Origin of the sequence: Chryseobacterium sp. ON_d1, from assembly GCF_006829085.1 — a bacterium.
Lineage (GTDB): Bacteria > Bacteroidota > Bacteroidia > Flavobacteriales > Weeksellaceae > Chryseobacterium.
Map to the genome: position 1 here is coordinate 1 of NZ_BJTC01000005.1, position 57,671 is coordinate 57,671.

Annotated in this window: 48 protein-coding genes, 8 tRNA genes and 1 other RNA gene (1 of these 57 running past the window's edge); 51 read left to right on the plus strand and 6 right to left on the minus strand. The window is 37.4% G+C overall.

Annotated features, from left to right (window positions below; genetic code table 11):
• Positions 1-260: 260 nt before the first annotated feature.
• Positions 261-1,130 (minus strand): RNA helicase, encoded by an 870-nt coding sequence (locus CRS_RS08950; protein ID WP_142723712.1) that lies wholly within the window; start codon positions 1,128-1,130, stop codon positions 261-263.
• A 187-nt stretch (positions 1,131-1,317) separates the two neighbouring features.
• Between CRS_RS08950 and CRS_RS08955 the strand changes: the two genes are divergently transcribed.
• From CRS_RS08955 to CRS_RS08970, 4 genes are all read left to right on the plus strand, one after another.
• Positions 1,318-3,486 (plus strand): zincin-like metallopeptidase toxin domain-containing protein, encoded by a 2,169-nt coding sequence (locus tag CRS_RS08955; RefSeq protein ID WP_172617026.1) that lies wholly within the window; start codon positions 1,318-1,320, stop codon positions 3,484-3,486.
• Positions 3,487-3,492: 6 nt separating this feature from the next.
• Positions 3,493-3,810 carry a hypothetical protein gene (locus CRS_RS08960; protein WP_142723714.1) on the plus strand — a complete coding sequence of 106 codons (318 nt, stop codon included), beginning with the start codon at positions 3,493-3,495 and terminating at the stop codon, positions 3,808-3,810.
• Between the two features lie 158 nt (positions 3,811-3,968).
• Positions 3,969-4,394, plus strand: coding sequence for a hypothetical protein (locus CRS_RS08965; protein WP_142723715.1), 426 nt, complete (start codon positions 3,969-3,971; stop codon positions 4,392-4,394).
• A 76-nt stretch (positions 4,395-4,470) separates the two neighbouring features.
• On the plus strand, positions 4,471-4,830 hold the full coding sequence (locus CRS_RS08970) for a hypothetical protein (RefSeq protein ID WP_142723716.1): 360 nt from the start codon (positions 4,471-4,473) through the stop codon (positions 4,828-4,830).
• A gap of 490 nt (positions 4,831-5,320) precedes the next feature.
• Here the strand turns inward: CRS_RS08970 and ssrA are convergent.
• Positions 5,321-5,723: a transfer-messenger RNA gene (gene ssrA, locus CRS_RS08975) on the minus strand.
• Between the two features lie 268 nt (positions 5,724-5,991).
• Here ssrA and rpsU point away from each other — a divergent pair.
• The 15 genes from rpsU to CRS_RS09050 all read left to right on the plus strand — a co-directional run bounded on the left by rpsU (position 5,992) and on the right by CRS_RS09050 (position 16,740).
• Complete coding sequence (gene rpsU, locus CRS_RS08980) at positions 5,992-6,189, plus strand: 30S ribosomal protein S21 (protein ID WP_034693154.1); 198 nt, start codon at positions 5,992-5,994, stop codon at positions 6,187-6,189.
• Between the two features lie 79 nt (positions 6,190-6,268).
• Complete coding sequence (locus tag CRS_RS08985; protein WP_142723988.1) at positions 6,269-7,156, plus strand: tyrosine-type recombinase/integrase; 888 nt, start codon at positions 6,269-6,271, stop codon at positions 7,154-7,156.
• Entirely contained in the window at positions 7,153-7,443 is a 291-nt protein-coding gene (locus CRS_RS08990; protein WP_002976393.1) for an HPF/RaiA family ribosome-associated protein, read from the plus strand. The genes CRS_RS08985 and CRS_RS08990 overlap by 4 nt, the downstream gene beginning before the upstream one ends.
• A 109-nt stretch (positions 7,444-7,552) precedes the next feature.
• Positions 7,553-7,626, plus strand: a tRNA-Thr gene (locus tag CRS_RS08995).
• 18 nt (positions 7,627-7,644) lie between these two features.
• Positions 7,645-7,725, plus strand: a tRNA-Tyr gene (locus tag CRS_RS09000).
• An 88-nt stretch (positions 7,726-7,813) separates the two neighbouring features.
• A tRNA-Gly gene (locus CRS_RS09005) sits at positions 7,814-7,886 on the plus strand.
• Positions 7,887-7,976: 90 nt separating this feature from the next.
• Positions 7,977-8,050: transfer RNA gene (locus tag CRS_RS09010), tRNA-Thr, on the plus strand.
• 19 nt (positions 8,051-8,069) lie between these two features.
• Positions 8,070-8,150 (plus strand) — tRNA-Tyr (locus tag CRS_RS09015).
• 86 nt (positions 8,151-8,236) lie between these two features.
• Positions 8,237-8,309, plus strand: a tRNA-Gly gene (locus CRS_RS09020).
• A 41-nt stretch (positions 8,310-8,350) separates the two neighbouring features.
• Positions 8,351-8,422 (plus strand) — tRNA-Thr (locus CRS_RS09025).
• Between the two features lie 562 nt (positions 8,423-8,984).
• On the plus strand, positions 8,985-9,665 hold the full coding sequence (locus CRS_RS09030) for a response regulator transcription factor (protein WP_047435426.1): 681 nt from the start codon (positions 8,985-8,987) through the stop codon (positions 9,663-9,665).
• Positions 9,666-11,036 carry an ATP-binding protein gene (locus CRS_RS09035; RefSeq protein WP_142723717.1) on the plus strand — a complete coding sequence of 457 codons (1,371 nt, stop codon included), beginning with the start codon at positions 9,666-9,668 and terminating at the stop codon, positions 11,034-11,036.
• Positions 11,037-11,242: 206 nt separating this feature from the next.
• Positions 11,243-12,484, plus strand: a complete 1,242-nt coding sequence (locus tag CRS_RS09040; protein ID WP_142723718.1) for a TolC family protein — start codon at positions 11,243-11,245, stop codon at positions 12,482-12,484.
• 4 nt (positions 12,485-12,488) lie between these two features.
• Positions 12,489-13,574 (plus strand): efflux RND transporter periplasmic adaptor subunit, encoded by a 1,086-nt coding sequence (locus tag CRS_RS09045; protein WP_142723719.1) that lies wholly within the window; start codon positions 12,489-12,491, stop codon positions 13,572-13,574.
• A 67-nt stretch (positions 13,575-13,641) separates the two neighbouring features.
• A complete protein-coding gene (locus tag CRS_RS09050) occupies positions 13,642-16,740 on the plus strand; it encodes an efflux RND transporter permease subunit (protein WP_142723720.1) in 3,099 nt (1,032 codons plus the stop codon).
• 84 nt (positions 16,741-16,824) lie between these two features.
• Here CRS_RS09050 and CRS_RS09055 read toward each other — a convergent pair whose 3' ends face one another.
• Positions 16,825-18,324, minus strand: coding sequence for a DUF4394 domain-containing protein (locus tag CRS_RS09055; RefSeq protein ID WP_142723721.1), 1,500 nt, complete (start codon positions 18,322-18,324; stop codon positions 16,825-16,827).
• 331 nt (positions 18,325-18,655) lie between these two features.
• On the opposite strand from CRS_RS09055, the gene tuf reads away from it, so the two are divergent.
• The 29 genes from tuf to CRS_RS09200 all read left to right on the plus strand — a co-directional run bounded on the left by tuf (position 18,656) and on the right by CRS_RS09200 (position 52,147).
• Positions 18,656-19,843: an elongation factor Tu gene (tuf, locus tag CRS_RS09060; RefSeq protein WP_034693176.1), complete on the plus strand. Its 1,188-nt coding sequence runs from the start codon at positions 18,656-18,658 to the stop codon at positions 19,841-19,843.
• 65 nt (positions 19,844-19,908) lie between these two features.
• A tRNA-Trp gene (locus CRS_RS09065) sits at positions 19,909-19,979 on the plus strand.
• A 12-nt stretch (positions 19,980-19,991) separates the two neighbouring features.
• Positions 19,992-20,198 carry a preprotein translocase subunit SecE gene (gene secE, locus CRS_RS09070; protein WP_142723722.1) on the plus strand — a complete coding sequence of 69 codons (207 nt, stop codon included), beginning with the start codon at positions 19,992-19,994 and terminating at the stop codon, positions 20,196-20,198.
• Between the two features lie 20 nt (positions 20,199-20,218).
• Positions 20,219-20,761, plus strand: a complete 543-nt coding sequence (gene nusG, locus CRS_RS09075; RefSeq protein ID WP_002976412.1) for a transcription termination/antitermination protein NusG — start codon at positions 20,219-20,221, stop codon at positions 20,759-20,761.
• A 491-nt stretch (positions 20,762-21,252) separates the two neighbouring features.
• The gene (locus tag CRS_RS09080) at positions 21,253-21,873 is read left to right on the plus strand and encodes a hypothetical protein (RefSeq protein WP_142723723.1); all 621 of its coding nucleotides are present in this window, start codon (positions 21,253-21,255) and stop codon (positions 21,871-21,873) included.
• A gap of 13 nt (positions 21,874-21,886) precedes the next feature.
• A complete protein-coding gene (locus CRS_RS09085) occupies positions 21,887-22,534 on the plus strand; it encodes a hypothetical protein (protein ID WP_142723724.1) in 648 nt (215 codons plus the stop codon).
• Positions 22,535-22,540: 6 nt separating this feature from the next.
• Positions 22,541-23,206, plus strand: coding sequence for a hypothetical protein (locus tag CRS_RS09090; RefSeq protein ID WP_142723725.1), 666 nt, complete (start codon positions 22,541-22,543; stop codon positions 23,204-23,206).
• A 301-nt stretch (positions 23,207-23,507) separates the two neighbouring features.
• Positions 23,508-23,951 carry a 50S ribosomal protein L11 gene (gene rplK, locus CRS_RS09095; RefSeq protein WP_047435399.1) on the plus strand — a complete coding sequence of 148 codons (444 nt, stop codon included), beginning with the start codon at positions 23,508-23,510 and terminating at the stop codon, positions 23,949-23,951.
• A gap of 11 nt (positions 23,952-23,962) precedes the next feature.
• Positions 23,963-24,655: a 50S ribosomal protein L1 gene (gene rplA, locus CRS_RS09100; RefSeq protein ID WP_142723726.1), complete on the plus strand. Its 693-nt coding sequence runs from the start codon at positions 23,963-23,965 to the stop codon at positions 24,653-24,655.
• A 17-nt stretch (positions 24,656-24,672) separates the two neighbouring features.
• Entirely contained in the window at positions 24,673-25,260 is a 588-nt protein-coding gene (gene rplJ / locus CRS_RS09105) for a 50S ribosomal protein L10 (RefSeq protein ID WP_062675819.1), read from the plus strand.
• Between the two features lie 46 nt (positions 25,261-25,306).
• Positions 25,307-25,675, plus strand: a complete 369-nt coding sequence (gene rplL / locus CRS_RS09110; RefSeq protein ID WP_142723727.1) for a 50S ribosomal protein L7/L12 — start codon at positions 25,307-25,309, stop codon at positions 25,673-25,675.
• A 274-nt stretch (positions 25,676-25,949) separates the two neighbouring features.
• Positions 25,950-26,450 (plus strand): hypothetical protein, encoded by a 501-nt coding sequence (locus CRS_RS09115; protein WP_142723728.1) that lies wholly within the window; start codon positions 25,950-25,952, stop codon positions 26,448-26,450.
• Between the two features lie 124 nt (positions 26,451-26,574).
• The gene (locus CRS_RS09120; protein WP_142723729.1) at positions 26,575-27,708 is read left to right on the plus strand and encodes a hypothetical protein; all 1,134 of its coding nucleotides are present in this window, start codon (positions 26,575-26,577) and stop codon (positions 27,706-27,708) included.
• Between the two features lie 35 nt (positions 27,709-27,743).
• A complete protein-coding gene (locus CRS_RS09125) occupies positions 27,744-30,338 on the plus strand; it encodes a T9SS type A sorting domain-containing protein (RefSeq protein WP_142723730.1) in 2,595 nt (864 codons plus the stop codon).
• Between the two features lie 441 nt (positions 30,339-30,779).
• Positions 30,780-34,601 (plus strand): DNA-directed RNA polymerase subunit beta, encoded by a 3,822-nt coding sequence (gene rpoB / locus CRS_RS09130; RefSeq protein ID WP_142723731.1) that lies wholly within the window; start codon positions 30,780-30,782, stop codon positions 34,599-34,601.
• Between the two features lie 122 nt (positions 34,602-34,723).
• Positions 34,724-38,989 (plus strand): DNA-directed RNA polymerase subunit beta', encoded by a 4,266-nt coding sequence (gene rpoC, locus CRS_RS09135; RefSeq protein ID WP_142723732.1) that lies wholly within the window; start codon positions 34,724-34,726, stop codon positions 38,987-38,989.
• Positions 38,990-39,076: 87 nt separating this feature from the next.
• Positions 39,077-39,382 carry a DUF3467 domain-containing protein gene (locus tag CRS_RS09140; protein WP_002976436.1) on the plus strand — a complete coding sequence of 102 codons (306 nt, stop codon included), beginning with the start codon at positions 39,077-39,079 and terminating at the stop codon, positions 39,380-39,382.
• Positions 39,383-39,637: 255 nt separating this feature from the next.
• Positions 39,638-42,475, plus strand: coding sequence for a T9SS type A sorting domain-containing protein (locus CRS_RS09145; RefSeq protein WP_142723733.1), 2,838 nt, complete (start codon positions 39,638-39,640; stop codon positions 42,473-42,475).
• A 3-nt stretch (positions 42,476-42,478) separates the two neighbouring features.
• Positions 42,479-42,949, plus strand: a complete 471-nt coding sequence (locus tag CRS_RS09150) for a hypothetical protein (RefSeq protein WP_142723734.1) — start codon at positions 42,479-42,481, stop codon at positions 42,947-42,949.
• 15 nt (positions 42,950-42,964) lie between these two features.
• Positions 42,965-43,516, plus strand: a complete 552-nt coding sequence (locus tag CRS_RS09155) for a hypothetical protein (RefSeq protein WP_142723735.1) — start codon at positions 42,965-42,967, stop codon at positions 43,514-43,516.
• Between the two features lie 37 nt (positions 43,517-43,553).
• On the plus strand, positions 43,554-45,737 hold the full coding sequence (locus CRS_RS09160) for a TonB-dependent receptor (protein WP_142723736.1): 2,184 nt from the start codon (positions 43,554-43,556) through the stop codon (positions 45,735-45,737).
• Positions 45,738-45,941: 204 nt separating this feature from the next.
• Complete coding sequence (locus tag CRS_RS09165; RefSeq protein ID WP_142723737.1) at positions 45,942-46,592, plus strand: Crp/Fnr family transcriptional regulator; 651 nt, start codon at positions 45,942-45,944, stop codon at positions 46,590-46,592.
• A gap of 125 nt (positions 46,593-46,717) precedes the next feature.
• Complete coding sequence (locus tag CRS_RS09170) at positions 46,718-47,560, plus strand: DUF5777 family beta-barrel protein (protein WP_142723738.1); 843 nt, start codon at positions 46,718-46,720, stop codon at positions 47,558-47,560.
• A gap of 1 nt (position 47,561) precedes the next feature.
• Positions 47,562-47,909 carry a hypothetical protein gene (locus CRS_RS09175; protein WP_228451216.1) on the plus strand — a complete coding sequence of 116 codons (348 nt, stop codon included), beginning with the start codon at positions 47,562-47,564 and terminating at the stop codon, positions 47,907-47,909.
• 11 nt (positions 47,910-47,920) lie between these two features.
• A complete protein-coding gene (locus tag CRS_RS09180) occupies positions 47,921-48,466 on the plus strand; it encodes a YceI family protein (protein ID WP_142723740.1) in 546 nt (181 codons plus the stop codon).
• Positions 48,463-48,987: an ankyrin repeat domain-containing protein gene (locus CRS_RS09185; protein WP_142723741.1), complete on the plus strand. Its 525-nt coding sequence runs from the start codon at positions 48,463-48,465 to the stop codon at positions 48,985-48,987. Before CRS_RS09180 ends, CRS_RS09185 begins: the two co-directional genes overlap by 4 nt.
• Position 48,988: 1 nt before the next feature.
• Positions 48,989-49,735, plus strand: a complete 747-nt coding sequence (locus CRS_RS09190; RefSeq protein ID WP_142723742.1) for a DOMON domain-containing protein — start codon at positions 48,989-48,991, stop codon at positions 49,733-49,735.
• A gap of 176 nt (positions 49,736-49,911) precedes the next feature.
• Complete coding sequence (locus tag CRS_RS09195; protein WP_142723743.1) at positions 49,912-50,760, plus strand: GNAT family N-acetyltransferase; 849 nt, start codon at positions 49,912-49,914, stop codon at positions 50,758-50,760.
• 103 nt (positions 50,761-50,863) lie between these two features.
• Positions 50,864-52,147 carry an ectonucleotide pyrophosphatase/phosphodiesterase gene (locus tag CRS_RS09200; protein WP_142723744.1) on the plus strand — a complete coding sequence of 428 codons (1,284 nt, stop codon included), beginning with the start codon at positions 50,864-50,866 and terminating at the stop codon, positions 52,145-52,147.
• Between the two features lie 106 nt (positions 52,148-52,253).
• Here the strand turns inward: CRS_RS09200 and CRS_RS09205 are convergent, their stop codons facing one another.
• Positions 52,254-53,132 carry an NAD(P)H-binding protein gene (locus CRS_RS09205; RefSeq protein WP_142723745.1) on the minus strand — a complete coding sequence of 293 codons (879 nt, stop codon included), beginning with the start codon at positions 53,130-53,132 and terminating at the stop codon, positions 52,254-52,256.
• An 83-nt stretch (positions 53,133-53,215) separates the two neighbouring features.
• On the opposite strand from CRS_RS09205, the gene CRS_RS09210 reads away from it, so the two are divergent.
• The gene (locus CRS_RS09210) at positions 53,216-53,644 is read left to right on the plus strand and encodes a helix-turn-helix domain-containing protein (protein ID WP_142723746.1); all 429 of its coding nucleotides are present in this window, start codon (positions 53,216-53,218) and stop codon (positions 53,642-53,644) included.
• Between the two features lie 51 nt (positions 53,645-53,695).
• On the opposite strand, the gene CRS_RS09215 is transcribed toward CRS_RS09210, so the two are convergent.
• The gene (locus tag CRS_RS09215; protein WP_142723747.1) at positions 53,696-54,751 is read right to left on the minus strand and encodes an NAD(P)-dependent alcohol dehydrogenase; all 1,056 of its coding nucleotides are present in this window, start codon (positions 54,749-54,751) and stop codon (positions 53,696-53,698) included.
• A gap of 26 nt (positions 54,752-54,777) precedes the next feature.
• Positions 54,778-55,182 (minus strand): cupin domain-containing protein, encoded by a 405-nt coding sequence (locus tag CRS_RS09220; RefSeq protein ID WP_142723748.1) that lies wholly within the window; start codon positions 55,180-55,182, stop codon positions 54,778-54,780.
• A gap of 131 nt (positions 55,183-55,313) precedes the next feature.
• Here CRS_RS09220 and CRS_RS09225 point away from each other — a divergent pair, with 131 nt between their 5' ends.
• Positions 55,314-56,216, plus strand: a complete 903-nt coding sequence (locus CRS_RS09225) for an AraC family transcriptional regulator (RefSeq protein WP_142723749.1) — start codon at positions 55,314-55,316, stop codon at positions 56,214-56,216.
• Positions 56,217-56,417: 201 nt separating this feature from the next.
• Positions 56,418-57,671: the 5' portion of a carboxylesterase family protein gene (locus CRS_RS09230; RefSeq protein WP_142723750.1), read on the plus strand. Its footprint extends 90 nt past the window's final position; the window shows 1,254 of its 1,344 coding nt (coding positions 1-1,254); the start codon lies at positions 56,418-56,420; its stop codon lies off the right edge, out of view.

The window sequence follows — 57,671 nt, forward strand, 5'->3', positions numbered from 1 at the left end:
GAGAAATTATTGGAAACTCTTGTAGAGGAACAAAAAATCCTTACTTTTGGAAGTAAGGACAATATTGGATAACTGACAACTATTTTTAACCCCTAACTGTCAGATAAAGTCGTGGCTATTACAGATAAATAGAAGGTTTTTGAAAAACCTGACATAATGTAAATGTGCTATTTTGAAATGGCGGCTAACTTTTTTCCTAGTAAATAAAAATCTCCTGTCATGGGGCAGGAGATTGTAATTTGAGAACGTAGATTTTGAAACTAATTACGTTCTTCTGCAATGAACTGTTCTATATATCTAATAATTGTTCGGCTAGAAATTTCAATTTTATACTTTTCTTCCATTGTAATGCTAATCAAATCTGCTAATCTGCTTTTAGAATAATCAACCCCTTCGCTAGAGTACCATATATAGAGAGATTTGACTAAATCTTTTATTTCAGCTCTACTGTCACCTTTAATAATAAATTCTTCTTTCTTTGCATCTTTCAGATTTGCATTCGAGATATTTTTTATTTCTCTTTGCATCTCATTAAGTTTTTCAAGAATATATTGATTTTCCGAAACAGTTTTAGTATCTAATTCCTTGATAACAAATTTTCCGAAATCCTGTAAATACATCGAGTGATTAGGTTCTTGTGATTTTTCAAATGTTGCAGTTAGTTTAGAACTTAAATCTACTTTAAATTGCTCAATTGATGAAAAACGTAAGTCCTTTCGGTAGTTAATATGTTCAACTGGGCTGGTGTCAAATGAGTACCCTGTCTCGTCATCTTTTATTATTACTGCTGCTTTATCAAATGCAAACCTTAATCCTAATTCGAACATGACATTTGGATTTTTTGAACTAACATCACAAATCACTATGTCATCATAGAAAACATTTTGTACAATAGTTTTTTGAATTACATGTGACTCTTCGCTTTCACTAACAAGTCTTGTTCTAAATCCTGCATCTTCAGCCACTGACGTTATAATTTTTTTAACTTCTTTCCAATGTCCTGTGGGATAGCCGTCCGTATCAGCAATTGGCATAATTAAACCACAGACTGGGCGCTTATCTTCATTCTGACTGTTAGCTTTCTCTTGTGTGCTGTTATCGTTTTCTAATTCGTTACTTTTTTTGGTCATGGTTAATGTTTATAAAAACAAATATAATTAAAATACTTATGTAAGGAATCCATAGATGAAAAAGTAAGAAGACCGGAATAAGAATTCTCATTATGAGATTTTCATAATAACTTTAAAACAAATTTTAATGTGACAAGTTTTGTCGTTACCCGTATCTACATTTGGCTCACAATAAATCCAAATGATTATGATACAGAAATTAGAGTATGTTTTAAGCAGAAATATTGACAGCCCTTTAGGAGAAAATAGTGTGTTTTATGAAACCTTTGTTGTTCCTCCAGAGTTAAAAGACAGCTATCCCAAATCTGAAAAATACAGTGTAGTTCATCATCAGGCTGTTTTCTGTAAAAGTGGAATAGAAGTTTTTGACAGATACGAAAAGGACAAAATAGAACCTGATTACTTTACTATTTATTATGAGGAGACTTCCAAAAATACCAGTAACTTTTTTGGTACAGCCTGTAGGGTGAAAATGGGAGATTATGCAAGACAAAGATTAATAAAGGATTATAATAGTAAAGGAAAAACCATTAATTATGATGGTAATACAATTGATGTAAGTGTTTCAGATTTTAATAGCCTCATAAAAGTAATTGCTAAAGATTACGGAATTGATGAGGCATTATTAAAAGGTGCTATTTATTTAGAAATACTTGAAAAAAGTAAAATCAACGAAGCCTTTAAAAAAGTGTCTTCATTAAACAACCAATTGGCAGATTGGTTAAAAGGAGGTATTGAAGCCACTGAAAAATGGAAATTTACAGAGGAAAACTATGATTACATCAAGTTTTATGTAGAACTTATGTATAGTAACTTTCAAAATAAAACTGGTGCAAGTGGTTTTCCTAAACAAGAAGTAAAATACAAACCCATTATTCCTGTTCCATTCCCCTGCAATGAATATAAAAACATGTCTGACAATCAACAAGAGATTGCAGAAACAGGATTGAAAAAGCTTTCAGAGTTTGTTGCCTCGTTTGATGAAATTTCTACTGCTGCTGTTTTTAATATCGTGGCAGCAACACCTACTATTGCTGATGATATTTTATTTGCTGTTACATTTCTGGTAAAGAACTTTATAGAGGATAACATGCCTGATAGCATAAAAAATATTTACAATCAGCTAAAAGCATTATTTAAAGAAGTTCAGGATATTATTTCAGATATAGGAAGTATAATTACAGAAAAATTAAACCAAGAAATTGCAAAAATCAATGCTTTTCTCTGTGGAATACTCAATGGACTTATTTCTTTGGTTCAATTGATTATCATGCTTTTAGCTATGATAGTAGACAATATCCCAATTTTTGAATTAGAAAAATTAAATCCTTTAGAACTGGCAAAGTATCAAGAGAAACTCGAATTTATAGAAGATTTTGTAGATTTATTTGATAAAAATGCAAAAGAATTTCTTAACGGAATTAAAAAACTTTTTACAGATGAAAAAACATGGAAAGATATTTCTACTTTTATCTCAGGTTTAGCTAAAAAAGTTACTAACTATAATGAGTATTTTTGGGCTTACTTTATTGGAGGAGTTGCCTTTGAATTGATTTTAGATGCTGTTATCGCTTACTTTACAGGTGGAAGTTCATTAGTTGCAGAAGCTTCTGCAAAAATTAGTAGGTTAACAGCCAAAGCAGAACAGGCAGGAGCAAAAGCTCTAAACTTTTCTAAAAATTTAGGAAAGAAAATTGTAAACACAGCACAAGACCTCTATAAATGGCTTGAAAAAGAGTTCCTTGAAATGATAGAAGCCATAAAGAATGGAAAAGTTGCAGAGTGGCTTCAAAAGAAAATTGATGCTATATTTGGAAGTGGAAATAGAATTCAAGATGAAGTAGTTGAGGACATTGAGGAGCTTTTCAGAAAAATCAATGATGGTTTTGGATTCGATGGGGGAAGATTATTAACGATAAAAGAACTTAAAAAACTTCGAAAATTACTGAAGGAGCTATATGATGTAGATTTAAAAATCGTAGATAAGGATTTTGGAATGAAGCAAAAGCTTAAAGACTGGAATTCAAGAGGTGTAGTGGGCTCTTTTAACCCAAGGCTAAAAACCATGTTTTTACGTTCGGAAGTTTCAGAGTTAACGGTTTTCCATGAAATGGTTCACATGAAGACTTGGAAAAGATTATCTCCTGAAGAATATGCAAAATTACCTCTTTGGGAGGATGAAACAATGGTTTGGGATGCAATTTGGAAAACCAAAGAAAAATGGACTAAAAGAGAGCTGGTTGATTCTTATGAATATTTAAATGACAAGATTAGAATACCAATGGGGCAACCAAAGTTAGTAATTGAAGAAATGGATGAATTAGTAAAATTAAAAAAATTAGGAATATTAAAATAAATTGATATGAAACATACGAAAGAACAAATTGAGGAAATTGCTAAAGAGGTTTTAGATAAAACAAATTTTATATATGACACCAAAGAAAAAATGATTGTTCGTGAAAATGAAGATTTCTACTTAGATGGAGAAAAAATCAACTCTTGGAATGTATCTGTATTTTTTGGAGAAGAAGATTGGGGTAAAAACCAATTAGCAGGACTAATAATTAACGATGATACGGGCCATCCGATTTACTTACAACATAGTTTTAATAGTTTCATTTATTACAGGACCAATGAGAATGGAGAAATCTCAACGGAAGTAAGACAAGGTAGTAAATAACCAATCATTTTTTATGTAAAAAAAACATTAAAAAAGAGGTAAATTTCCAATCTGCTACTTGTTTTCGATATTCGATTGATAACCAGGGTTTTAATATATAAAATAAAGCACTTATGTCATTACATATATAGAGATACAAAAATTCCCTCTACTTTTAAATGGTAAGGTTTTATGGGGGAAGGTCACACGAATACAAAGAACGACTGTTTAATAATCCTGATTGGAATAATGAAAAAGAAGAAGAGTTTTTTAATAATTATAAAAAATCTTGTATTGAAAAAGATTCCAACAAAGAAAAATATCAAGCAAAACACTATGTATTAGCATATATTTTTGATTGTTATGCTATAGAGAAAAAACTGCCCAGAGGAAACAAAAAAGAGCTTGAAAAAATTGGTAATCAGAGAATAGGAAAAGGCAGGGGAAATACATTTTATAAAAATTTTAATTTAATAGTAAATAAAAATCTTCACAGTAAAGAAGTATTGATTGATGAAGTTGGTGAAAGTTGGAGAGAAATTATATTAAAGCTTTCAGAGAATCCTGAAATCTTAGAAAACTATCTACAAAGTAAGAAAATATAGTTAGGGCGAAAATAGGGCATGATTACAGAATGCCCCCAAAATGCCCCTCTCAATTTTGGAACATAAAAAAAAGATTATGGAAAATTTTTTATTATGTTCTATTGAGCAGAAAATAATTATTGTTAAGACTACTGAAAAAATTACAGTGTATATTCTAAAAGCTATTAAAGGCAACGAGAAGGCAAGTAAACAACAAAGACAATTTTTAATTTTCGATGAAGAAAATAAACTCTTTGAAATATTTGAGCACAAAGTATCAAAGCGTAGACGTTCAACCAGAAAAAATCATAAACCGAGGAGTTTATTTATGAAAAATATCTTCATTAGCCTAAGAGATATTTTAGTTGGCTCAATCAGTGGTGCTGTTGGAACAATAATGACTCCCAAACTTCAAGAGCTTTATTACTATCTTGAATATATTTTTTCAAAGCTTTAGGCTTTTATAGGCTCTTTTTTTTATTAAGGTGAAAATAAGTCAAATATTGTTTTGAGTGGTTAAAATCGGTGTACAAAGAAGAATTATAGTAGTTTCAGAATCGTGCCTATGCTGATTTGAAAAATTCAGCAAATTCAAGAGAGCAGAGTACCTCCCCAGATCATCCCCACCTGTACGGTAAAAGAAAATGGCTTTCAAAAAGGTGTAGGGGGCATTGAGTATTTAAATTCTCAAAATAAATTTTCAACTTTTTTATTTTGGTCTCATTGTTAGCTATAATGCTACCCATCCTGTTTTCTGAGTGATGTATATGATTTTATCATTTATTTGATACTATGATAGTGATAAGGTAAAGGCTAGTAAGGGATTCTGAGATTTATTTATTTGTCATGTAAATAAATAATGGAGTAGTTACGGAAATAAATAAAAAATCAAATTGTTGCCTAAATGTTGTCTAAAAATAAATAAAACCACTGGTAATCAGTGGTTTTAGTGGAGTTGGAGGGATTCGAACCCTCGTCCAAACAAGCAATACATAAGCTTTCTACATGCTTATTCTGCTATTGGTTTTCGACGGGAAGCAGAGAGCAGACGCCCAACTTCCGGCTTATCTTCTGAGGTTTTCGTGCTTTAGCCGAAGCTTCTAAAGCCTTATTTCCGCATTCCTATATCCCAGGATCAAACGCCGCAGAACAGAGCATTTGTGGAATATCTTGCTTCCTTACTGAAATCTTCGGGAAAACGCTTGAATCTACTATACTTCGATATTAAGCTGCAAGAGCGAACTCTTCGTTGCCAGTTAAAATTCTGTAGCAAGGGATTATAGAGATCGCGCTACGGTTCTCTGCATGCTTACTTACCCATTGGTCTTGCTGTCGAAACCAGTCAACCCCATGAATAAAGTGAATGCAAAGATAATGCTTTTTGTTTACATTTCATTAATATGGCCTGTATTAAAGAAAAATTTGTCCTGGAATGAAAAGAATTAAAAGATAAGCTCTTGAATATTCAGCCGGTGTGGTAAAATATTTTTTTATGTGAACTCCCTTTAATGCGGGGTTTTCAAAAAAGATTGAATAAAGAAAGTAATTGTTTCTTGTAATATATTTTGTGTTATCATAAAAAATGTCTACTTTTGCCATCCAAAATGAGATGTAAAATATGTTAATAATTCCAGTAAAAGATGGTGAATCCATCGACAGAGCTTTAAAAAAATACAAGAGAAAATTTGATAAAACAGGAACTGTTCGTCAATTAAGATCTAGACAGCAGTTTATTAAGCCTTCTGTGACTTTAAGACAAGCTAGACTAAAAGCGGCTTACAAACAAAGAGCACTTAGCAAAGAAGAGCAGGCTTAAGATTTTTTCTTAACCATATATTAATTCACTTCTTAAATTCTTATATTTGAGAAGTGAATTTTTATTTTTATAATCTATGATGCTGGAAAAGTTTTTAGAATACTTACAATTCGAAAAAAGATATTCTCCTCATACCGTAACGAGCTACAAAAAAGACCTTGAAGACTTTTCCCATTTCTTTCTCAGAACAGAATCTTCCGATGACTTAGCGAAAGCCGACAAGAAAATTATCAGAAATTTTATTGTCGAACTGAGCGAAAACAATATTTCCAAAAGGAGTATTAACAGGAAATTATCCTCCCTCCGCAGTTTTTATCTTTTTCTTTTAAAAATTGGAGAAATTAAGGTTTCTCCCACTGAAGGCATTTCTTCCCTGAAGTTTTATGCTGAAAAACAGATTCCTATATCCAAAGAGGAAATGGCGGATCTTAATGAAAGAATTTTCGAACAGATGCATGATCTTCTTGAAAAGTGCATTATGGAGGTGCTGTATCAGACAGGAATGCGTAAAGCTGAACTTTGTGGCCTGATATTTGAGAATGTTGATATATACGGAAATGAATTGAAAATAATCGGAAAAGGGAATAAAGAAAGGGTAGTTCCCATTTCCGCTGAGCTGTCTGGACTTCTCAGAAGTTATCTGGAAATAAGAAATCCGCAGACAGAATATCAATCATATTTCTTTGTCAATAAGAAAGGGAAAAAACTCAATGAAAAATTTGTTTATGTGGTAGTTAATAAGTACCTTAGTCTTATAACAACGAAAGAAAAAAAAAGTCCCCACATCCTTCGGCATAGCTTTGCTACTCACGTATTGGATAATGGGGCGGAGATCTCCAAAGTGAAAAAAATATTAGGGCATTCCAGTCTTGCCAGTACTCAGGTCTATACGAATGCTAATATTGAACAATTGAAAAAAGTGTTTAATCAGGCTCACCCTCGAGCATCAAAAAAAGAAGAATTATGAAGATTTCAGTACAATCAATTGGTTTAACTCCACACGAACCACTAGAATCACACATCGACAAAAAAGTAAGCAAATTAGATACCTTCTATGACAAGATTCAGGAGTGTAAGGTATTCTTGAAAGTTGAAAATAATTCGGATAAAGCGAACAAAACAGCCGAGATTATTTTAGCGGTTCCGGGAGACGATATCGTAGTAAAGAAAACAACTACAAGTTTTGAAGAAAGTCTGGACCTTTGCGTTGATACTGCTAAAAAGCTATTAATCAAGAAAAAAGAAATGGCATAGGAAAAAAAGTTAAAAAAAGTTTATAAAAAATTTGAGAATTCAAAAAATCCGTTCTATATTTGCACTCGCAAAAAAGGAACAGCGATCTTTTGAATTCTTTTTTATATTTGCCTCCATAGCTCAGTTGGCCAGAGCACGTGATTTGTAATCTCGGGGTCGTGGGTTCGAATCCCTCTGGAGGCTCATAAAATATAAACTTTTGGGGAGATTCCAGAGTGGCTAAATGGGACTGACTGTAACTCAGTTGCTTCGGCTTCGTAGGTTCGAATCCTGCTCTCCCCACTTTATATTTTTAGAAAAAAAACTTGCAGGATTAAATAAGTTTTCTTAGTTTTGCACAGCGTTTACCAATAGTTTTGGAAACAAAATTGCGGAAGTAGCTCAGTTGGTAGAGCGTCAGCCTTCCAAGCTGAATGTCGCGGGTTCGACCCCCGTCTTCCGCTCAAAAAAATCACACGATAAAGGTGATTTTTTTTTAACACTGAAATGTGTAGAGTAGAGTTTCTCGATCAGTTTCAGTCCTTTATTAAAATGCCTCCATAGCTCAGTTGGCCAGAGCACGTGATTTGTAATCTCGGGGTCGTGGGTTCGAATCCCTCTGGAGGCTCATTTTAATATAAACATGAGGGGAGATTCCAGAGTGGCTAAATGGGACTGACTGTAACTCAGTTGCTTCGGCTTCGTAGGTTCGAATCCTGCTCTCCCCACATTTTATATTAGAAAAAAAACTTGCAAGCCTCAGAAGTTTTTCTTAGTTTTGCACAGCGTTACCAATAGTTTTGGAAACAAAATTGCGGAAGTAGCTCAGTTGGTAGAGCGTCAGCCTTCCAAGCTGAATGTCGCGGGTTCGACCCCCGTCTTCCGCTCAACGAAAATCACGCTCCATAGTGTGATTTTTTTAGTTGATGCCGACTTAGCTCAGCGGTAGAGTGCTTCCTTGGTAAGGAAGAGGTCACGGGTTCAAGTCCCGTAGTTGGCTCTCCATTTTTCCCGAATTTCTTCGGGATTTTTTTGCTCAAAATTCTGATATTGCACTTCTGTTTTTCAAGATCAATCGCAGAAGTTGAGGACTGGTACAAAATCTATACTTTTTATTGAACCGACAGGTCATTTTTTAATCGCAAGAAAAAATGATTCAAATGTTTTATTTCAGGAAGCTAAGAATGCGGTTTTGTCGCTGAAGAAGCTTAGTGGATATGTATTTGCTTAGAAAGAATCAATGAAATTGATTTCATTCTTTGCCCCCTTGAAAATATGAGATAAGAGGCTGAAAATTTTGCGTTAGTTTAAATTCCATATCCCTCCAGCTTTTGAGACTGATCCATAAAAGCGGTCAACATATAAATAAAATAGGAGGCAGATTAATATTCAATAGTAATGGGTTCTGAGCGTATCCGAAAATAGTCCGTTAAAAATAAAAAGCTTCCATTGGCTTTAATCTCTATCACAGGTTGATCACTTTTGCTTTAAAAATGCTTTTACTTGACCTTTAGAATCACAATCCTAAAAATTTTCGTTAAATTCGTGTAAAATAAATTTTGATGAATATTCTTTTATTGGAGGATGATCTCATTCTTTCTGCAGAACTTTGCAGATTTTTAGAATCAAATAATTTTAACTGTGATAAGATCTATGACGGGGAAACTTTTCTCCGCCAGATAAAAAACAGTACTTATGATCTGTATTTGCTTGACATCAATGTGCCTAAAATTAATGGACTTGATGTCTGCCAGACGATTCGTTCTTTTGATAAAAATACCCCCATTATCATCATTTCTGCCTATGGAGACATCTCTGATAAGAAAGATGCTTTTACGAGGCTTGCCGATGATTATTTAGTAAAGCCCTTTCAGTTTGAGGAGCTTCTGCTAAGAATCAACTCTCTGTTGAGAAGAAAAGCACCTTCTGATAATTCGGACCAGGATATTCTCAGAATTGATGATCTTATTATCAACAAGACTGAGCAGAAAGTATACAGGGGAGGCAATGAAATCACTCTTACGTTAAAAGAATTTCAGCTGTTGGTTTATCTTGCCGAAGCGCAGGGGAGAACAGTTTCCAAACAGCAGATCACGGAACATGTATGGGAACACAATTTTAATACGAATACCAATACGGTGGAAGTTTATATTAATTTCCTGCGTAAAAAAATTGATAAGGATTTTAAAATAAAATTGATTCATACCCGTTCAGGTTTTGGATATTACCTAAGTCCATTATAAATGTCTTTAAAAAGAAAGATAGCCTTAACGATTAGCATAGCCTTTTCATTACTTTTTGGAATGGTCATGGCTGTCATTTACTTATCTTTTAATGATTTCAGAAGGGATGAGTTCAAAGAAAGATTCAGGCAAAGACTTGAATTTACCTCTCATTTCATCTCAAAATCCAAAGACTTTGAAGAGGAAGCCCCGGTTTTTTTCAACGAAAATTCAGATAATATTCTTTTGAATGAGAAGATTTTGATTTTTAATGAGAAAAAAGAACTGATTTATAGTACAATCAAAGACAGAAATGTCACCTGGGACAGTGCTATGCTTAAGGAGCTGGATAAAAAGAAAATTATCTATACGGAAAAGACCGTTCCTGAGATCTATGCTGCACTCAGAAAAATTAACGGTGAAAATTATTACATTCTTACCAGCGCCTTTGATACCAATGGGAAATCTAAACTGGTCTATCTTAAATACCTTTTGATCGCAGCTTATGTGATGAGTACCATGCTTATCGGATTTTTCAGTTATTATTTTGTAGAAAAATTTCTTCGCCCGCTGGAAGATCTGAACAAAGAGATTTCTGAGGTTACTGCCCATAAACTGACAACCCAGATCCCTGTGCAGCAGTCCAATGATGAAGTGAGTGTTCTTGCCAGATCTTTTAACACAATGATCGGAAGACTGGATGATGTATTTCAGTCGCAGAAGGATTTTACTGCAAGTGCTTCACATGAGATCAGAACGCCCATTACGAGAATGGCATTTCAGTTGGAAAACCTGATTAAATTTGAAGAGCATTCTCCGGATACCCTGTCATCTTTAAAACAGATTCAGCGGGATGTCTATCAATTGTCAGATCTGACGAATTCTCTTTTGCTGCTTACAAAATTCGATAAAGAAAACATTCAGAGCATTTATGAGGAAGTGAGAATTGATGAAGTTATTTTTGAAGCCTTTGAAGCGGTAGAGAAAAGTTACCCCCAGCTTCAGTTGGATTTCATGATTCATGAAGAAAGTTCTGAAAATGCTTTTCTCACGATTAAAGGGATCCAGTCTTTGCTGGCCATTGTCTTTATTAACCTTTTTAAAAATGCCGCGGTGTATTCAGATAATACGGAAGTAAAGGTATTGATCACTGAGACCAATGATAATCTTTCTGTTGAAGTCATTTCTCATGGCAATACAATCTCTGAAGAGGAACAGGCAAAGTTGTTTCAGGCTTTCACAAGAGGGAATAATGCACAGAATATAGCAGGCTCTGGCTTGGGGCTCAGAATCGTTAAAAGAATTCTGGAATATCATGATGCTGATATAGTATATTCTTCCCCTGATGAGTACATTAATAAGTTTACGCTGATTTTTAAAAAATATCTGTAAGGCAGGTTTTAGATGCCGCGTCTTTTTGTTAAACACGGGATTGAATTTTTAATAAAAAATTCAATAGATAGAGAAAAATAGATCTTTTTTCAATGCTTTTTTTCTTCAGAACCGCCTGTTTAAGGTGATTTTAATATTTTTTTAAGCACCATTTAAGTTTCTTTTAATCGCATCAAAGCAATTTTGTATTTTAAAAAGAAAAAATAATGAACAGAATTGCAGTGCTGTGCCTCGCCGTTTCCTCATTCATGGCGGCACAACAGCAGATGTCTCTTTTGGAATGTGAAGAAGCTTTCCAGAAGAACAACCTCCAGCTGCTTGCCGAACAATACAACATCAATATGGCTGATGCAGATATTCTGCAGGCTAAAATCTGGGAATTGCCCCAATTGAGTGGACAGGTTAATGCTTATAATCCTCAGGGTAAAAAGCTTTTTGATGTCGGACACTCAAAAGGAGCGGGAATTACACAGCTGATTTATATGGGCGGGAAAAAGAAAAATGAAATTGCTTTTGCCAAATCCAATAAGGAACTGGCCCAGCTTCAGTTTTCCCAATTGCTTGTCGATTTAAGATCTCAGCTTCGCTCTGCCTATTTTAATCTTTATTACGAAAAACTGAAACTGGAGAATACCAATAAACAGCTGGGTTATATGAATGACCTCCTGAACGCCTATCGTGTACAGTCAGCAAAAGGAAATGTTTCGCTTAAAGATGCTGTAAGGCTGCAGAGTATTGTAATTCAGCTGAATCATGATAAACTGGAGATCAACAAAAATATCCTTGACTTTGAGCAGAATTTAAAAGTTTTAACAGGGATCTCTGAAGATATAGAACCAACAATGTCTGAAGCAGAAGCCAAAGAAGCCCTGGCTGCCCAGCCTTTCGGTGATGAAGAAGAACTGAAAAGCAAAGCACTGGAAAATAATGCCGATTACCGGTATAATCTGAAGCTCATTGATAACAGCAAACTGTATGCACAGTGGCAGAAATCATTGAATGTGCCGGATGTAACGGTAGGAGCGGCATGGGATCAGGCAGGGGGAACCTTTAATAATGAAGCCAATCTGACACTCGGTATTCCGCTGCCTTTATGGAGAGCAAATCAGGGAAATGTAGAAAAGGCCAACTATGCTATTCAGCAGAATCAGAAAAATGCAGATTTTCAGAAGCTTACCCTCGAAACCAAAGTTCAGTCTGCCTATAAAACATGGAAGGTTCAGTATGATCAGCTTCTGGATGTGAAAACAACAGATCTTCAGAATATGGAGCTGGTCTACAACGGAATGCTGAATAATTTCAGAAAAGGAAATGTCAATCTGATTGAATTTACAGATTTTATGGACAGCTACAGGGAAACAGCCCTTCAGATCTACGATATGAAAAATGAGATCATGCAGTCTGCAGAACAGCTTAATCAACTAGTACAAACGAAAATCTTCTATTAAAAACATGAAAACATATATTATTCCCGCATTGATGGTTCTTTCACTATTGGCCTGTTCAAAAAAAGAGGAAGAGAAAACCAATCACGCCAAAAAAGGATTTGAGCTCAGCAACACAATGTTGAATTCCATTTCCCTGGCAAAAGTTGAGAAAAAGAATATAGAAGATGAATACAGCTTTTACGGAAAGATCTCAGCGGACAAAAACAGCTATATAGATGTTTATCCGTTGGTAGGAGGAAACGTAATGAGTGTAAATGTAGAACTAGGAGATTATGTGAAAAAAGGGCAGGTGCTGGCAACCATCAGAAGTACTGAGCTGGCAGAAATCCAGAAAGATGTAAGTGATGCCAAAACTGATTTGGTGGTAGCTAAAAATAATCTTCGTGTGGCAAAAGAACTGTACGAAGGAAAACTTAATACAGAAAGAGATGTCCTGGAAGCAAAAAGCCAGTTGCAAAAAGCCGAAGATCAGTTACAGAGAGCAACAGCTGTAAGTACGGTTTATAATGTGAAAACCGGAAATATATACAGTGTGGTAGCACCGATAAGCGGATATATCGTTCAGAAAAGTATCAATAAGGATATGCAGCTCAGAAGTGACAGGAGTGATAACATTTTTGATGTTGCCAATACAACCAATGTGTGGGCCATTATGAATGTCAATGAATCAGATATTGATAAGATCAGCCTTGGAATGAAAGCTCAGGTATCTACCCTTTCTTATCCGGATAAAGTTTTTGACGGAAAAATTGATAAGATTTTCAAAATCATTGATCCCCAAACCAATGCGATGCAGGCAAGAGTAGTGCTGGATAATGCCAACGGACTCCTGATACCGGACAGTAAAGCCACCATAAAAGTTTCCAGCCTTGAGAACAATACAACATTGGCTGTGCCATCAAAGGCCGTAATTTTTGATGATAATAAAAGCTTTGTCGTTGTTTTTAAATCCAGAACAGATGTTAAGATCAGAGAAATAAAAGTATTAAAACAGGTAGGTGATGTCACTTATATTACTGATGGACTTAAAGAAGGAGAAGAAGTGATTACCAACAACCAGCTGCTGGTATACCGTTCATTGAACAGCTAGTTCCGTAAGCCAGTGAGCATATTTACATTTTTTTCAACGGCTTTTTTAGGTCATCAATCTATCGATCATGAATAAATTCATTAAAAATATAATCGCTTTTTCATTAAAAAATAAAGCATTTACCTTTATCTGGGTGGCTATTTTAGCGATTTCCGGTTTTATAAGTTTCAAAAATATGCCTATTGAAGCTTTTCCGGATGTAACCAATACCCAGATTGTTATCATTACCCAATGGAATGGACGTAGTGCGGAAGAAGTGGAACGCTTTGTCACTACACCCATCGAATTGGCGATGAGCCCGGTTCAGAAAAAAACAAGTGTGAGGAGCACCACCATGTTTGGGCTTTCCATTGTTAAAATTCTGTTTGACGATGGGGTGGACGATACTTTTGCCAGAAATCAGGTCAACAACCAGTTAAGAACCATTAACCTTCCTGATGAGGTAGACCCGGAAGTGCAGCCACCCTACGGGCCAACCGGTGAGATTTTCAGATATACGCTGGAAAGTAAAACAAAAGATTCACGGACATTGCTTACCCTCCAAAACTGGGTGATAGACCGTGCTTTAAGAGGAGTGCCGGGAGTAGCCGACATCAACGTATTCGGAGGACAGGATAAAGTTTTTGAATTGAGTATAGATCCGAGAGCATTGGATAAATATAATCTGACTCCGCTTCAGGTATATGATGCAGTGACCAAGAGCAACCTGAATGTAGGAGGAGATGTGATTGAAAAAAACGGACAGGCTTATGTAGTCAGGGGGATCGGTCTGGTAAAATCAGTAACAGACATCGGGAATATCACCATCCAGAATGACAGTGGAAATCCTGTTCTGGTAAAAAATGTAGCAGATGTTCATGAAAGCTCTATGCCCAGAGTCGGACAGGCTGCCCTGAACAACCATGATGATACGGTGGAAGGTATTGTCGTAATGAGGAAAGGAGAAAATCCGAGAGAAGTTCTGGTAGGAGTGAAGGCTAAAATCAAAGAACTTAATGAAAAAATTCTTCCCAAAGATGTCAAAATGGTTACGTTCTATGACCGTGACAATCTTATGGATTTTACCACCCACACGGTAATGCATAATCTTATTGAGGGAATTGTACTGGTAACGGTAATCGTTTTAATTTTTATGGCCGACTGGCGGACTACCCTTATCGTTTCCATTATCATCCCATTATCCCTGCTGTTTGCATTCCTATGTTTAAAACTGGCCGGAATGAGTGCCAACCTGCTTTCATTAGGAGCAGTAGACTTCGGAATTATTATTGATGGTGCCGTCGTCATGGTGGAAGGTCTCTTTGTGATGCTTGATCATAAAGCACACCGGTACGGAATGGAAAAATTCAATAAACTGGCAAAAGGAGGATGGATCAAGCAGACCGGAACCGGATTGGGTAAAGCGATTTTCTTTTCAAAGCTCATCATCATTACTTCCCTGATCCCGATCTTTTCATTCCAGAAAGTGGAAGGGAAAATGTTCTCACCTCTGGCATTTACACTTGGATTTGCATTAATGGGGGCATTGATATTTACGTTGACACTGGTTCCAGTGCTTTCTCATATTCTTTTAAATAAAAATGTAAAGGAAAAAAACAATCCGTTTGTTAATTTCTGGGACAGAATTGTTCTGAAAGGCTTTAATATGACATTTAAGCATAAAAAGACAAGTATGATCGTTGCTATTTCATTCCTGGCGGTTACATTATTTTCCGGAAAATTTCTGGGAACAGAATTCCTGCCTCAGTTGAATGAAGGATCACTTTGGATCACAGCCGAAATGCCAATGAGTTCTTCGTTAAAGGAATCCCTGAAAACGGCAGACCTTTTAAAGAAAGACATTATGAGCTTCTCTGAAGTGACAGATGTGCTTGCACAGACCGGAAGGAGCAACGACGGAACAGATCCTAACGGATTTGGATTTGTACAGTTTGCTGTTAACCTTAAACCAAGGGAAGAATGGAAACGTAAGATTACCTATGATGAGCTGATTAATGAAATTGATAAAAAACTCAGAAGCTACCAGGGGATTACCTTTAACTATTCCCAGCCGATTTCAGATAACGTAGCAGAAGCAGTAGCAGGCTTTAAAGCAGAAAACGGAATCAAAATCTATGGTGATAATCTGGAAACTCTGGACAAACTGGCTCATGAAGTTTTATTGAAAATTAAAGATGTGGATGGAGTAAAAGATCCGGGAATCATTAAAAATATCGGACAGCCTGAAGTAAGTGTTGTTCTGGACAGAGATAAAATGGCAGCTTACGGAGTAATGCCGGCAGATGCACAGGCAGTGCTGGAAATGGCTTTCGGAGGGAAAACCGCTTCGGAAATGTTTGATGGTGAAAGAAAATTCCCGATCCGCCTTCGTTATTCACAGGAATACAGAACCAACGAAAATGATATTGCCGCTTTAATGGTACCTACACAGGACGGAGCCAAGATCCCTTTAAAAGAAATAAGCACTATTGTTAAGGATAACGGAGCTGCATTTATTTACAGAGATAATATCAAAAGATATATCGGGGTGAAATTTTCAATTCGGGACAGGGATTTGGGGAGCACTATTGCAGATGCCCAGAAAAAAGTATCAGCTATTGAACTTCCCGATGGCTATTCTGTGGGATGGACCGGTCAGTTTGAAAATCAGCAGCGTGCCTCTCACAGGCTGGCACAGGTAGTACCGGTGAGTATCCTGATGATCTTCTTCCTGCTGTTTATTCTGTTTGGAAATATGAAAGATTCTCTTCTGGTATTGGCCAATGTACCTTTTGCCTTAATCGGAGGAATTATCGCATTACACGTTACAGGAATTAATTTTGGGATTTCTGCCGGTGTGGGAATGATTGCGCTGTTGGGAATTTGTATCCAGAACGGGGTCATCCTTATTACGGAATTCCATCAGAATGTCAAAAACGGCCTGGATCTCGATACAGCGATATTAAACGGAGTAAAATCCAGAACCAGACCAGTAATTATGACGGCACTTATGGCATCAATAGGACTTATGCCGGCAGCTTTGTCTACAGGAATCGGTTCAGAATCACAAAAGCCTCTGGCTATTGTCATTATCGGAGGACTTGTGACGGCTACAGTACTCACTCTTCTTATTTTCCCGATTATTTTCTGGATTTTCAACAGAACCAGAAAATCTCAGCAGATTTAATTATTCTTTCATTATATATTTGTAAAAAGACTCCCCCGGATCCAGGTCCGGGGGAGTCTGCTATTGAAATAAAATATGATGAGTTTAAAATCCTAATCCGACAGTAAATCCTCTTACTGCATTCGGGAAATCTGAAACCGGCGTGGCTGCTCCTGTTGAGGTATTGACACTGTAGATTTTTGTTGCTGTTCCTACTGTTGCCATCAGATAAGCTTTTTGGCTCATGCTTCCTATATCAAATCCATTGGCGCTGGATATATTGATTCCTAGCGCTCCTGTTTCGGTGAGTGTTCCATTGTTGGGAGGGTTTTGCTGGTAAAGATTATCCGTATTATGATCAATGACAAACAAGGTGGTTGCAGAAGCTCCTGCAGAGTTATTGGTATAGGCTGCTGCACTTATCATTGGACTTCCTGGGTTAAGAATAGCGTCGGTTGCAGTAATCCCGCCTGTAACAGGATCAAGTCTGAGATTTTGCCCCGTATTGCTGACTACGCGTATTTTGTCAACAACAGGATTAAAATCAAATCCAAAATCCGTTCCTGAAAGTAGAGTAGGGAAAGCAGAACTGCCTACAGATGTAGCTGCTCCCGTTCCTAGATTGATGGTATAAAGTCTGCTTGAGCTTCCTAATGCATAGAGTTGTCCGTTGGCAGGTCTGAAATCAATACCTAAAATGTTTTCCCCGCTTTGCAGGCCTGAAATCATTTTTGTTACCGGCATCGGATTGTTGGGGTTAAAGATCTGTAGATTATTGGAATTATCCACAGCATAGGCTACTGCTTCAGTTGGGATTGCAAGGTCAATAATCTGCTGCTGGAGCATTCCGATAGGGGTTGCCTTGCCATTATTGAGATCCAGAAGGTGCAGGCTGTTGTTTAATGCAAGCAGTGCGGCACTGTTATCATATTTTATATCAAAAGCAGCCTGTCCTGTAAAGGTTGTTCCCAAAGTGCCTATTTCTACCAAAGTACCATTATTGGGAGGGTCTTGCTTGAATAGCTTACCGGAAGCCATATCAATATCATAAAGTACAGTAGTGGATGCTCCTGATTTGCTGTTGGTATAGGCTACTCCTGCTATTGATGGAGTACCTGCTCCGTTGATGTTCATGTCGGTTGCAACAACAGCTCCTGTTTCAGGATGAATTCTGAGATTCTGTCCGGTATTGCTCACCATACGGATTCTGTCTACAGTAGGATTAAAGTCTATGGAAACCACACTCCCTGAAATGGCAGGTGTGAAAGATGTTGCGCTTACGACCCTGGCAGAGATGGTTGTTGGGTTGATGATATACAGTTTGCTGGCGCTTGACAAGGCATAAAGCTCTCCGGTAGCAGGCCTGAAGTCAATGCTGAGCAGTTTTTCCCCGGAAGAAATTCCGGAAACAGCTGTTTTGGAAACAAATACTTTGGGATTGTTGGCATTAAAAGACACCAGCTCATTATTGCCGGTAATCCCGTATACCATAAGATCCGGCCCCTGAATATTCATATCCGGAATCATCATGTCATCGGAATCTTTGCATGAAAGCAAAAAAGAAATGCTTAAAAGCATCGTGAATACTTGTAATAATTTTCTCATAATATTAATTTTAATGGTTTATATCTGATATTTACGAGAAAATAGGCTTCATGGTTTTTCCTGAATATTTTTTTAAGGAGTATTTTCTGATCAATTTATATAATTCAGAATTAAAGAGATACTTTATAAATTGGTGAAAAGGTAGGACAATGATTTTTTAAATTGAGAAATTTGTGTAAATTTGCAATCTCAATACATTGAAATATAAGGTTTGTACTTCATTTGGATGTGAATATTGAAAGTTTTTTTAATAAAAAGTTTTTGGTATTTAAAAATTCATTATATTTGCACACCGAAAATTTGAAAAACAATAAATAAATAATTTTAAATCATGGCAAAGGAAACGTTTAATCGTAACAAACCACACTTGAACATTGGTACTATTGGTCACGTTGACCATGGTAAAACTACACTTACTGCAGCTATCAGTAGTGTATTAGCTAACAAAGGTCTTGCTGAGAAAAAAGACTTCTCTGCTATTGACTCTGCTCCAGAAGAAAAAGAAAGAGGTATCACTATTAATACAGCTCACATCGAGTACGAAACTGAAAACAGACACTATGCACACGTTGACTGTCCAGGTCACGCTGACTATGTTAAGAACATGGTAACTGGTGCTGCTCAGATGGATGGAGCTATCTTAGTATGTGCTGCAACTGATGGACCAATGCCTCAAACTAGAGAGCACATCCTACTTTGCCGTCAGGTAAACGTACCAAGAATCGTTGTTTTCATGAACAAAGTTGACATGGTGGATGATGCTGAGCTTTTAGAGCTTGTTGAACTTGAACTTAGAGATTTATTATCTACTTACGAATATGACGGAGATAACTCTCCAGTAATCCAAGGATCTGCTCTTGGTGCTCTTAACGGAGACGAGAAGTGGGTTAAGACTGTTGAAGAATTAATGGATGCAGTTGATACTTGGATCGAGCAGCCTGTTAGAGATCAGGATAAGCCATTCTTGATGCCAATCGAAGACGTATTCTCTATTACAGGTAGAGGTACTGTAGCAACTGGTAGAATCGAGGCTGGTGTTATCAACACTGGAGATCCAGTTGATATCGTTGGTATGGGTGATGAAAAATTAACTTCTACTATTACAGGGGTTGAGATGTTCAGAAAAATCCTAGACAGAGGTGAAGCTGGTGATAACGTAGGTCTATTGTTGAGAGGTATTGAAAAAACTGACATCAAGAGAGGTATGGTTATCGCTAAGAAAGATTCAGTTAAGCCACACAAAAAATTCAAAGCTGAGGTTTATATCCTTTCTAAAGAAGAAGGTGGACGTCACACTCCATTCCACAACAAATACCGTCCTCAGTTCTATGTAAGAACTACTGACGTTACAGGTGAGATCTTCTTACCAGAAGGTGTAGAAATGGTAATGCCTGGTGATAACTTAACAATCACTGTTGAATTACTTCAGCCAATCGCTCTTAACGAGGGTCTTAGATTCGCGATCAGAGAAGGTGGTAGAACAGTAGGTGCAGGTCAGGTAACTGAAATCATCGACTAATCCACATCTAAAACAATATAAAAAAGCTTCCGTAAGGAACACTCTTTACGGAGCTTTTTTTAACTACGGGCATCGTCCAATGGTAGGATACCGGTCTCCAAAACCGTTGATCAGGGTTCGAATCCTTGTGCCCGTGCAAATATAAATTATGAGTTCATTTGTCGATTTTTTAAAAGGTTCTTATAACGAATTCAGACATAAAGTTGAATGGCCAAAATGGACTGACCTTCAGTCATCTACCATTGTAGTGACTATTGCGACAGTGATTCTGGCATTATTTACCTTTGGAGTTGATGAATTGTTTTCAAAAGCAATCAGCAACATAATAGGAATGCTAATCAACTTGTTCAATTAATAATTAAGTATTTTCCCATAATGAGCGAATTGAAATGGTATGTGCTGAAAGCTATCAGCGGACAGGAAAATAAAGTGAAAAACTATATTGAGACAGAAATCAAACGTTTAGGGTTTGAGCAGTACGTTACTCAAGTGGTTATTCCTATGGAAAAGGTAATCCAGATTAGAAACGGTAAAAAAGTTCCTAAAGAAAGACCTTATTATCCTGGTTACCTGATGATTGAAGCTGACCTGATGGGAGAGATTCCTCACGTTATCAAAAATATTCCCGGAGTTATTTCTTTCTTAAGTTTAACAAAAGGAGGAGATCCTGTTCCAATGAGAAAATCAGAAGTGAACAGAATGTTGGGAAGAATGGATGAACTTTCTGAATTTGCAAGTGATGTTGAAATTCCTTATGTAGTTGGAGAAAACGTTAAAGTAATCGATGGACCTTTCAACGGATTCAATGGTACGGTTGAGAAGATTCTTGAAGACAAAAAGAAAATTGAAGTTTCAGTATTGATCTTCGGTAGAAAAACTCCAATGGAATTGAGCTACATGCAAGTAGAAAAAGTATAAGTGTAACTTATTTTTATCAAGATATAAAAAGACTGCTGTAAAGCGGTCTTTTTTTGCTTTTATATACAATAGTTTTTTAAATAATTTCTGATTTTACCGGGTAATCACTTTGTTTCTTTTAAATCATAATCGAATATAAAGAATAAATTTCCATTTTTAGGGATTAAGTTTTTTTAAGTTTATTTGTGTTATTCTATTCGTATTATAAATTTTGATATCTGAAGTATGCTTCTATAGTGCGATTTGCTTTAATTTATTTATCCCCATTATGGGATTTTATCTGTTCGTGTTTCCCGAAATGTTTTTCTATGATCTGATGATCTTTCCGATGGCATGCTTCTTGCAACCAAGCTGTTAACTAATCCATAAATTTTTATATTTTTTCTTTTATACACTGATTACAGTTGTAGAAGAATTCTATGTTTATTAACTAAGGAATATAAAAATGCGGATGAGTTAAAAACACAAGTCTTATATAAACACATAACCCAATGACAAAAATTATTTCGCTGATCACTCTGGTGGGAACATCTGTGCTCGCAAATGCTCAGGTTGGTATCAATACTGCGACACCGGAAAAAGAACTTACCGTGAATGGTACTATGAAGACATCCGGAATTGTTTTCAAGCAGCCTATGGAAAAGCTGAAGACAGATGAGAATTACACTTTCATTATCAAATCTCCAGCTCCTGAAAACAAAATTACAGCGTACAATGACTCTTTTGTGCCTAATTCACCGGCACCAATTAACCTTATTCAGTTCAAAATTACCTGTGATCCTGCAGACAAGGATTGGGTCAATCAGTTTGATACAAAAATCAATTCTAAAAAATTTCTGGTGGTAATTTCTTCTTTTGGTTTTACACAGCCTACAAGAACTTTTTCTGGTGACTGGTTTACCCCTGTACCTCAGATTTTTGCATATTCTTCAGGAGGAACATGGAAGCTGAAAGCAGATTATCATGGATTCTCCCCGGATTCATCGCTTCCAACAGGAGTTTGGACACTGAACCTGCTGGTGTTTGACAGATCTTATGCCAAAGATTTCAATACTACACAAAACCTTAATGCTTCAGCAACGGGTGCTGCTGCGGCTCCTTTAATTCAATAAAAACATAAATTGTATGAAAAAAATTATTGCGATACTCTTTACGGGTTTTGCTGCTTTAAGCATAAATGCTCAAGTAGGAATCAATACTAATACTCCAAAAGGAACTCTGGATGTTGAAGGTGAAACATTAGTGGAATCTTATTTAATAGATACTGAAAATACAAAGGCGGGTGGAGATTATCTTCTGCTTACCCGTTCAAAAGACAGCTCACCGGTAGGTAAGGTTAAGCTGCTGGATATATCGCTCCGTAATGTAGCTCCTGTAAATATGTATAATGTTGTATTGAAAAATGTGAGGCAGGATGAAGTTGTGAACCTTAATACGGGATTAGAAGCAGGTAAATATGTAGTGGCTATTACAGGGGCTGTTTTTACGGCAGCGGTTTCTGCAGCGAATACGACGACAAACCCAAAGTCATTTGGCTCTTATTCTACAGAAGTTACACAGGTGACCAGTGGGGGTAAAAGTTATCATGCTATTAATTTAGCTTTTAAAGGTGCCGGAACTGTTTCATCTCAGAACGGAACATGGACGCTGAGTTTGAATGTCTTTGAAAAGTCCTTGGTTAAAGACTGGGGAACTTTTAACGGTTCTGTTTCTGCTTCAGCATCACCTGGTTATTCAGGAGTTTCAACTAATACCCCTCTGGGGCTTCAATAAACAACTATGAAAAGAAAAATTTATATCACAATAATCATGTGTCTGGGAATATTTCTGAATGCCCAGAAAGGAAAAGTAGGGATCAATACAGCAAACCCTGCAGAAACCCTTGACGTTAATGGAAAAACATATACGAATTCTTTATATCTGAGAAATCCGGGTGAACCAACTATGTCGGGAGGTAGCTTCCTGGCAACTTCACAGAATGCCTTGCAATTATATGACCCGGCTTTGGAAAGCAGTGGATTGTTTAATTATCTGAAACTTACTCTTACCGGAGTTCCGGGTACAGGAATTACAGATTATGACACAAAGATAGATGCCAATAATTTCCTTGTTGTACTTCATAACTATTCATTCAAGTTGAATGACGGGACTACCAGCGTAATGCTTGATTATGGTGATAATGGGGTCAATGATAACAAACAGGGATCACCTGACGTTGTTGCGTTCAAAAGCAACGGTACATGGCATATCAGAGCAAGATTTACAGACAGCAGGATTATTGCAACAAGTCCTACTCCCTCAAGAACTTACAATAACTTTACTGTGGACCTGTATCTGATGGCATATAAAAGATTGATCGAAAAGCAAAATATCAACGATATCAATGCCGATCTTGGCGGGAATGACGGTTCTACCCAAACGATTAACAAACCATCAGGTTTTTAAATTTTTTTGCAGTCAAGAATATATGAAACGGCTATTTACAATTTAAATAGCCGTTTTTATTTATTAAGGAGTATTTGATTAAAATTGCTCAAACGTTAAATTTCAAAATACCTTAGAAATTATTTCTGTCAAAAAACTATTTTATAAAACTTTTTAAAAATCAGCAATTTCCATTTGCTATTTCAAAAATATTTTATACTTTTGCAGTCCAAAAAGTAGGTTTATTATAGGTGAGTACAATAACCTGCTGAATAATAAATGCTTCCAAACTCATTAATTATTCAAATTTAAAAAACAAACAATGGCTAAGAAAGTCTTTAAAATGGTAAAGCTTCAGGTGAAAGGTGGCGCAGCTAACCCTTCTCCACCAGTAGGTCCAGCATTGGGTTCTGCAGGTGTGAACATCATGGAGTTTTGTAAGCAATTTAACGGGAGAACCCAAGATAAGCCAGGGCAAGTTTTACCTGTAGTAATTACAGTATACGAGGACAAATCTTTTGAATTCGTTATTAAAACTCCACCTGCAGCAATCCAGTTAATGGATGCGGCTAAAATCAAAGGAGGTTCCGGTGAACCAAACAGAAACAAAGTAGGTTCTGTAACTTGGGAGCAGGTAAAGAAAATCGCTGAAGATAAAATGGCGGATCTTAACTGTTTTACAATGGACTCTGCTCTTTCTATGGTTGCAGGTACTGCTAGATCTATGGGATTAAGAGTAACAGGAACAAAACCAACTAACGCTTAAAACTTAAAGAAATGGCAAAATTAACTAAAAAGCAAAAAGAAGCTTTAAGCAAAGTAGAAAAAGGAAGATTCTATAACCTTGAAGAAGGTTCAGCTCTTGTAAAAGAAGTGAACACTACAAAGTTTGATGCATCTGTAGATATCGCTGTAAGATTAGGAGTAGACCCTAGAAAAGCAAACCAAATGGTAAGAGGTGTTGTATCTCTTCCTCACGGAACTGGAAAAGATGTTAAAGTATTAGCTCTTGTAACTCCGGATAAAGAAGCAGAAGCTAAAGCTGCTGGTGCTGACTATGTAGGTCTTGACGAATATTTACAAAAAATCAAAGAAGGTTGGACAGACGTTGACGTTATCGTTACGATGCCAGCTGTAATGGGTAAATTAGGTCCATTAGGTAGAGTATTAGGTCCAAGAGGATTAATGCCAAACCCTAAATCAGGAACTGTAACAATGGAAATTGGTAAAGCAGTAACTGAAGTTAAAGCAGGTAAAATTGATTTCAAAGTAGATAAGTATGGTATCATCCATGCTGGTATCGGTAAAGTATCTTTCGATGCTGCTAAGATCAAAGAAAATGCTCAGGAATTAATCCAGACATTGATCAAAATGAAACCAACTGCTGCTAAAGGAACTTATGTGAAGAGCATCTATTTGTCTTCTACAATGAGCCCAGGTATTGCAATTGATACTAAATCTGTTAACTAATAATAATCCTTAAGACAATGACAAAAGACCAAAAAGTTGTAGCAATACAAGAGATCAAAGATTTGCTTCAGGATGCAAAAGTAGTATACGTAGCAGATTTAGAAGGTTTGAACGCTGGTAAATCTTCAGATTTCAGAAGACAGGCTTTCAAGCAAAATATCAAAGTGAAAGTGGTAAAAAATACACTTTTACAAAAAGCAATGGAGCAAATTGAAGGAGTAGATTACTCTGAAATGTTCCCATCTTTCAAAGGAAACTCAGCGTTAATGATTGCTGAAACAGCAAACGCTCCTGCGAAATTGATCCAAGGATTCAGAAAGAAAGAAGAAAAGCCAGCTTTAAAGTCTGCTTTTGTTCAGGAAACTTTCTACGTTGGTGACAACAACCTAGATATGTTGGCTAACATCAAGTCTAGAGAAGAAATGATCGGTGAAATCATCGGATTACTTCAGTCTCCAATCCAGAGAGTTGTTTCTGCTCTTCAAAACAAATCTGAAACTGTAGAAGCTCAAGCTGAAGAAGCTGCTCCTGTAGTAGAAGAAACTCCTGCTGCCGAAGCTCCGGAAGCTGCTGCAGAAAGCACTGAAGAAACAAGTGCTGAATAATTACACTCAAAAAATTAAATAAATAATCAACAAAAACATTACAACAATGTCAGATTTAAAAAATTTAGCTGAAACGCTAGTAAACCTAACTGTAAAAGACGTAAACGAATTAGCTGCTATCCTTAAGGATGAGTACGGAATTGAGCCAGCTGCTGCTGCTGTAGTAGTTGCAGGTGGAGCTGCAGGTGAAGCTGCTGAAGAAAAGACTGAATTCGACGTAATTCTTAAGTCTGCAGGTGCTTCTAAATTAGCTATCGTTAAATTAGTAAAAGATTTAACTGGTGCTGGTCTTAAAGAAGCTAAAGATATCGTAGACGGAGCTCCTGCTGCAATTAAGCAAGGTGTTTCTAAAGACGAAGCTGAAGCTCTTAAGAAGCAATTAGAAGAAGCTGGTGCTGAAGTAGAATTGAAATAATTTCAATTTTATTATAAATATAGAAGCCCGGGCAAATTGCCCGGGCTTTTTTTGTTGTTGTAATATCCTGTAAATCTGTACCTTAATCGATAATTGTATTTTAATATGATTAGTTCTTATTTGGTGATATTTTATTATGATTGATTATTTTGTAATTATTGTATGGTTATTTTATTTATTATTTGATTTTATTTTGTTTTGTCATGTTTTTTATTAATAAATATTTTGTTTTATTGAAAAAGTATTATATTTGTATTGAAAAAACACAACATAATTGGATAGAAATTATTTTCTTTCTTATGGTCACAGGATAGCATTTTTATTGCTGCTGGCGGCTGTAGGGAAATTCAACACTAAGTTAATATCTGTAACGATTGGTAAGATAGAACTCCCTCACTGTACAGGTACGAATGATCATCGGTGTTCAAATGATTTTCCGGCTTATCAATGGTCTGGAAATGAAAATGAAAATGATCTTTCAGTTCTGCATTATATGTCTGACGGTCAGAAAACAGACTGCGGATTCTATTGCAACAGCCCGGGATACCACCTTTTATTTTTCTGCAAAACTAATATTTGTATATCTGTTCTTAAAGCATTAAAACTTGGGGTTATACAAAGTAAATGGGCTTACTCATTGTTAAACTATAAATTAAATATTTTTTTGACATCTCAAATGGTCAGAAAATTTTATGTGAACTCTATTCAGCTTATTGATGGTTTTAAGTTTATCATCAAGATTCCCGACAAACCAAGCCATACTTTTATTCTTTAATATTTCTAACAATTTTCAGCGTTTTCTGAAACCAATATCATTTTTCATTTTTTAATCCAAATGAGAACGCTTTAAAATTGTCCTTTCCATTACAACTCAGAAATAAAAAACAAATACATTAGAAATGAAAAACAAATTATTCACATTAGCCCTTTTATCTGCAAGTTTGCCATTAATAGCGCAGGTAGGGATTAATACAGGTCAACCTCAGGCAACATTTGATATCGTAGGATCGCCTTCCAATGCTGCTAAACTTGATGGGCTGATTGCCCCAAGACTCACAGGAGTAGAACTAAAGGCTAAAAATTATACCACTGCCCAAACCGGTGCAATTGTATATGTTACTGTGGCAGAAACCTCACCAGCCGGACAGACTGCAGAGGTCCTCTCGCCTGGTTATTATTATTTTGATGGTATCAAGTGGAGCGGTTTAAGCGGAAGCTGGCGTACGGCAGGAAATACCGGAACAACAGCAACGGCAGCAACATTAGGATCCAATATCAGTACAGGTAATTATCTTGGTACGAATGATGGGCAGAATCTGGTTTTGGCTACTCAGAAGAATGTGAAAGGGATATTGGATGTAAACGGTACTTTACAGGGAGGAAATTCTAATTCGGCATCAGGGGCTTACGCCTCATTTACATGGGGATCGAATAATGTACTTACCAACAGTTCATCTTCCAATATTGCACTGGGAAAAGATAATACAGTATCTGCACAGGGAAATTTCCCGGCTGTAGCTATAGGATTGGGAAACACAGCGAATAATGGTGCCAAGATAATAGGAAATAACAATACTGCTACCGGACCCAATAACTTAGTGTTCGGAAATCTTAACACAGTAACAGGTCTGACAGGGCTTACAGTTGGGAATAATCATATAAATAGCGGAGGAATTGCCATTGGAAGCGGAAATACAACATCGTTGAATAATATCGCTGTTGGTTCTGCTAATACGGCCAATGGAACAGAAGCGTTCGCAATAGGCTTCTCAGGTCAGGCAGCAGCAGGTCAGATGGTTTACGCTAATAAAGAACATGTTTTCTTTAATAAGAATAACGGAACAGATACAATAGTAGGAATTAATATGATTCCTACTGCAGCGACCTCTACAGGTGCGGCAGTTCAGATGAAAGGAATTGCTTCAGCAGCTAATTCGTCATGCACTGCTGCTGAAGAAGGTGCCATCCGATATAATGCAACAATTAAGGCCCATGAAGGCTGTAACGGAAGTAACTGGAAAGCCTTGTACTAGTCGAAAGAAAAACACAAACCTTAAAAAAATAAAAAATGACCAGAAAATTATTCGAAAAGTTAGCTGCGATGCTCATGACATTGATGATGTCTGCGGTATTATTTGCGCAGCAGGGCTATGAGCCGATCCGAGGGATGGGCGTAGAGGCAAAACCTGTCAACAACTCAGGGATTTGTCTTGCATGTTATAACGGGAGTATGAATCCTGTAGTGGATGCCAGTCTTGACAACAGCGTAAGCATGGGGAATTTCGCTTCACTTTTAAGCGGAAACGGAATCTCTGTAAAAAATAAAAATACAACATATCCGGCGGGATATATTACAGGGTTCAACGTAGACCTCGGAACAAGCTTTATTACAGTTGATCTGTTAAGCTCTTTGAGAATCAGTACTTATAAAAATGGTGTACTTCAGGAGACCACTACAAGCAGTACACTTTTATCGGTTCCTGCATTTGGAGGAAGTAAAAACAGGATATTTCTGCACTTTAAAACATCAAAAGAATTTGATGAAGTAAGACTGTATCAGACGAATGTTCTTTCTGTTTTCAGTGCAATGAACGTGTACTATGCATTTGCATTTGATCCTGCAAAAGTACCTGCGGATAATAATGGTATTTGCGATGATATTATTGCGGGTAGCGGAGTGGACGGGAATGTTTCCGGAAGCAGCAGTTTTCTGGCGCCGCTTTCCTATGTTCAGAATAAAGAGAGAATTGGCGATGGTGATAAAAACTCTTATGGTTCCATTGTTCTTCCAGTAGGATTACTGGGCTCTTATTCAGTGGGAGTTCTTGATAAGAATCAGGTGTATCCTGCAGGAAACAAGGCTGGTTTTGTGATAGAACCAGATGACCAGGGAAAACTGCTGAGTGCTGAATTTTTGAAAAATATTACCATAGAAACTTATCTTTTCGGGCAGCTTCAGGATTCAAAACAGCTTTCTGATGGCGGAGGACTGATCAATATTAAAGTACTCGGATATGGTTCAGGAAAACAGAAAGTAGCACTGACTACGACTAAACCTTTCAACGAGGTGAGATTAAAAGTCACTCAAACATTAGGGTTTAATTTAGGAGCCTTAAAAGTGTATTATGCTTTTGAGGAACCTGTTACCTGTGAATGTGATGATAAAATTCAGACCAGTGGTTCTGCTGTTCCCGGAAATTTGGTGACAGGAACTAACTGGACATCAGGCCCTGGATTTCTCGGACTTATTCTGGCTAAAATGACCAGCCCGGAGGCTATCGTGGATAATAACCCATCCAATTATGCAACTGCTACTGTTCCTGCTGCATCTGTTTTGAGTCTTTTCTCAGCATTTGCAACAGTAAGCAGCAATGCTGTACTTCCTGTCAACACAGTGGCTGGGTTCACCGTGGAAAAAGCAGGAAATCTCCTAGGAGTAAGCGTTCTGGAAAATATTACTGTGACATTATACAACGGAAATACATTGACGGATACTTTTACAAGTTCAGGAAGTCTTATCAGTGGGAATTTCTTTACTGCAAGCTCCAATAAATTCTATGTGGGAGGAAAGGCGACAAAACCTTTTAACCGCATGAAGATTACTTTCAACAGTGGGACGGCAATTCGAATCCCTCAGAACTATTATATCTACAATGCTTTTGCAAGCAGGGATGATGATAATGATGGTGTTCCAAATTGTTTCGACCAATGTAACGGAGGTGATGACAACATAGATAATAACGGAAATGGAATTCCTGACTGTGCCGAAGGATGTACAGCTGTCAATGACAAGTCGCCTCTATTGGATACGGACGGTGATGGTATCGTAGATGCCTGTGATCTGGATTCTGATAATGACGGAATCCCTGATGCTGTAGAAGATTTTGATAAAAACGGCAAGTTTCAGGATGATGATAATGAAGGAGATATTCTTTTAACACCTGTGCTTGGTGATTCAGTTCCGAATTACCTTGATCTTGATTCCGATAATGACGGTATTTTAGATTTATTCGAATCCGGAATTCCTGCCTCTGTAATTAATCAGATTGATGCGGACCATAATGGAGTGATCGATGCCAATGTTCCGGTAGGTAAAAACGGAATCGCAGACATTCTTGAAACATCACCTGACTCAGGAGTATTGAAGTATCCGGTCAAAAATACAGATGGAGATGATAAGCCGGATTTTCTGGATATAACTTCCAATGGTTCAGAACTTGACCTTTATCAGATCGGAAAAGGAAATCTTGATACTTTAGGTGGCGGATTCATTTCTACTATCGATGATAAAGATAAAGATGGTATCCAGGCAGTTGTAGATACAGATCCTGTAAAGAGGGGATCTCCAAATTCTCCGCTTTCGCCTTATGCTTCACTGCTGAAAGCTTCCAATGTTGCTGCAAAAATCACTGCAACGGAAATCACCGATACTGTGCATGATATAAAAATATATCCGAACCCGGTAAAAGCGGGGGATAATATTAGAATTACATCAGCAGAAGAAGGGATTTACACGCTGTTCTCCGCACAGGGACAGGTGGTTAAAACAGATCAGTTGAATGCCCATACAGGGATTGATACATCTTCGCTTCCTACAGGAGTATATATTATCAAAATAGAAACTAAATCAAAAATAAAATCTTATAAGGTTATTGTGAAATAATCATAAGATTAGCTTGTGTTGTGGAGGGGTTGCTCATATCTGGGCAGCCTCTCTTATTTTAAGAGCCTCAAAATGAGATGATTTATTTGTTTTTGTGGATAACTTTTTGTATCTTTGCCCCTCTTTTGGCGCGAAAAATTGTTTGTAAATTTATAAAATACTGAAAATCAGCTCTTTCATTGTGTAAAGCATGAAGGGGATTTCTTGTTTGTAAATACAGCAGTATTACTGCCTCAAAAGTAAGGAAAATATTTTGCATTACGCTGTGAAAAGATATACCAGTGTTGCAGTTAGAAAGAGCCAAGTACAAAGTTGAAAGCGCCTAAGGTCTTTCGTGAGCGCCAAAAACACTTTTACCTTTTACTTTTGCCTTGTTTCTTTGTTCTTTTCTGATATTTTTTAATGAATCAAAATATTTTTTAACCCTTTCTTAAAAGTTTTATGAGTAAAACAAAATCAACAACTCAGGGAAATCCGAGAATTAACTTCTCGTCAGCGAAAGGAAAAATCATTACTCCAGACTTCTTGGATATCCAAATCGAGTCTTTTAAAGAATTTTTCCAGCTTGATACACTTCCTGAAGCCAGAAAGACAGAAGGTCTTTACAAGACTTTCCAGGAAAATTTCCCTATTACGGATTCCAGAAACCAATTCGTATTGGAATTCTTAGATTATCTGGTAGATTCTCCACGTTATTCAATCGATGAGTGTGTGGAAAGAGGTCTGACTTATTCAGTTCCTCTAAAAGCAAGACTTAAATTGTATTGTACAGACCCTGAACACGAAGACTTCCAGACAGTAGTTCAGGATGTTTATTTAGGTCCGGTTCCTTACATGACGCCAAGTGGTTCTTTCATTATCAATGGTGCTGAAAGAGTTATTGTTACGCAGCTTCACCGTTCACCAGGTGTATTCTTCGGGCAGACATACCACGCAAACGGAACCAAATTATACTATTCAAGAATTATCCCTTTCAAAGGATCTTGGATGGAATTTACAACTGATATCAACAGCGTAATGTACGCGTATATCGACCGTAAGAAAAAGTTACCATTAACAACTTTATTAAGAGCGATCGGTTATGAATCTGATAAGGATATCCTTCAGATCTTCGACCTTGCTGAAGAAGTGAAAGTTTCTAAAGCTGCCCTTAAAAAAGTAGAAGGGAGAACATTGGCTGCGAGAGTATTGAACACCTGGTTCGAAGATTTCGTAGACGAAGATACAGGGGAGGTAGTTTCTATTGAAAGAAACGAAATCATCCTGGATAGAGAAACAATCCTTGAAAAAGAACATTTAGATCTTATCCTGGATGCTGGTGTGAAATCAATCCTGATTCACAAAGAAAACAGCAATGAATTCTCTATCATCCAGAATACATTACAAAAAGACCCTACCAACTCTGAAAAAGAAGCGGTAGAGTATATTTATCGTCAGTTAAGAAACGCAGATCCGCCAGATGAGGAGACAGCAAGAGGAATCATTGAAAAATTATTCTTCTCTGAGCAGAGATACTCTTTAGGTGAAGTTGGACGTTACAGATTGAACAAAAAATTAGGTCTTAACATTCCTACAACCACTGAGGTTCTTACAAAAGAAGATATCATTGCTATCGTAAGACACCTTATCGAACTGGTAAACTCTAAAGCTGAGGTGGATGATATTGACCACTTATCAAACAGAAGAATTAAAACTGTTGGTGAGCAATTGGCAGGGCAGTTCGGAGTAGGTCTTTCAAGAATTGCAAGAACAATCAAGGAAAGAATGAACGTTAGAGATAACGAAATCTTTACTCCGCTTGATCTTGTAAATGCGAAAACATTGACATCTGTAATTAACTCATTCTTCGGTACCAACCAGCTTTCTCAGTTCATGGACCAAACCAACCCATTATCAGAGATTACTCACAAGAGAAGATTATCTGCACTAGGGCCTGGTGGTTTATCAAGAGAAAGAGCAGGTTTCGAGGTTCGAGACGTTCACCATACCCACTACGGAAGAATCTGTCCGATTGAAACTCCGGAAGGACCAAACATCGGTTTGATTTCATCTTTGGGTATTTATGCAAAAATCAACAACTTAGGTTTCATTGAAACTCCATATAGAAAAGTAGAAGGAGGTAAGATCGATCTTAATGCTGATCCTATTTACTTAAATGCAGAAGATGAAGAAGCTAAAGTAATTGCTCAGGCAAACGTTGAATTGAGCGATAATGGTGATTTCGAAACAGACAGGATTATTGCAAGATTGGATGGTGACTATCCGGTAGTAGAACCTAGCCAGGTAGACCTTATCGACGTAGCACCAAACCAGATTTCCGGTATTTCCGCTTCATTGATTCCGTTCCTGGAACATGATGATGCGAACCGTGCATTGATGGGATCCAACATGATGCGTCAGGCCGTTCCTCTATTGAAGCCACAGGCTCCGATTGTTGGTACAGGGCTTGAGCAGCAAGTTGCAAGAGATTCAAGAATTTTAATTAACGCTGAAGGTACAGGTACAGTACAGTACGTAGATGCTGACAGAATTGTAATTAAATATGAAAGAAGTGAGGACGAGGATTTAGTACAATTCGAGTCTGCTACTAAAACATACAACCTTACGAAGTTCAGAAAAACCAACCAGAGTACAACCATTACCCTAAGACCAAACGTAAGAGTAGGTGATGTAGTGGAAAAAGGACAGGTGCTTTGCGACGGTTATGCTACTGAAAAAGGAGAATTGGCTCTTGGTAGAAACTTAGTGGTAGCGTTCATGCCTTGGAAAGGGTATAACTTCGAGGATGCAATCGTAATCAACGAAAAAGTGGTTCGTGAAGACTGGTTTACTTCAATTCACGTAGATGAATACTCTCTTGAGGTTCGTGATACCAAATTAGGTATGGAAGAGCTGACAGCAGATATTCCAAACGTATCTGAAGAAGCTACCAAAGATCTTGATGAGAACGGTATGATCAGAATTGGTGCTGAAGTGAAGCCTGGAGATATCATGATTGGTAAAATCACTCCAAAAGGTGAATCTGACCCGACTCCTGAAGAGAAACTTCTTAGAGCAATCTTCGGTGATAAAGCCGGTGATGTGAAAGATGCATCATTGAAAGCTGACTCTTCCTTAAGAGGGGTGGTAATCAACAAGAAATTGTTCTCCAGAAACATTAAAGACAAAAAGAAAAGAACTGAAGAAAAACTTAAACTTGAAGAAATTGAAAACACTTACAAGGCTAAGTTTGACGAGTTGAGAAATACTTTAATTGAAAAATTAAATACACTGGTAAGCGGTAAAACTTCTCAGGGGGTACAAAATGACCTTGACGAAGAGATTATCGGTAAAGGGGTAAAATTCACTCACAAGTTATTAACTTCAGTTGAAGATTATGTAAACGTTAGCGGTTCAGACTGGACAGTAGACGCTGACAAGAATGAATTGATCAAACAGTTGATTCACAATTACAAAATCAAATATAATGACATCCAGGGAGTTAAAAACCGTGAGAAATTTGCAATTTCAATCGGAGATGAGCTTCCGGCAGGTATTATGAAGCTGGCTAAAGTTTACATCGCTAAGAAACGTAAACTGAATGTAGGGGATAAGATGGCAGGACGTCACGGTAACAAAGGTATCGTTTCAAGAATCGTTCGTGAAGAAGATATGCCATTCCTTGAAGACGGAACACCAGTAGATATCGTATTGAATCCACTAGGGGTACCTTCCCGTATGAACATCGGTCAGATCTATGAAACTGTACTTGGATGGGCTGGTCAGAAGCTGGGTATGAAGTTCGCAACGCCGATCTTTGACGGAGCTAGCCTTGATCAGATCACTGAATATACAGACAAAGCTGGTCTTCCTAGATTTGGTAACACACACCTTTATGATGGTGGTACCGGAGAAAGGTTTACTCAGCCGGCTACAGTGGGTGTAATCTACATGCTGAAGTTAGGACACATGGTTGATGATAAGATGCACGCACGTTCTATCGGTCCTTACTCATTGATTACTCAACAGCCGTTAGGAGGTAAAGCTCAGTTCGGAGGTCAGAGATTCGGAGAGATGGAGGTTTGGGCACTTGAAGCATTCGGTGCATCTAATATCCTGAGAGAAATCCTGACTGTGAAGTCGGATGACGTGATTGGTAGAGCAAAAACTTATGAAGCTATTGCGAAAGGTGAATCTATGCCTGAACCAGGTATTCCGGAATCATTCAACGTATTACTTCACGAGTTACAGGGTCTTGGATTAGACGTAAGATTGGAGGAGTAAGATATCAGATGTCAGACACAAGATGTCAGACTGTGACACTCTAAGAATTTTATAATCCTTGAATTTGGAATGATGATTTCGTCTGAAATCTGAAATCTGAAATCTAAAATCTAAAAAAAATTATGTCAAATAAAAATAAATCAAGTAGATTTAATAAAATAACCATCGGTTTAGCATCACCGGAGTCTATTTTGCAAGACTCAAGAGGGGAGGTTTTAAAGCCGGAAACTATTAACTACAGAACTCACAAGCCTGAAAGAGACGGGTTATTCTGTGAGAAAATATTTGGTCCTGTAAAGGATTACGAATGTGCTTGTGGTAAATACAAGAGAATTCGTTACAAAGGGATCGTTTGTGACCGTTGTGGAGTAGAAGTTACTGAGAAAAAAGTAAGAAGAGAGAGAATCGGGCACATCAACCTTGTAGTTCCAATTGCACACATCTGGTATTTCCGTTCATTACCAAACAAAATCGGATACCTTTTAGGGATTCCTTCTAAGAAATTAGATATGATCATCTACTACGAAAGATATGTAGTGATCCAGCAGGGTATTGCTAAGAAATTAGACGGTTCTGATTTTGAAAATATGGAATTCCTTACAGAAGAAGAGTACCTTGATATCATGGAAACTCTTCCTGTAGAAAACCAGTATCTTGATGATTCTGATCCAAACAAATTCATCGCCAGAATGGGGGCTGAAGCTGTTGAAGATCTGTTAAAAAGAATCGATCTTGATGCATTGTCTTTCGACCTGAGACACAAAGCTCACAACGAAGGTTCAAAACAAAGAAGAACTGAAGCTCTTAAGAGATTGAACGTTGTAGAAGCATTGAGAGGCGCTAATACAAGAATGATCAACAGACCGGAGTGGATGATTATGCGTGTACTTCCTGTTATTCCACCAGAACTAAGACCATTGGTTCCATTGGATGGAGGGCGTTTCGCAACTTCTGACCTGAACGACCTTTACAGAAGAGTTATCATCAGAAATAACCGTTTGAAGAGATTATTGGAGATCAAAGCTCCTGAAGTAATCTTGAGAAACGAGAAGCGTATGCTTCAGGAATCAGTAGATTCATTGTTCGATAACACAAGAAAATCTTCTGCCGTAAAATCTGAATCAAACAGACCATTGAAATCACTTTCTGATTCATTGAAAGGTAAGCAAGGTCGTTTCCGTCAGAACCTACTAGGGAAAAGGGTTGACTACTCAGCACGTTCGGTAATTGTTGTAGGTCCAAACTTACAGCTTCACGAGTGTGGTATTCCTAAAGATATGGCAGCTGAGCTTTACAAACCATTTATCATTAGAAAACTTATTGAAAGAGGTATTGTAAAAACAGTAAAATCTGCTAAGAGAATTATCGACAGAAAAGAACCGGTAGTTTATGATATCCTTGAAAACGTGATGAAAGGTCACCCGGTACTATTGAACAGGGCACCTACTCTTCACAGGCTGGGTATTCAGGCTTTCCAACCTAAGATGATCGAAGGTAAGGCAATCCAGCTACACCCGTTAGTAACTACGGCCTTCAACGCCGATTTCGATGGTGACCAGATGGCGGTACACTTACCGTTAGGACCAGAAGCGATCCTTGAAGCACAGTTATTGATGTTAGGTTCTCAAAACATCCTGAACCCTGCAAACGGTTCTCCAATTACAGTACCGTCTCAGGACATGGTTCTTGGTCTTTATTTCATGACTAAAGAATTAAGTTCTACTGAGACTATGAAAGTAAAAGGAGAAGGACTTGCATTCTATTCTCCTGAAGAAGCGGAAATTGCTTACGCTGAAGGTAGAGTATCTTTAAATGCTAAGGTAAGATGTAGACTGCCAATTAAAGAAGACGGACAAATCGTAACAAGACTGATCGAAACTTCTGTAGGTAGAATCCTATTCAACCAGATTGTACCTAAACAGGTAGGATATATCAATGAACTTCTTACCAAGAAATCATTGAGAAACGTAATCGGTAAGATCCTTGCTGATACAGATTTCCCTACAACGGTGAAGTTCCTGGATGCAATGAAAGACTTAGGATATTCAAACGCATTCAAAGGAGGTCTTTCTTTCTCACTTGGGGATATCGTTGTTCCTGTTGAGAAAAAGCAGATGATTGCACAATCAATTGAAGCTGTAGACGAAATTAGAGCTAACTATAACATGGGTCTGATTACCGATACAGAACGTTATAATCAGGTAATCGATGTTTGGACAAATACCAACGCCGGATTAACTGAAATGATCATGAGCAGAATGAAAACTGACCAAGGTGGTTTCAACTCTGTATATATGATGCTTGACTCTGGAGCGAGGGGTTCTAAAGAACAGATCCGTCAGTTATCAGGGATGAGAGGTTTGATGGCAAAACCGCAGAAAGCCGGTTCTACCGGAGCGGAGATCATCGAAAACCCGATCCTTGCCAACTTTAAGGAAGGTCTTTCGATTCTAGAGTACTTTATCTCTACCCACGGTGCTCGTAAAGGTCTTGCGGATACCGCTCTTAAGACAGCCGATGCCGGTTACTTAACGAGAAGACTGGTAGACGTTGCACAGGACGTTATCGTTACAGAAGATGACTGTGGAACACTAAGAGGTACAGAAGTTACTGCACTTAAGAAAAATGACGAGATTGTTGAAAGAATCTCTGAAAGAATCTTAGGTAGAGTATCTCTTCATAATATCTATGATCCGGAAACAGATGAGCTTATTGCAAGTGCTGATCAGGTGATCATTGAAGAATTAGCGAAGAAAATCGAAGAAGCAGGTCTGGAAGCTGTGGAAGTTCGTTCTCCGTTAACTTGTGAGGCTAAGAAAGGTATCTGTGCAAAATGTTACGGTAGAAACTTAGCAACAGGTAAAGTAATTCATATGGGTGAAGCGGTAGGTGTAATTGCAGCACAGTCGATTGGGGAACCAGGTACTCAGCTTACGTTGAGAACTTTCCACCAGGGAGGTACTGCAGGAAACGTATCAGAAAACCCATCTATCGTTGCAAGAAGAGATGGTATCGTTGAAATGGATGAAGTAAGAACAATTACTTCTGAAGATGAAAACGGTAATACTGCTGAAGTTGTGGTTTCACGTTCAACAGAATTCAGATTAGTTGCTGACAATGAGTCAAGAACTCCATTGATGGTGGCTAACGTACCTTACGGATCTATATTATCTGTAAAACCAGGTGATAAAGTGAAGAAAGGAGATGTGATCTGTAGATGGGATCCATATAACGCGGTTATCATTGCTGAAACTTCAGGTAAAGTAGAATACGAGGATATTATCCAGGGTATTTCATTCCAGCTTGAAATTGACGAACAGACAGGATTTGAAGAGAAAGTAATCTCTGAATCCAGAAATAAGAAAGCTGTACCTACCTTAAAAGTGGTAGACTCTAAAGGAGTTGAGCAAAAAGCATACAACTTACCGGTAGGAGCCCACTTGATGGTTAATGATGGTGAGAAAATTAAGGCGGGTAAAGTCTTGATCAAAATCCCAAGAAAATCTGCAAAAGCAGGGGATATCACCGGAGGTCTTCCGAGAGTTACCGAATTATTCGAAGCGAGAAACCCTTCAAACCCAGCGGTGGTTACTGAAATCGACGGGGTAGTTTCTTACGGAAAAATCAAGAGAGGTAACCGTGAACTTATTGTTGAGGCTAAAACGGGAGAAAGAAAAATTTACTTAGTAAAACTTTCCAACCAGATTCTTGTTCAGGAGAATGACTTCGTAAGAGCAGGTTCTCCGCTTTCTGACGGTTCTATCACACCGGAAGATATCTTAAGAATTAAAGGTCCAACAGCCGTTCAGGAATATCTGGTAAATGAGATTCAGGAAGTTTACCGTCTACAAGGAGTGAAAATCGACGATAAACACTTCGAAATTATCGTAAGACAGATGATGACGAAAGTATCTATCGTAGATGGAGGTGATACTCAGTTCCTTGAAGGAGCTCTTGAGCACAAGTATGATTTCTTGGAAGAAAACAACAGAGTATTCGGTCTTAAAGTAGTAGTAGATGCTGGTGATTCTAAAGAATTCAAACCAGGTCAGATGATTACGGCAAGAGAATTAAGAGATGAAAACTCTAAGTTGAAGCGTGAAGATTTAGCATTGGTAGAAGTAAGAGAAGCTCTTCCTGCTACAGCTACTCCTGTACTGCAAGGTATTACAAGAGCGGCACTTCAGACGAAGTCATTCATGTCAGCAGCATCATTCCAGGAAACAACTAAAGTTCTTAACGAAGCAGCAGTTGCTGGTAAGATAGACGATCTTAACGGTCTTAAAGAAAATGTAATTGTAGGACACAGAATTCCTGCAGGTACAGGTCTTAAAGAGTATCAGAACGTTATTGTAGGTTCGAAGAAAGAATTCGAGGACCTTAACTAAAATTAATGATTTGAAATTTGGGATTTGAAATTATTTTTATATTTTCACAATCTCAAATTTCGAATTTTAAAAACATAATTTATAACAATGGACAACAATCAAAATCCACAAGACGGAAACATCAACATCGAATTAAACGAAATGGTAGCTGCTGGTATCTATGCTAATCTGGCTTTAGTAAACCACTCTCCATCTGAATTTGTAGTAGACTTTATTCAGTTGATGCCAGGTGTTCAGCAGGCGAAAGTAAGATCAAGAGTAATTCTTGCTCCTCTTCACGCTAAGAGAGTATTAAATGCTCTTCAACAGAACATCGCTAACTACGAGCAGCAGTTCGGAGAAATCAAAGAAGTTGAGCCTTTCGTATTAGGAGGGAACAACGTACAAGCGTAAGATTTCTTTTACAATAAAATAAAAAATGCCCTGGTTCTGCCGGGGCATTTTTTTATTCACAAACAATTCACTCATTCGTTCCTTTTTTTATTTTTTTTCATATTTCACAATTTTATTTTGAAAATATGTCAATTAAATATGAATAATTTAATTTGTGATATTTTTGTTAATTCTCATTATAAATTATTGATAATTGATCTAAATTAATTAAAAAATATCATATTGCTTGATTAAATTTGTAAAAAATTGAATGGAATGAAACTTTACCCTATTGCGGCAGTCTTACTCTGTATGAATGTGTATGCACAAAAGCAGAATACCCTTAAGGACAGTCAGAAACACCTGCAGGAGCTGTATGCTAAATATGAGAAAGATCTTAAAAAAGCTCATAAAAATGCAAAAGCGGCAGGAATACCTCCTAATTTATACAATGAGGAGGATTATAAGAGAACAATGGATCCTGTTACAGGGAGAACCAATTTCGAAGGGCTTGTAAAAGTAAATCAGGATATCGTAACAGGTAAATATAAGGCTAAGACCCAGATGTCTTTTATTTCCAGCCATAATGCTTCTTCTGCGGCCAGCAAAATAATCAATGAACCTTGGATTGAAAGGGGACCTTACAGTGTAGGAGGAAGAACAAGAGCAATCATGTACGATCCGAATGACCCTACGGGCAAGAGAGTTTTTGCAGGGAGTGTTTCAGGAGGACTTTGGGTAAACCAGGATCCTTCTGTATCAACTAATGAGTGGCAGCCATTAAGTACATTCTGGGCAAATACTTCCGTTTCAAGTATTACTTATGATCCAAACAACCCACAAGTTTTGTATGTAGGAACAGGAGAAGCTCCAACTGCTGATGCAGTAGGATCGGGAATATGGAAATCAACGGATGCTGGTGTAACATGGACCCAGATTTTCACCATTCCGGTTACTTATTCTTCATCCGGAGTAAGAAACGGTAACTTTTATATTAATGATATCAAAGTAAGAAATAATAATGGAGTTTCTGAAGTCTATGCAGGAGTAAGCGGTTCGTACGTTGGGATTTCCTTTAATGACGGATGGCAGGGGCTAAGCCAGGCTGGGCTGTATAAATCTACAGACGGAGGTACAACATTTACGAAAAATAACAGCTTGCTTGCTCTGAATACCACTACAGGTACTACCAGTACCACCGGATATTCCATTCAGCAGATAGAAATAGGAGCAGATAATGCAGTATGGGTTTCAACCAGATCTTCAAGATTTTCAAATATAGATTCTGGAGGCAGAATTTTCAAATCCACAGATGGAAATACCTTCAACCAGGTCTATAATGTTGGAAGCAGCGGTTCGAGAGTTAACTTTACTCTTTCCAGAACAGATGCCAATAAAATATATGCATTCATGCAGGGGGCATCTTCTTCAGAGCCGATCAGAATTGCAAAATCTACGGATGGCGGAACAACATGGCAGGCAACAAATGATGCTGCACCTGTTTTAGCACTTCCTACAGCAACGGATACCAGTATTCCTGCGAATGATTTTACAAGAGGACAGTCATTTTATGACCTGATTATTGCAACAGATCCTTTAGATGACAATACCCTGTATATTGGTGGTATCGATCTGTATAAATCTGTCAATGGCGGAGCGAACTGGACGCAGATCTCAAAGTGGTCCAATAACAATAATATGGCGGCTTTACAGGTCTCTCAGGTACACGCTGATCAACACGAAATCGTTTTCAATCCTTATAATAATTATGCGACAGGACAAATGATGTTTGGAAATGACGGAGGAATTTATTATGCTGCCAACAAAGCAAATATCGGTGCTGTTGGTGGTCTTTCTGCAAGAAATACCCGATATAATGTAACGCAGTTTTATTCTGCCATGCTGAATCCGACAAAAACGCCAGCTGATGAAGAATTATTGGCAGGTGCACAGGATAATGGCTCATGGTGGCTGTATGGAGCACCACAGGCTAATAATTTTCTGACTTCCCAATCTGCTACAGGGGGTGACGGAATGTATACTGAATATGATGATCAGGATAATTATGAAATTGCAAGTTATGTATACAATAGCCATTATTTATTAACGAACAATACGTATTATCTGATAAGCAGTGCCAACAGAAATGCCGGACATTTTGTAAACGAAATTGCTTTGGACAGAAACAACGATGTCTTCTATTCTTACCGTTCAGGACTTACGCTTTTCAGAACTAGTGGGTTATCTGCAACGGCAACATCTTTTACCAATAATGTGGTTACTGTAGGAACTGCACAATCCGGAGAGCAGATTTCATGGATGAAAGTATCCCCCTATACTACAGCATCTACAACACTTTTTGTAGGAACCAATCTTGGGAGAATCTTTAAAGTAACAAATGCCAATACCACAGCATATACGGCCACTTTGCTAACATCACCGGTAACAGGAACTGTTTCTGACATAGAATTTGGAGCCAGCGAAAATGAAATTATTGTAACCTTCTCGAATTATAACCTTACCAGTGTTTTCTATTCTACAGATGGCGGAACAACATGGCAGAACAAAGAAGGAAATCTTCCTGACATGCCGGTAAGAACGGTACTCAGAAATCCGGACAATTCAAATGAAGTGCTGGTAGGAACAGAAATGGGAGTTTGGGGAACCACCAATTTCCTTGCGACAACACCTGAATGGGCATCAGTAACAGGGAATATAGGAAATGTAAGAATTACCAATTTAGATTACAGACCTGCTACCAAAACAGTATTGGTTTCCACTTACGGCAGAGGTGCATGGACAACTCAGAATACAGTAACTCCTTTGTCAACAACGGAAACCAAATCCAAAAAGAATATGAATCTTATATATCCGAATCCTTCAAAAGGGATTTCCCATTTGAGATTTGATACTGCCAAATACAGCAGTGTGGATATAAGCATTGTGGATGGCTCAGGAAGATTGGTATACAGTAAGAAAAATGTGAAGTCTGATGAAGAGTTCGGCCAAAAACTTGTACCTGGAAATTATATTTTGAAAGCCGAGTCTAAAGGTGAAATCGTATATAGTGGTAACTTCCTGGTATTAGGACGTACAGGTGGTGATGATGATTAGAAAATGAATAATCAATTGTATTTAATATTATTTTGGATGCTGGCTTCCTGCGGGATGCCGGTATCCTCTTTATATCAGGATAAGACAGTATCCGTTATCTCTGCTGAAAAAAAAGAATGGATAGGAGGAAGAGCCGGAGTAAAGGGAGTCATATATACTGTTAAATTGAAGAAAAAAAATAAAAGCAGCAGCATCACGGTTAAATCCTTAAAAGCAGAAGGAAATACAATTCCGTTTGTACAAAATAATATAGACAGTACAATAATAATAAGTGGCAATCTTCCCCATGAAAATGATGATATAAAGACTGCTGATCAAATGCCGGCAGGAGCTCCCATAGATAATCCTGTTCCTCAAAAATTAAATCCAAAAGATAATTGGATAGAGTATACTGTAAAAGGATCACAGATATTGCATAGAATAGGTTTTCAAAAATTTGTATCTGTAGAGTCATCTGAAGAGCCTGCGCCATAAAATCTATTTCATTCTTTGAACAAAAAACTACTTTTTATCTTTCTCTGTATTCCGGTTATCATATTATTCAGCAATGTGATGTATTCTGTTATTTCCCACGTAAAGAGCGCGCTTTATGAAAAGACCCAATGCAGTATTGCCCACAGTAATTTCAGAAAATCAGAAACGGTCTGTTTTACGGAAAAAGATCTCACGGAAGCAGAATGGAAAGAAGATAAAGAATTTACGCTTCATGGTTTTTCCTATGATATCATTAAAGTAAGCACTGTCAATGGGAAGAAATATTTTTTCTGCTATATTGATAAAAAAGATATTATCATCAATTCTTTATTAGACTTTTCGAAAAAATTCACTTTTAAAAAAACATGTTTAAAACTGCAGATTGATCTTCCCGGACACAATAAAGGTCTGTTTAAGACACCAGGCTCCACCGCTATTCTTGAAAAAAAAGAATTCCGTTTTTTTTCAAATCAGTTTTTAGAAACAATTTCTTTACACTATAACCAACTGGAAAACACGCATTATTTAACCATTATTATTCCTCCACCGGAGACTGCCTTATGCTAAAGTGAAAATATAATATTAATGGTAATCAATTTAAATAATGAAAAAATATATATGCATAGCAGCTTTGTTAGGCTGTACTGTTGCAAATGCTCAGCAGACACAGGAAGGATCAATTGATGAGGTCAATATCCTTGGAAGAAAAAAAATTAAACAGGAACGTGCAGAATTCAAAAGACATGCACAGTCAGTAGAAACTCTTTCAGAAGAAGATCTTAACAGAAATAATCCTGCAGCTATAGATCAGACTTTATCCACAATGCCAGGGCTTCAGGTAGATAAACGGACTAATTTCGGAGGACAGAGACTCGTACTGAGAGGGTACGGAAATGATCAGAAATTTAATAATTGGGGTGTAAAAGCATACTGGAATAATATGCCTTTAACAAATGCTGAAGGGATCACCGTTCTGGATGATGTTGATTTTGCTTATGTAACCAATGTTGAAGTAATCAAAGGTCCGGCAGCAACAATGTATGGAGGTGGAGTAGGCGGAGCAGTACGTTTCTACACGCGTCCGGATTTTACAAAAGGAGCATCGGTGTCAGAAAATGCAATGTTTGGTGCTTTCAAAACTTTTCAGTCAAGGACACAACTGAACGTTGCGGATGAAAACTATTCAATAAGCGCTGCATACGGACATCTTGAAACAGAGGGATACCGTCCAAACGGAGGAGGTTTAAAAAACTTTTTCAATGTAAACGGTACGGTGAAATTAAGCAAAAAAGACCAGCTGAGCTTCTTTGCCAGTCAGGCTTACTCCTATGAACATACTTCAGGACAGATTTCTTACGCTGATTATTATGCGGGTATCGACAACGGAAATGCAGCCTATATCAGTAAAAATGCCGGCACAAAAATAAAATCGACAAGAGTAGGACTCAGTAATTCGGTAAATCTTACTTCAAACTTTAGAAACTATACGACCTTATTTTACTATAATGCAAATACAGAAAGCGTTTCAGCAGGGGCATACGGAGTTACAAGTTCTCCAAATGTAGGGCTGCGCTCTACTTTTACTTTAAAGAATGAATTTAAAGATTTTGAAAACCGCTTAGATTTCGGAGCAGAGATACAGAATTCTGTTTCCACAACTTCCAGCTATCGCTTCGATGGGTCTAATCCATCACAACCATTACTGACCACAGGAATGTCCGGGGCATCTTATTTCAAGTATAATAATAACCAATCTACCTATTTTGTTATTGATTATCTTACATATAAACCCTGGGGACTTACGTTGCTGGCAGGAATAAGCGGTAACAGAACCAACTATGACAGGAAAGACCTTTTTGCATTGCCAGGGTTGATTGCCGGACGTAAAGATCAATCTTTCAACAAGAAATATGATATGGCATATACTCCACACTTTGCTTTACAGAAGGAATGGAAACACCAGATCTTTAACCTAAGCTATAGTGAAGGTTATAATTCTCCTACCGCAGTTTCTTCATTTATAACAGCGACCAATACGGTGAATGATGACTTAAAGCCGGAACGTGCAAGAATGTTGGATTTTAGTGTGCATGGTCTTTTACTCAATACCAGGCTGGATTACCGTATTTCAGTATTCAGAATCGACTATTCTGATAAACTTACACAGTTACTTTTACCGGGTAATACCAGTGGACAAACATATTGGGGCAATACCGGAAGCCAGAAAAATAGCGGACTTGAGTTTAGTGTAGGGTATCAATACAGAGCAGAAGATTCTTTTATTGAAAGAATCGTTCCCTTTATAAATCTTTCTTATTACGATACAAAATATAAAGATTTTTCAATCTATGATCCTAAATATCAAGATCCTGTTACAGGAAAGACTGTAGGAAAACTAATGGTATACGACCATAAAACAGTAGTAGGAGTTCCGAGGAATAAATACGCTGTAGGTTTGGATATTTTTACCAAACCAGGATTTTATCTTGTGAATACCTATAACTATCTGGGAAATGTTTATTCTGATTTTAACAATGCGAATTTGGTAAAGGGCTTTGGATTGTTTAATTCAAAATTAGGATTTAAAAAGTCATTCAATAAACTGGATCTGGATCTATATGTAATGGGCAATAATCTTACCAGCCAGACCAATTATACTTTTTTATTCTTAGGAAATAATATCAATGATTCAGATAAAGGAAGTAATTATACCGTTCCTACAGATCTCAATCCGGGTCCTGGAAAAGCTTATTTCTTTTACGGCCTCAATGTAAAATACAGATTCTAGAATATATTTTATATTCATAAACAGCTTTTATACAGCTCAATAAAAATGCCACAGTTCTTTACTGTGGTTTTTTTATATTGAATCATAAAATCATCCATAAAATACATATTGAATTGGTCTAATTGTTAATTTTCTTTAATAAAATAAAAAAATATACTATCGATATAGCAATTTTATATCTTTGTTTTAGAAAAAGTAGAGCATATGATTGATAGGTCTTTTGTCGTAAATAAATTTGGCTTCTTAGGTGCCGATTTTTTAGCTGAAATGGAAAAGCATGCTGTTATGATTGACATAAAAGCAAAAACGGAAATTATAAGGGAAGGACAGAAAAATAAGTTTGTGCCTTTTCTTATAAAAGGCTCCATCAGAGTTTTCACGCTTAATGATGGGAGAGAGCTTATCTATTATTATATTAAACCAAAAGACAGCTGTCTGATGACATTTTCTTCCATTCTTACGGATTATGTCAGCCGGGTATATGCTGTTGCGGAAGAAGATTCCAAAGCAATCCTGATTCCTGTATCAGTAATACATGAATGGCTGGTCAAATTTCCGGAAATCAATAAAGTTTTTTACCATGAATATGACCGCAGGTTCTCTGAGGTCATGAATATGGTCAATGATGCAGTTTTCCACAGACTTGACAAAAGGGTTCTGAATTATATTAAACAGCAGATTTTATCCACAGGAAACAATCCTATTAAAATAACACACCGTGAAATTGCAAACAGTTTAGGCACTTCCAGGGAAGTCGTGAGCCGTGTGATGAAAAAAATTGAAAATGAAGGGGATATTTTACAAACGAAGGCCGGGATAAAAGTGCTTGTAAATGAAAATGTTAGATCAGACTAATTAAAATTGTTCGAAAAGATTATATCTGTTATTGATAAAAACAATTCAGTCGGTGACTTTTATCACCTGATTTTGAATTGAGAACTCAATAAGTTTGTCATACCGTAATTTAATTCAAATTGTATATGACAAAAACTCTCTTATTTTTGTTGGTATTTTCTTCAGGTCTTACCTTTGCGCAGGAAGATCTGCTGAAAGATATTGACACCGTAAAGACCAATACAGAAACTTCACAACCCGCCTTCAAAGCTCTTCAGATTGCCACCGGACAGTCCACAAAACTGGCAGCTAAAAAAGAATGGTATATTGTGGTTGCCCATAGATTTGGAGATATAAGTGCAGGATTCAAAGACTTTTTTGGTCTGGATCATGCCTCAACCAAGCTGGGTGTTATCTACGGGATTTCAGATGCTGTTTCAGTCAGCCTGTCCAGAGAAACGAATATGAAAACGTTTGAAGGAGCAGTAAAATACAGGCTGGTAAGACAAAATGAAAATTTCCCGGTTGATATTGTGGGGTATAATGTAATGGCAGCCAATACGGAGCTGAAGAAAGATACTTATCCACTCCTGAAATTCAGCGACAGGCTTTCCTATCTTACCCAGGCATTGATTTCAAGAAGATTCAATGATAAGCTTTCCTTACAGCTTACCCCATCCTTTGTTCATAAAAACCTTTACGAACCTAATATTGAAAACAAAAATCAGTTTTTGGCAGGTTTGGGAGGACGCTATAAAGTTTCAAAAAGAGTTTCTGTAAATGCAGAATACTTTGTGAATTTCGATGATCACAGTTTTTATAAAAACCCATTATCATTAGGGGTAGATATAGAAACCGGAGGACATGTGTTCCAGCTTTTACTGACAAATTCCCAGATTAATTCTGACATCGGATATCTTACCAATGCCACAGGGGCATGGGGAAAGGGACATATTTTCTTTGGGTTTAATCTTTATAGAGTTTTTTAATATGAAAAAGCTAACATCCTTATTGATATTGTCGTCAGCAGTTATAATGACGGCTTGCGACAGCAGAACATATGAAGAAATTTCTGTTAATACACCTATTACAGCAACTGTAAAATATACAGCAGATGTAAAACCCATTGTAGATAACAGCTGTATAGGCTGTCATTCCGCAGGGAGTTTTAAACCTTTGGTTACCTATGATCAGGTAAAAAACAATATAGACGGAATTCTGGACCGCATCCAAAGGCCTAATGGAGATCCCGGTAAAATGCCGCAGGGAGGATCGTTATCTGCAGCCCAGATCAACATTTTTATCAAGTGGAAAGCGGACGGATTAAATGAAAATTAAAAAAAATTGATATGAAAAAATTAGCATTATTAAGCATATTACTGCTTTCTGCAGGGTATGTTTCAGCACAAAAATACAGTTCTAAAACAGGAAAGGTAACTTTTGAGGCTTCAGTACCCTTGTTTGATGATATTTTCGCCCAGGATGATAATAATATTGTGATTCTGAATGCAGATAATGGTGAAATGGCATCAGTCTCAACTGTAAAAAACTTCCATTTTAAAACCAAATTAATGGAAGAGCATTTCAACGAGAGTTATGCTGAATCTGCAAAATACCCTAAAACAACTTTCAAAGGTAAAATTGTCAATTTTGATAAGACAAAGCTTTCCGCAAGTCCACAGAAATATACAGTTCAGGGTACTCTTAATTTCCATGGAGTGGATAAAGCAGTTACCTCAGCAGCCACATTATACGCCAAAGATGGAAAAATATATATGCAGGGTGCTTTTGCAGCAAGACCGGCAGATTATAAAGTGACCATTCCTAAAATGGTTACCAAAAAAGTTGCTGAAAATGTAAATATTGAATACAACTACGTAATGGTAAAACAATGAGAAGTATAATTCTGATCGTAGGATTGCTGCTGAGCTCATTGCTGTCTGCCCAGGAAAAAGCAAAATCAATATTTGATATTGCCAGAAGCGGAACTGTAGCTGAAGTACAGGAACTGATGAAGCAGAATCCGGATGTGATTAATCAGGTTAATGAAGGGGGATTTTCGCCCCTTATTTTAGCCTGCTACAGAGGAAATGTAAACGTTGCCGATTTTCTGATCGACAATGTAAAAGATGTAAATTATAAAAGCCGTGAAGGAACAGCTCTGGCTGGTCTTGCGATAAAATATAATAAGGAACTGGTAGAGCATCTCTTAAAGAAAAAGGCTGACCCTAATATTGCAGATGCCACCGGATATACTCCTTTATTCTGGGCCGTAAAATTCGGAAATAAAGAGCTGATAGAACAGCTGCTTAGATATAAAGCAGATAAAACAAAGAAAGATTCAATGGGAATGACACCCTTTGAATATGCATTACAAACCAATAATAAGGAAATTATTAATCTTTTAAAAAATTGATATGAAAAAAACTTTACTAGCGCTTAGCGTATTGATGGCCAATTTTGCATTGGCACAGTTTTCATCCGGAACGGTAAATTTACCGGCAACTTCCATGACGGTGAAATTAGATACAACACCTTCAGGAGTAACCATTACAGTAACTGGTGACAGTAATTCTATGTTAGGAATTGGATTTGGAACTGTGGGGATGGCTTCAGGATCAGACGGATTTATTTACAACTCGTCAGCTAACAGAGATTATACATTTGTCGGAATGACAACTCCTAATGCTGATGCAGCCCAGGATTGGACACAGACTTCCAATACCGTATCCGGATCTACAAGAACTGTAGTGGCGACAAGATCACTTTCAGGAGGGGCTGGAGATTTTGCCATTGCCAATGCTGCAGGGACTATTAATATCTTCTATTCCCGTAAAAGTGGCGGAACTTCCTTAGGATATCATGATGCAGGGAGAGGATACGCAACGCTGACGATGACTGCAGCTTCTTTATCAACCAATGAAATTGCGGCCAACAGCAAAAAGGTAAATTTTTATCCGAACCCTGCTAAAGCAACAGTAAGTTTCAAAAACTTTGATAAAATAAAATCTGTTGATATTTACGAAGCAACCGGCAGAAAGGTAAAATCACTAAAGCCTGAAAGCGAAAGTATCAGTGTTGAAGATTTGAGATCAGGAAGTTATTATGTTGAAATCCTGCTTAAAGATGGAACTACATCTTACGAAAAACTGATTAAAGAATAATTTTTCAGAAAAAACACACCTAAATATTTTAAAACGGATACCTCTGAGATTTCAGGGGTATCATTTTTTTCACAAAGTACCGGTTTCAGGGGGATTGCTTTAAAATTCATATATTTGTGTATATCCGGATTGTTAACAAAAAAGACAGCTTCTCAGCCATATAACTTTTACAGCCAATGGAATTTAAAACTTTAGCCAATATCACAACAGATGAACTTTTATCAGTGTTCAATCATTCATTTTCAGATTATGTTATTCCTTTTCACTTAACGAAAGAGGTGCTTGTCTCAAAAATTGCAGCAGAAAAATTAGACATGAATTTATCCGCCGGAGCATTCGAAGAGGGAAAACTCGTTGGCTTTATCCTTCAGTCTGAAAAAGTTGAAAATGGTGAAAAGATGATCTACAATGGTGGAACGGGAGTTGTTCCGGAAAGCAGAGGAAAAGGACTGGTGAGAAAAATGTATGATTTTCTAATTCCCATTTTACAGGAAAGGAATGTCAATACATTGCTGCTTGAAGTCATTGAAGGAAATAATAAGGCGATCAGAGCTTATGAAAATTTAGGTTTTACCATTGCCCGGAGACTGCTTTGTTTTAGAGGAAGTATTCAACAGGGAAAAGAAAATGCTGAAGTTGCCATAAGTGAACTGAAAGATTATCCTTGGGAGGTGCTATGCTCTTTCTGGGATATTGAGCCTTCGTGGCAGGGATCTGTTTTCGTATTGGACCCAATGCCGGAAAACTATATTACCTTAGGGGCTTACGATGGAGAGAAACTGGTGGGGTATATTATTTATGGCCCTGTAGCAAAAAAAGTGTATCAGTTTGCTGTAGATAAGAATTACAGAAACCGCGGGATTGGCACAAAACTTTTTAATGCGATCAGAGAAAAAAATGATGGACAGGCTATAGCCATAAATAATGTAGATGATTCCTCAGTAAGCACCAGCAAATTCCTTCGCGAAAAAATAGGGCTGGACAATTGGCTGACACAATTTGAAATGAAAAGGGCAATTGAATGAACTTAATTTTGATTCAAAAAAATAACAGGTTTTAATATACTTTTAATCTCCTAAACTTTTCAGGCAGAAGTATAGAATGTAACTTTGCGGAAAATTTAAAACAATGAAGCGAGGAATCCATTTTTTACTGTTGCTGATTTCTTTTACGACATTTGCACAACAGGTGAATATTGATACTGCCCAGGTAGTCATCCCAGGAAGGCAAAACAGTACCGAGGCACAGTCAAAGCCTTATGTGATTATGATATCTACGGACGGCTTCCGTTATGATTATGCCCGGAAGTATAATGCTGAAAACCTATTGAATTTAGCTAATGGTGGTGTAAAAGCAGAAGCAATGATTCCAAGCTATCCAAGTATAACATTTCCTAACCACTGGAGTTTAATTACAGGACTTTACCCTTCTCATCATGGTTTGATTGATAATTTTTTCTATGATTACAAGAGAAAAGAAGGATATGCCTTGAGTAGTAAGAAAAATGCTGAAGACGGAAGCTGGTATGGGGGAATTCCGCTTTGGGGACTTGCTGAAAAACAGGGAATGGTATCAGCCTCTTTAATGTGGGTAGGATCTGCCAGTGATGCAGGAGGAATAAGGCCAACTTATTATTACCCATACCACGAAAAATTCACACCTTCTGAAAAAGTTGAAAAAGTGGTTAACTGGCTGAAATTGCCAGAAGATAAAAGACCTCATTTTATTTCATTGTATTTCCCTGAAGTGGATGGAAGCGGGCATCATTACGGTCCGGATACCAAAGAAACAGAAAATGCCGTTCATCTGATTGATCAGGCAGTAGGAGATCTAGTAAAGAAAGTAAACGGATTGGGCTTAAAGAATGTCAACTTTGTTTTTGTTTCCGATCACGGAATGATTAAAGTAGACGGTGGTACTCCTTTGGAAATTCCGACTATTCTTTTTGATAAAAACAGATTCGATTTCTACAATTCCCAGACTTTGTTAAGAGTTTACGTTAAAAATCAGGATGAGGTAAAAAAAGTTTATCAAGAACTTAAAGCCAATAAAACAGATGATTACGAAGTATATCTTGATAAAAAACTTCCCAGATACCTGCATTTTGCGACCAGAGACGATCAATATAACAGAATAGGACAGATTCTTCTGATTCCTAAAGCACCAAAAATTTTCCTGGAAAAGGGCAAGAAATCATCCGTTGGAAAGCATGGCTACGACCCTAAAGTAGTACCGGAAATGAAGGCTACTTTTTTTGCTTGGGGACCGGAATTTAAAAATAATCTGGTGATCAGTGAATTTGCCAACGTCAATGTTTATCCTTTGGTAGCTGAAGTTTTAGGGCTGAAAATAGATCAGCCTATTGATGGAAAACTGAAAGTTTTAAAAGGAATTCTGAAAAAAAAGAAATAATCCCGGGATTTAAAATAGGATGATTAAAATAAGTTTCGGCGCACCAAAGGTGCGCCGAAACTTATTTTAACTGCAGTCTGGGACTTTTGTTTCAATATAAAAGAAATTAAAACCTGGAAGAAAACTCTTCAGCAAACTCTTCTAGCTTAACACTGCCTGTAACAGGAGAGCCATGATCAATAAAATCTTTCTGAACAACACCGGTTCTTATTCCCCTGCCCATTTCAACATAAAGCTTCGCCATATCTTCCGGCAATCCGGCCTGAAGCATTCCGTTTAAAGAATCTTCATCAGAGAATGCTACCCATGGAAGATCTGGTTTGCCTATTGATGTTCCTAAGACCTTTGCAAAATCTGAGGCTTTTCTTATATCACTCACAATATAACGGATATTGTTGATATGTTCTGCTTTTACCAGTTCTTCAGCCGCTGCCTTGGCAATATCATTCGGATGTACGACTGGTATTTCTACACTTTCAGGATAATTCCCTCCAATGATTCCCGCATTTTGAATTAATGGAATGTCGTTGAAAAAATTATTATAAAAATAGCCGGCTCTCAGAAAAGTAAAAGAGGTATTTTTTACTTCATTATAGAGCTTTTCAATATTGTGGAGTCCTGCGATAGGACCGTTTTCGACAGGCGATTCAGCCCCAACACTGCTTAGCATTACGGCTCTTTTTACCTGGGTGTTTTTTAAGGCTTCAGCATAATTTTTCCCGACATCCGTTGTGTTTTCCACAATCCTATCCGGGCTGATAGCAGGAGGGGTCATAACAAAAACAGCGTCCGCTCCTTCAAATGTTTGTGTTAAAAACTGAACGTCTGTGACAGATCCTATGGCTGGGGTAGCACCCATAGATTCAATATCCTGCTTTCTTGCATTGCTGCTGCTTATGACTGTGATAGTATGCCCGTCGGCAATTAATTGCTGGGCTAATGGCTTAGCTACATTTCCTAATGATCCTGTGATTACTATTTTCATAGGTAAAATATTTTTTTATTTCTGAGAACAAAGTTATATTTGTACTTACTTTTATACAAGTACTTACCCTAAAGTATGTAATTATGACAGCCATCAAAGAAAGCTCCACCATTCAGGAGAATAAAAAGACAGTGCAGGACTGTCCTGTAATGTATGTTATGGAAAGAATTGGCGGATTCTGGAAACCGATTATCCTGTTCAATCTTTCCACAGGGGAAAAAAGATACAGTGAATTGAAAAAAGCAATTCCTGCCGTAACAGAAAAAATGCTGATCCAACACTTGAAACAGCTTGAAGCGGACGGCTTAATTATCAGGACAGCAAAGCCTGTAGTGCCTCCCCATGTGACCTATAAATTGAGTGAGGCTGGTAATGAGCTTGCTCCCGTTATTGATGCCATGGCTGCATGGGCCTTTCACGATATGGAAAGAAATCATAATCAATGTGCTGAAGGAAACAGATATATAACAAATCAGAATCAGAATGCTTTTAGCCAGAATCTAAAAAAATAAAAACAGGCGCTTCACTTGAGGCGCCTGTTCTGTTACTATTTTACAGAAGAATTATAAAGACTGCATGTCAATGACGAAACGGTATTTTACATCACTTTTCAGCATTCTTTCATATGCATTGTTGATATCCTGCATTTTAATCAGTTCAATATCAGATACAATATTGTGTTTTCCGCAGAAATCTAACAGTTCCTGCGTTTCTGCAATACCTCCGATCAAAGACCCTGCTACAGAACGGCGTTGGAAGATCATAGGTCTTGTACTTACTTCAGTTTCCTGGAATTCACCTACGAATCCTACAAGCACAAGCGTTCCGTTCAGAGAAAGGGTCTGCATGTAAGGATTGATGTCGTGCTCATAAGGAACCGTATCAATGATAAGATCAAATTTACCTTTTACAGCATCCATCTGCGAATCATCTGTAGAGATCACTACATGGTCTGCTCCAAGCTGTTTGGCATCATCCGTTTTTCCCGGAGTTCTTGAGAATAAAGTAACTTCTGCTCCTAAGCCTTTTGCCAATTTAATAGCCATATGGCCTAAACCACCCAATCCTACAACGGCCACTTTTGAACCCGGACCTGCATTCCAGTGTCTTAACGGAGACCAAGTAGTGATTCCGGCGCATAGAAGTGGAGCTACTGCCGCCAAATCTAAATTTTCAGGAACACTTAAAACAAAATGTTCATCAACGACTACTTTCTGGGAATATCCTCCAAAAGTATGGCCGCCAAGGTGTTTATCTTTTCCATTATAAGTCCCTGTGAATCCATTTTGGCAATATTGTTCCAAATCGTGCTGGCAGCTGTCGCAATGTCCGCATGAATCTACCATACAGCCTACAGCGGCAAGATCGCCTACCTTAAATTTAGAAACTTCGCTTCCTACTTTTGTGATTCTTCCTACGATTTCATGTCCCGGAACTACAGGATACAAAGAGCCGCCCCAGTCGTTTCTTGCGGTATGAAGGTCAGAGTGGCATACCCCGCAGTATAGGATTTCAATTTCTACATCCTTTGTGGTTACCTCTCTTCTTTCAATATTCATTTCTTTCAGATCTGCTGTGGTAGACTCTGCACCATAAGCTTTTACTGTGATTGTACTCATTTTTTTTATATTTAGTTTATTTAGGATTATACATTATTATATTCTTCATCCGTGACAGGCTCCAGCCATTCTACAATCCCGTTTTGAGTATTAGGATTAATGGCAATATGGGTTAAACCACTATCAGGAGCGGCTCCATGCCAGTGTATAACATCAGAAGGAATACTGACAATATCTCCAGGGTTTAAAATCTGTACAGGCTTTCCTTTTTCCTGATAATATCCTTTTCCTGCCGTTACGATTAAAATCTGTCCGCCCTGGTGTGAATGCCAGTTATTTCTGCTTCCAGGTTCGAAAATCACATTCCCGATTTGGCAGTTCAGGTTGTCTTCATTGGGTTTCAGAATATGAACCCATGCTGTTCCTCCGGAGAAATAATCTGAAGGAGCCTTTTCCCCTTTCGGAAAAATGTTGGTATTAAAAGTTTCCATAACGGAACAAAAATCGAAACTTTTCCATAAACAAAACTTATACAGATTACCGAATTACTTACCAATTTTACATACATCATTTAAGTTACGAATGAAAATGGTAATTTTGGGTGGTAATAAAAATGTACTTCATGGAAAATCAGGAGGTTGAAATCTATAATACGGTCTCGGAATACAACAAAATGGCAAATCATGAGACCTTACATCCGTTGGTCAGTATCATTGATTTTTCCAAATCAGATCCTATATGCCAATATAAAAGAAAATTTGGGTTTTATACCGTTTTTCTGAAAGATGTCATGTGTGGAGACATGCAGTATGGAAAACACAGTTATGATTATCAGGAAGGCACATTGGTTTTCATTGCTCCGGGGCAGACCTATGGAATTTATAATAAAGATAGGTTTGTTCAGCCTGCAGGCTTTGCCTTGATTTTTCATCCTGATTTAATAAAAGGAACCAACTTAGGGAAGAATATGAAAGACTATTCTTTTTTTTCTTATGATGTACACGAAGCCTTGCACCTCTCAGAAAAGGAAAGAGAAATTATACTGGACTGCTTTAAAAATATTAAGCTGGAACTGGAGCAGGCAATTGACAAGCACAGCAAATCTTTAATTGTTAATAATATTGAACTGTTCCTGAACTACTGTATGCGTTTTTATGACCGTCAGTTTATTACCAGAGATCATATTAACCAGGGGGTAATCGGAAAATTTGAAAATTTAGTTGATGATTACTTGAAATCTGAAAATCCTAAGAACATTGGTTTTCCCATGGTCAATTATTTTGCAGAAAAACTGAATCTGTCTGCCAATTATTTCGGAGATCTGATAAAAAAAGAACTGGGGATTTCTGCTCAGGAATTTATCCACAATAAACTCATTGATATAGCTAAAGAACAAATTCTGGATCAGGCAAAAACAATCAGTGAAATCTCCTATGATTTAGGGTTCAGATATCCGCAGCATTTTACAAGGCTGTTCAAAACCAAAGTTGGTATTTCTCCGAGTGAATATAAAACCCTGAACTAGTTTTTTAACCCGAATAACTCAGATTTTTTCACAGATCAAACAATAAAAATAAGTGAATATTAGTGTCTGCATTTGTGAAATTTGTGTTTAGATTTTTTCAACACTAATAATCTAATTTTTTCACGAATGACACAATGATGGTTTTTGAAGTTAGTGTTTAAATAATTAAATTTAAAGAGAAAAGTTTTCACAGTTGTAAAGATGACACCTAATCAGCAAAATACCATTATTTTCAAGACCCGTTTCGGAAAGATTTTAGCCTTAAAAGAAGAAGGGATTATCAGAGCCAGAAGCATCCGTTATGCCCATTCTGAAAGATTTAAAAGACCTGTTGCAGTAGAATCTTCTTTATCATCGATAATTATTTCTCCTGAAAAAACTCCGGTTTGCCCGCAGGCCCTAAGTCCGCTTGTAGAAAAGATGATCGGCGCTACACCTGTTGAAAGTTTTGAACCTGATGAATCTACGCAATACCTTTCCATAACCCGGCCCGGGATTGTTTCTGAAAATGAAAAACTGCCTGTCGTAGTCTGGATTCACGGGGGCTCTCATGAAATAGGCTGTGGTGATCTTGCCACTGCTGACCCTGCCGAATGGGTAAAAGAACAGCACATTATCGTTGTTACGGTTTCATACCGTCTGGGACTTTTCGGCTTTCTTGGGGGCAATGAGAAAAGGCCTGCTAATCTTGGGCTGTTAGATATCATTGAAGCTTTGAAATGGATAAAAAAATATATTGGGGATTTTGGAGGTAATGAAAACAATATTACTCTTCTGGGACAGTCTTCAGGCGGTGATGCTATTGCCCATTTAATGATCTCAGAAGGAGTTGAAAATCTGTTTCATCGGGTGATTATCCAGAGTGCTCCTCTGGGGTTACGTCATAAAAGGCAGAAAATGTCAGCAGAGTTTCTGAAAAAAACAGAAATACTGAAAGATGAAACCGATGTTTTAAAAATGATGGATGAATATAAGGCGTTGGTACCATCTGTCATGAAATACGGTTTGAAAGCAGCAATGCCATTTGGAACCCAATATGGATTCTTTCCTTTGTGCAAAGAGGAAGAATCGGTGGAAATGTGGAAAAATAATGCCCAGAAATTTGATGTCCTGATTGGTTTGAATAATGATGAAACTGCATTCTATCTCAAAACCTCCGGGGCTTTAAATAAATATTTTGGAAAAGGACTTGGATTAAAACTTATGGATAAGACTGTTGAAAAGACTACAGAATTTATCTATGGAGCTCCGGCAAAGCAGTTTGCACAGAATCTGGCTGATGCCGGCGGAAATGTTTATCTCTTCAGAATTCATTCAAAATTAAAAGATAATCATATCGGTGCTCCTCACTGTATTGATCTTCCCTTAATTTTTGGCAATGAAGCCGCCTGGAAATCTTCAGAATTGCTGAAAAATATTCCCTGGAACCGTATTCATGAGCATGGCAAAAAATTA

Coding starts and splice junctions, on each gene's coding strand:
- CRS_RS08950 (WP_142723712.1), bottom strand. CDS start 1,130: ATGACCAAAAAAAGTAACGAATTAGAAAACGATAACAGCACACAAGAG.
- CRS_RS08955 (WP_172617026.1), top strand. CDS start 1,318: ATGATACAGAAATTAGAGTATGTTTTAAGCAGAAATATTGACAGCCCT.
- CRS_RS08960 (WP_142723714.1), top strand. CDS start 3,493: ATGAAACATACGAAAGAACAAATTGAGGAAATTGCTAAAGAGGTTTTA.
- CRS_RS08965 (WP_142723715.1), top strand. CDS start 3,969: ATGGTAAGGTTTTATGGGGGAAGGTCACACGAATACAAAGAACGACTG.
- CRS_RS08970 (WP_142723716.1), top strand. CDS start 4,471: ATGGAAAATTTTTTATTATGTTCTATTGAGCAGAAAATAATTATTGTT.
- rpsU (WP_034693154.1), top strand. CDS start 5,992: ATGTTAATAATTCCAGTAAAAGATGGTGAATCCATCGACAGAGCTTTA.
- CRS_RS08985 (WP_142723988.1), top strand. CDS start 6,269: ATGCTGGAAAAGTTTTTAGAATACTTACAATTCGAAAAAAGATATTCT.
- CRS_RS08990 (WP_002976393.1), top strand. CDS start 7,153: ATGAAGATTTCAGTACAATCAATTGGTTTAACTCCACACGAACCACTA.
- CRS_RS09030 (WP_047435426.1), top strand. CDS start 8,985: ATGAATATTCTTTTATTGGAGGATGATCTCATTCTTTCTGCAGAACTT.
- CRS_RS09035 (WP_142723717.1), top strand. CDS start 9,666: ATGTCTTTAAAAAGAAAGATAGCCTTAACGATTAGCATAGCCTTTTCA.
- CRS_RS09040 (WP_142723718.1), top strand. CDS start 11,243: ATGAACAGAATTGCAGTGCTGTGCCTCGCCGTTTCCTCATTCATGGCG.
- CRS_RS09045 (WP_142723719.1), top strand. CDS start 12,489: ATGAAAACATATATTATTCCCGCATTGATGGTTCTTTCACTATTGGCC.
- CRS_RS09050 (WP_142723720.1), top strand. CDS start 13,642: ATGAATAAATTCATTAAAAATATAATCGCTTTTTCATTAAAAAATAAA.
- CRS_RS09055 (WP_142723721.1), bottom strand. CDS start 18,324: ATGAGAAAATTATTACAAGTATTCACGATGCTTTTAAGCATTTCTTTT.
- tuf (WP_034693176.1), top strand. CDS start 18,656: ATGGCAAAGGAAACGTTTAATCGTAACAAACCACACTTGAACATTGGT.
- secE (WP_142723722.1), top strand. CDS start 19,992: ATGAGTTCATTTGTCGATTTTTTAAAAGGTTCTTATAACGAATTCAGA.
- nusG (WP_002976412.1), top strand. CDS start 20,219: ATGAGCGAATTGAAATGGTATGTGCTGAAAGCTATCAGCGGACAGGAA.
- CRS_RS09080 (WP_142723723.1), top strand. CDS start 21,253: ATGACAAAAATTATTTCGCTGATCACTCTGGTGGGAACATCTGTGCTC.
- CRS_RS09085 (WP_142723724.1), top strand. CDS start 21,887: ATGAAAAAAATTATTGCGATACTCTTTACGGGTTTTGCTGCTTTAAGC.
- CRS_RS09090 (WP_142723725.1), top strand. CDS start 22,541: ATGAAAAGAAAAATTTATATCACAATAATCATGTGTCTGGGAATATTT.
- rplK (WP_047435399.1), top strand. CDS start 23,508: ATGGCTAAGAAAGTCTTTAAAATGGTAAAGCTTCAGGTGAAAGGTGGC.
- rplA (WP_142723726.1), top strand. CDS start 23,963: ATGGCAAAATTAACTAAAAAGCAAAAAGAAGCTTTAAGCAAAGTAGAA.
- rplJ (WP_062675819.1), top strand. CDS start 24,673: ATGACAAAAGACCAAAAAGTTGTAGCAATACAAGAGATCAAAGATTTG.
- rplL (WP_142723727.1), top strand. CDS start 25,307: ATGTCAGATTTAAAAAATTTAGCTGAAACGCTAGTAAACCTAACTGTA.
- CRS_RS09120 (WP_142723729.1), top strand. CDS start 26,575: ATGAAAAACAAATTATTCACATTAGCCCTTTTATCTGCAAGTTTGCCA.
- CRS_RS09125 (WP_142723730.1), top strand. CDS start 27,744: ATGACCAGAAAATTATTCGAAAAGTTAGCTGCGATGCTCATGACATTG.
- rpoB (WP_142723731.1), top strand. CDS start 30,780: ATGAGTAAAACAAAATCAACAACTCAGGGAAATCCGAGAATTAACTTC.
- rpoC (WP_142723732.1), top strand. CDS start 34,724: ATGTCAAATAAAAATAAATCAAGTAGATTTAATAAAATAACCATCGGT.
- CRS_RS09140 (WP_002976436.1), top strand. CDS start 39,077: ATGGACAACAATCAAAATCCACAAGACGGAAACATCAACATCGAATTA.
- CRS_RS09145 (WP_142723733.1), top strand. CDS start 39,638: ATGAAACTTTACCCTATTGCGGCAGTCTTACTCTGTATGAATGTGTAT.
- CRS_RS09150 (WP_142723734.1), top strand. CDS start 42,479: ATGAATAATCAATTGTATTTAATATTATTTTGGATGCTGGCTTCCTGC.
- CRS_RS09160 (WP_142723736.1), top strand. CDS start 43,554: ATGAAAAAATATATATGCATAGCAGCTTTGTTAGGCTGTACTGTTGCA.
- CRS_RS09165 (WP_142723737.1), top strand. CDS start 45,942: ATGATTGATAGGTCTTTTGTCGTAAATAAATTTGGCTTCTTAGGTGCC.
- CRS_RS09170 (WP_142723738.1), top strand. CDS start 46,718: ATGACAAAAACTCTCTTATTTTTGTTGGTATTTTCTTCAGGTCTTACC.
- CRS_RS09175 (WP_228451216.1), top strand. CDS start 47,562: ATGAAAAAGCTAACATCCTTATTGATATTGTCGTCAGCAGTTATAATG.
- CRS_RS09180 (WP_142723740.1), top strand. CDS start 47,921: ATGAAAAAATTAGCATTATTAAGCATATTACTGCTTTCTGCAGGGTAT.
- CRS_RS09185 (WP_142723741.1), top strand. CDS start 48,463: ATGAGAAGTATAATTCTGATCGTAGGATTGCTGCTGAGCTCATTGCTG.
- CRS_RS09190 (WP_142723742.1), top strand. CDS start 48,989: ATGAAAAAAACTTTACTAGCGCTTAGCGTATTGATGGCCAATTTTGCA.
- CRS_RS09195 (WP_142723743.1), top strand. CDS start 49,912: ATGGAATTTAAAACTTTAGCCAATATCACAACAGATGAACTTTTATCA.
- CRS_RS09200 (WP_142723744.1), top strand. CDS start 50,864: ATGAAGCGAGGAATCCATTTTTTACTGTTGCTGATTTCTTTTACGACA.
- CRS_RS09205 (WP_142723745.1), bottom strand. CDS start 53,132: ATGAAAATAGTAATCACAGGATCATTAGGAAATGTAGCTAAGCCATTA.
- CRS_RS09210 (WP_142723746.1), top strand. CDS start 53,216: ATGACAGCCATCAAAGAAAGCTCCACCATTCAGGAGAATAAAAAGACA.
- CRS_RS09215 (WP_142723747.1), bottom strand. CDS start 54,751: ATGAGTACAATCACAGTAAAAGCTTATGGTGCAGAGTCTACCACAGCA.
- CRS_RS09220 (WP_142723748.1), bottom strand. CDS start 55,182: ATGGAAACTTTTAATACCAACATTTTTCCGAAAGGGGAAAAGGCTCCT.
- CRS_RS09225 (WP_142723749.1), top strand. CDS start 55,314: ATGGAAAATCAGGAGGTTGAAATCTATAATACGGTCTCGGAATACAAC.